Origin of the sequence: Leptospira perolatii, assembly GCF_002811875.1 — a bacterium.
Lineage (GTDB): Bacteria > Spirochaetota > Leptospiria > Leptospirales > Leptospiraceae > Leptospira_B > Leptospira_B perolatii.
Map to the genome: position 1 here is coordinate 57,672 of NZ_NPDZ01000009.1, position 57,671 is coordinate 115,342.

Below are 57,671 nucleotides of genomic sequence, written 5' to 3' on the forward strand. Positions count from 1 at the left end.
GGTTTGATTCTCGCATGCCGGAAAGAGGCACTCAAGAAATTTCTACTTTAAAATATCACTATTTTGCAATACTTTATATTATATACGTCATTTAATAGAGGATTATTACTTAAGAGCCTGTATAACGTCAAAATTTTGCCTCGATTGCCTATGTATACTGATTGGCGCTTAAACGATAGCTAGGTGACGCTTTTTTGATCTTAAGATTTTTCTAATATTTTAATTTCGAACAAGCGTTGTTCTTTGCGTCTGTCATAAGTTCTTCAGGAGACATATTCTATTTTCTTTAAGCTGCTTAAGCAAAGGATATTATGACGCATTTAGATCTCGTAGATTAGGAAAAAGCCGATTCTGGATTTTCTCCTACGTAATTCCAGTGCCCCATTTTTCTTCCTTCTCTGGCTTCGGACTTCCCGTATAAATGAAGAGAATATCTAGAATCTGATAGATATTTTTTCCAAAGATCAGACCCCGGTTGATAATCATTTCCTAATATATTTTTCATTGAAGATGGGCGAGTTACGATGGATTTAGGCAGCGGAGTCCCGGTTAAAATTCGAAGTTGCAGTTCGAACTGAGAAATCTCAGCTGCATTTTGCGAAAAGTGACCGGAGTTATGCGGTCTTGGTGCAAATTCGTTTAATAAAATGGAATCTTCCAAAATAAAAAATTCCAACCCAAACACACCTACGTAGTTGATTCCTTCCGCTAACACAGTTGCTGCTTCCAGCATAGCCTTGTTTACTTTGGAAGTAAACCTTCCAGGATGAATCGTAGTATCCAAAATATGGTTCTTGTGAATGTTTTCCGACGGAGGGAAGCAAACAATCTTTCCCTCTTGAGATCTTGCTAGAATGACGGAGCCCTCTTTTTGAAAGTCTGCCCATTCTTCCAAGATAAGATCTAGTGGTTGCTGTCCGATGGTTCCTGCCCAGACTCTAAGTTCTTCTCTCGTTCTAAATTTTGTCTGACCCTTGCCGTCATAGCCGAAGGAAGCTGTCTTTAATACTGCGGGAAATTTTGCAATCTCGCCTGCTTTGATTGCTTCGGTTTTATTGGTAATCGGATAAAACGGAACGGTAGGGAGTCCCAATTGTTGAAAAGCATTCTTTTCACGGACTCTATGTTGGGAGATTCTTACGCATTCAGGGGATGGAAAAACCGGACATCCAGTCGCTTTTGAATAAGATTCTAATATTGTTAATTCAGGTCCTGGAATATTCTCAAATTCGAATGTAACCGCTTCCACCGAAGTTAAAAATCTGCGAAGCATATCCTCGTCTTCGTACGCTGCAATCGTTTCGTCAGCACCCACCTGGGAAGCAGGGCTATTTCTTTCCGGAGAATAGACACCAACTTTGTAACCCATTCGAATCGCTTCTTGAGCGAACATTCTGCCTAGTTGCCCGGAGCCCATGACTCCTAATTTGGAGGGAGGAAGGATCATTTTCATATAAGATCTTTGTTTTTGGAGAGAGCCTCGTCTTTGATTCGTTCTCTATACTGGTCGAGTTTTTTGCCCAAGGATTCATCCTTCAGAGATAAGATACGAATCGCAAGGAGTGCCGCATTCTTTGCCCCAGCCGGCCCAATTGCAAGAGTTCCCACGGGAATTCCACCAGGCATTTGAACGATTGAGAGCAAGCTATCTAGTCCGTTCAGCTGTGAGCTTTTGATCGGAACACCTAACACTGGTAAGCTGGAAAGAGAGGCGACCATCCCGGGTAAGTGCGCGGCCCCCCCGGCACCGGCAATCAATACCTCAAAACCTTTTGATCTTGCCGTTTTTGAGAATTCCATCATGAGCTCGGGAGATCTGTGGGCGGAAACGATCTCCTTGTGATAAGAAACTCCGAACTCTTCCAAAATGAGTACTGCTTCCTTCATTGTTTCCCAGTCGGAATGACTACCCATAATAACCGCTACTTTAGGTGGCACGCTTGCATGCTCTTTTAGCATTTCAATTCCTGCAAGCCGGAAACTAACCAGCTTGTTCTTCGCTTTCTGATTCGGATATGCTCGAGATAGACTCGACGAAGCGTTCCAATTTCATGCCTCTGGATGCCTTTGCAAGAATGTAGGAACCTTGGGGAACAAGTTTGCGAACGGATGCCAAGAGCGGAGATAAGCCAGAATCATCCCCGGTAAAACTCATACAGATTTTAGAGTCGATACTTTTCTTTTGAAATGCATGCGCGATGTGTTCTGCTTCTTGGCCAAATGTAAATAGGCCTTTGCAATTCCGAATCGAAGCGGCGTATTTTCCTACGTCCGAATGCAACTTCTTAGAGAAGGCCCCGACTTCCTTGATATCTCCTAAGACTGCGTAAAATCCGTCTTGTCCAGATAACTGGGAGCAGGCTTCTAAAGAGGAAATCATCGATTCTCGATTCGCATTATACGTGTCGTTTAATATTTTGTAGTTCCCTTCTTGAAGGACCAATCTCTTCTCACTGGCTTTAAATTCCAGAATTCCATTCCGAATCCACTCTGTCGGTACTCCCAAATCCTCGAGCGCAGCGATACACAAAGAAAGATTCTCCAGTATTTTGAATCCTGGAAGGTTCCAGGAAATTTCCAGGCCCTGGTAATTTAATTCAAATCCATCATTTCTCTTTTGAGAAATTTGAAAGTAAGAAGTCGGTTCTATGAACTTGATTTCGATCGAGGATTTCCTCGCTTTTTTAAAAAGTACTTTTTTAAAGATTCCTGATTTAGGATAATATAATGTTCCCGATTTTCTTATTCCTTCCAGGATTTCGGCCTTGGCCTTTGCGATATCCTTGGGGTTGCGAAAGAATTCTATATGAGCCGAACCTATATTCGTAATGATCGCGATATCCGGTTTTGCGATTCTTGTTAATCTTGCGATCTCTCCTTTGTGATTCATTCCCATTTCGCAAATAACAAAACGAGTTTCCGAATCGATCCGAAAAAGAGTAAAAGGCAGCCCGATTTCATTGTTATAATTTTTTTCCGTTACAACAAGTGTGTTTCCCAAGCTGGAAAGACAGGAGGAAAGAATCTCTTTCGTAGTTGTTTTTCCACTCGAACCAGTCACGGCGATTAAAGTCGGCTTGAATCTGGACCTGTGGTATTCGGCCAATTTTCCTAGAGCAACTAACGTATCTGATACGATGATCGCCTTTCTAAGGCTCAGAGTATCCAGTTGGTCTAGGATTTTATGGTTGGACTCTACTAAAAAATAGGAGGCGCCTTTAGAAAGTGCGTCGAGTATGAAATCGTGTCCGTCCCTATTTCCGTGTAATGGAACAAATAGTGTACCCGGAGTAGTTTCCGCAGAAGAAGTGCTGATGAAGCGGATCGGTTCTTCTTTTTGAAAAGTGCTTTCGGAGCTCGAGCCTAAGACCTTTCGAATCGTTTCTGGATCATACTGAAAATTAGCCAGCATACAAGTCTAGATTCCAGAAGCATTCCGGATCAGGAAGTATCTTTTTGTAAAAATCGTCTTGTATGTTGCACAGGTTCGGGGAATCTTCAGCTCTTCCTATGAAAAAGACAGGGGCGATACTTTTGGGTTTGGGCAGGATCGCTTCTATTCTCGAAAAGGATCCTTACCGTCAGAAGCCCTGTACTCACGCAGGTGTTTTGCTTTCGGATTGGGGAAAAAGGAATTTTACTCTCAACTGCGGATTTGACCCGAACTTGGAAAAAAGAGAAGGCTTCGCAAAACAATGGGGATTTTCCGAATCGAAGCTTTATTCCATTTTAGAAAAAGAGAACCTGGCAGATTCAACGCCTGACTTGGCGATCATCGCGACTCCTTCCGAATCGCATTTTGATCATGCGCTTTGGGCGATCAAATCCGGGATTTCTAATTTGTTAATAGAAAAGCCTATCTGTGATTCCTTGGATAAGGTTAAGAAATTGAAAGAGCTTGTTGAAAAACATTCCGTGAAAGTCTGGGTGAATCATGAAAGAAGGTTTCATCCGAAATACCAATGGGCAAAGAGAATTCTGGACTCCGGAAAATACGGCAAGATTCGAACGATTCGCGCTTCGGTTTTAACAAGTGCGCTTGCGCCCGGGAGGGCTTATACAGGAAAGGTCGGGCCATTATTTCACGACGGTACTCATGCTTTGGATTTAGTACATTGGTTAGTCGGGATGCCGGATCAGATTACATCTACGATTCGAAAACGTAAATCGTTACCCATCGAAGATTCTGTGACTGCAATTTTGGAGTACAAAAACGGGCAAACCGTGTTTTTGGAGGTCGGTGGAAGTAGGAGGTACTTCCAGTTCGAACTAGACATCATGACAGAAAGTGCCAGAATCATACTTTCCAATGACGGATTTCAATTTTTCAAAAGTCTACCTTCTAAAAAATACAAAGGATTTAATAGTTTGACGGAAGCTCCGTTTCCAGAAAAATCTTCCCTCGGATCGAACCCTTTTCGGAACCTTTATTCGGAAATCCGAAGTGTTTTAACCGGCAAATCAGATACGATTACCGGAAGCTTTTACGACAATCTGGAGATCATGGAACTCCTAAATCGGATTAAAGTAAAAGCCAAGATTCAAATCGTTTCCGAAACTTAAAGGTTCTGTATGACGAAAAGCCAAAGTAAGAGCGGAAACCAGAGCGCCTTGCCGACTTACTCTACAAGAGGAAGATATTATAGAGGGAATTGGTTTCTCTGGAAAAAAATTTTTCAGTTATTTTGGTACTTTCGATTTAAAAAGGTATTCAGCCCTTTGTATCGTTCCCAAGAAAAAGAAAACGAATTTTTCCAAACCTTAGGAAAAGAATGTAGAGACTTTTTTTTGAAAATGGGCGGGGTCTATATCAAGCTCGGCCAGTACCTCGCAAGTCTATCGCATTTATTTCCGGAAAGCTTTACCGATCCGTTGCAGGACTTGCAAGACAGAGTTCCTCCTCATCCTTTTTCAGAAATAAGGGAAAGGTTTCGAAAGGAATTTGAGAAAGACATAGTAGAAGTATTTCCTGATATTTCCGAGACTCCACTTGCCTCGGCTTCCATTGCACAAGTTCATACAGCGACATTCAAGGGTGAAAAAATCGCGATCAAGATTTTGTATCCCGGAATAGAAGAGGTGATCTCGAAAGATTTGAAGGCGATTCGCACCTTCTTAAAAAGAATCAATCGTTTGCTGGTAAGTTTCGATTACAGACTTGTACATAAGGAAATCGCAAAGTTAGTCGGAAGGGAAATCGACTTAAGGATAGAAGCCGAGTCTATGGAAAGGATGGCTCGCTATTTTTCGGAAGAACCGGATTACATATTTCCACGAATCTACAAAGAGTGGGCCGGCAAAAGCGTGTTAGTTGCTCAATTTATCGAGGGAGTCAGAATCACACAAGCACATGCTTTGACCAAGGGCCAAGCCAAATCTAGAGCAGTGGATCTTTTGATCCGAGCCTATGTCCTAATGGTTTTCGAATTTAGATTCTACCACGCGGACCCTCACCCGGGTAATTTGATTTATACTCCCGATGAAAAACTTTGTCTGATCGATTTTGGTGCCGTAGGAGAAATTCCCCCTAGCCAGGCTCTGACTCTTCGCAAAATCTTTTTGTGTGCGATGTCAAAGGATTATGGCGGAGTAGTAGAAGGATTGGATGAACTCGGACTGCTTTCTCGAAAGGCTGACAGAGATAAACTGGAAGAGGTGGTCCGGTATTCTCTAGAGAAACTTGCAAGATTCTTAAACGATACAGATTCCTTCCGAAATTTGAAATTCGATCAGATACACACTCCTGAGGATTTGAAGTTTTTGAAAGAGATCAACTCTAGCTTGAGGGAACTCTTTAGAATGGTCCAGCTCCCGGTGACTCTGATCCCTTTAGAAAGAGTATTAGGACTCTTGGTCGGAATTACCGCCACCTTGGATCCTTATAGGACCGTTTTGGAATACGGAGAAAAACCTTTCAAAGGACTAGTTCTGCAAGGAGAGAACAGCTGGGAAAAGGTATTAGTTCAAGAAGGTGGAATTTGGGGTCAGGCGGTTTCCATTCCAGGAGAATTATTACAGGCTATTAAGAGTATCAATCGAGGAAAGCAATCCTACCGCCAGCCGGACTTGGAGGCACACAGCAGAAAGATGTATGCTTTAGGTCACCAAGCTTTATCCGCGATTTTTGTTTTGTTTGGAATCTATTATGGAACAGACCGATGGGATCGCGGAGAGGAGACTTCAGCCTGGATAGGTTTTGGTAGCTCGATTTTCTTCGGAATCCTCCTTGCTCTCTCCGTACTTAAAAATAAACTCAGCTCAAAAAGGAACAACCCTTGAAATTCTTTGAGAAGAAATTTTTAGAAGTATACCCGCCTCTATTCATCCTTTCCGTCGTAATCGGAACTATCATAGATTTAGCCACTAAATACATTGCGATTGTTTACTTACAGCCTCATAGACCGGTCCAGTTGATCGGAGATTTTTTCCGCTTAACCCTGACTTTCAATACTGGTTATGTGATGGGGTTTTTCCAAGGCAATCCTAGGTCATCTTTGATCATGACTGGGATCGCGATCGTAGTATTAATCGGATATCGTTGGAAGAATCCGAATTTAGGTCATCCCATCGGTTGGGGACTCGTGATGTCAGGTGCGTTCGGAAACTTTATCGATAAGTTTTTTGTAAAAAACATAGGCTCCGGAGCCGAATTCGGATTCTATGAAAATCAATTCGCAGGAAAGTTTATCGGAGTCGTGGACTTTTTGGATTTCGACTGGCCGAACTGGTTGTTCTACGATCGTTGGCCTGCTTTTAATTTTGCCGATTCCTGCGTGAGCGTCGGCCTAGTGTTGTTAATACTTACGATGAAGCTGGAAGAGGAAGGTAAGAAGGCTTGAACCCGTTGCAACTGCCAATCTGGAAAAAGCTCTTTAAGCAGAAGGATACTTCGAATCGGGAGATCATTCAGTTCCTAAGGGAGACAGCCGTTTTTGGTAAGTTAAAGAGACGTGCGTTAAACGAAATCGCTAGACTCGTTCACGTTCGTGAATACCAAGAAGGTGAGGAAATTTTCAGACAGGGAGAAGCAGGCGCCGGATTTTACATGATTTATGAGGGCAAGGTGACCATTCGCTCGGTTCGAGATGGAATCGAACTGGATCTTGCTCATCTAGACGAGCATTCTTTTTTTGGAGAGCTTTCTCTGTTTTCCGAAGAAAGGAGAACAGCTACTGCGATCGCAATGGAGCATTCTCGTCTCTTGGGTTTTTTTCAGCCGGATCTAAAGGAAATCATCGAAACAAAACCTAAGATAGGAATTGAAATCGTGATGAGTCTTTCAAGCGTAGTGGTAGAGCGTCTTCAGAAAACGAATCAGCTTTTGGAAAAGGCTTACTATAAAGGTCGTCAAAGAAATGCCTGATGCTCACCAAAAAGCTCTATCGAACTACGTAATCCGTATCCTTTTTTTTCTATTAGTTGGAGCAGCGATTCTTTTCTTTTTCCTCGGGTTGAAGTTACTGATCGTCCCAATTTCGCTTTCATTAATTTTATTTTATATATTTAACAGCGGCATCAACTATTTCGAAAGTTTGGGAGTTCCTAGAATCGCATCAGTGTCAGTTCTGATGATTCTGACTAGTATTCCAATTTATTTAATCATTTCAGAAGTAGCTCCGCCCATCGTTTCCACTTTGGAACCTTTATTAAAAAATTGGAAACAAGATATGGACGAGGCTAGGTTCAAATATTTAGTCGTCGGGTTCAAACTACAGTTCAACGATTTCCCAGCGAGTTGGGAGGAAACTCTTCGACCTGAAGAATTGGTGAAGTCTGCTGCGGATATGGTCCACAATGAAGTCAAAGGACTCGTCTCTGTTATTCCTACGCTGATCGGATATTTGATCGTGACTCCTCTGTTCGCTTTTTTATTTCTGTTAAATGGAAATGGAGTGTACAAAAACCTTGTCAGTCTGGTTCCGAATCGTTACTTCGAAATGACGTTGATGGTAACTTCAAGAATCAATGAACAGATTACGAATTACTTGAGAAGTCTCGTGATCCAAGGTGCTATCATCGGAGCAGTCTCGATGATAGGATTTTATATTATCGGATTAAAATACTTTTATATCTTTGCGTTGTTTGTTGGAATCGCAAACTCAATTCCGTATCTTGGACCAATCATAGGCATGGTTCCTCCCTTGTTCATGACCTTGACCCAAGGCGCGAATATTTTTCACAGCAATGCATTAAACAGTGGAATGGGACTCTACGAATTTATGGGAGCCATCCTGATCGTGATCTTGATTGCGCAGGCTGTGGATAATTTTTTCGTTCAACCAGTGATTATTTCGGATGCTGTTTCGCTCCATCCAATCATTGTAGTAGGTGCGGTTACGGTTGGGGGAAGTCTGCTCGGAATTGCGGGAATGCTAGTTGCGGTTCCTATTGCCGCGGTTCTGAAGGTCACGATTCAGACTTTATATCATTCGATGAAGGATCACAAGCTCCTGTAATTCTGGACTTTTTGTTCCCAATTTTGCTTGTTTCATGTAATTTTCGAAAAGGGCCCCGCCCTTTTCTGGGTGGGGGGATGGTGGTGGGCACCGCGCCTTGTGAAAATTCCACTACCAGTTTTGATCATTTTTTGCAATCCGAATTTTAGTGGAAGGCTTCTGTAGGAGCTCCTACAGCAAATATGTTCTAAAACAGACCGTTAATTCCGTTGATATTTACGGTTTTAATAATTTCCTTTTCCTTTTCGTTTTCCGCTACTTTCCAGGTTACTCCTGTGGGAGTGGAGAGAAGGCTTCTGCCAATTCTCTTTTTTCCAAAGACCGATCCGAATCCCGAAGACCTTAGTAAGAACAGTCCATACTTGGATGAAATTTCGGAATACTTCTTTAGATCATCCGAGTAGTCGATTCCATTGTCGGATAAGCAGTCGATATGAAAGGCAAGGTTGACATTTTCAGATTTGAGTCGATTCAGCCTCTCGCCATCTTCTAGTTCTTTGCCGGCGAATAATCCGAAACGATAGCCGCCCAGAATTAGAACATTTTCTCCGCTTCCTGGCTTGGCAGGCTGATCTTCCGGACTCAGATCCTTTACGTCATACCAATCAACTAAGACTACATTTTGGACAATCGGAACAGAAATTCGTAATGCACCTTCATCATCTTTTCTGAACATGCATCCGCCGACAATCACTCCCTTGTAAACTTCGGAGATTGCGAGCAATTCATCAAGAAGACCTTTGGATCTAGAAGCCAAGGATTCCGGTGAACCTGTTCCTCCTCCCGGAAAATACATGGGAAGTAGCAAAAAGTCGGATTTTTCTTTCGAAAGCTTGGATCTTTGATCGGAGCTAACAGGCTGTGGAATATCTTTCTGAAATAGTGTGATCTTGACAGAGGCCACTCGATACCTTCGGAGTCTTAAATTTCGTCGGACAGAATAGAAGGATCTACGCCAAAAGAATCGTCTGAAGATTCGCCAGAAGAAAGACTCGGTTCCGCCATTTCGGGTCCGGGTGCGTTCGCAGGTTTAATGCCAAACTCTTTTTCCATTTCTTCGGCACTGAGCTCAGGCACTCCTCCAAATAGATCTCCGTTTTCCAGTCTTTCTGAAAACGCTAGCGAAAAGCAATAGGCTTCCATAATACACTGTTTGATTGGTTTTTTGTTTAGACGTTTTTTGGCTTCGACTAAATCGAAACTCATCGTGGCGTCCATATTGGCCACTACCTCGCGCTTTCCCTTCATGTCCGCAATTAATTTGGAAAGTAGCTCGGAAGTTTTCTGGATAAAATCCTTTGCTGTCACTCGAACGTTTCTAGATTGTTGACTCTTTTTCGTTTCTAAGGCAGAAGTTTTCTTAGAAGCCTCGATATAGTTTGCGCCCGGATTCTTTAGGTGGTTCGACAATTCATTGTAATATTGGTCATAAATTCTGAATTGTTCCTGAATTCCTCTGGTAGTCTCATAAAGATCCAAGAGCTTTTCTCGAAAATCCATTTTGGCACCGTTCAGAATTGTCGGTTTCAAATCGATTTTTTTGGTGGTCATTACGAAAGAATACTCTTCGTCAAACTCTCTGAAAAATAGCCAGGCCAAGAGAGCTTTGTCCGCAGCCGGAATAGAATCGTGGTCTCCCCTTGGATCGTGCTTTTTACGAAGTTGATCCAAAGTCTGCATTCTCATGAGCTTCAAGCCATACTTCAGTTCTTTAGAAAGATTTTCTTCTGGATCTATCGGCTGCTCTTCAGTTACCTCTTCGGTTTCTTCCTCTTCGTCTATGTGCTCGCCGCCGGAGATTTCGTTCAATTCTTCTCCAGATTTTCGTTGACCAAGCTTTTCTTCGGGAAGAATTCCCAAGATACTTTCCATCACGGAGCTCAATAGCGGGATATTCTTATCTTCGCAGCGAAGAATAGCTAAATAAAGTTTATCGAATACTGTTCCGTAGAGTACATCAAATTCCTGTAATGCTCTTTTTCTCTTCGTGTTATAGACTGTAGAAGGTTTACCTTCCAGTTTCTCTAAAGCCTGGTATCCGAGAGTAACCGCCTTTACATAGGAACCTTGAAAAGGATATATATAATAAAGTTTTTTGAATAAAGAATAAAGCTGAGGTCTAATTCTATTAACGGCGACTGCCATGTCCGGAGCCGCATTGTGAGCCTCTAACATAAGTGTGAGCTCGGAATTATCATATACCTTATGCATGCGTCCCAGGAGCTCTATAAAAATTGGATTTTGGGAATCTAATTCTTTTGCGATTTTGGCAGCATAGGCCGGATTTCCGAGGAGATCATTCCCTACAAAATGCATTTCTAATATTGCTTTTTTTCCAGCCATATTCATTTCTGAAAGAAATCCTGGCAGTAGGTCGCTCGAAGAGAAAGAGGTTACTCGAGCGAGCCAGCATTTGAAACGGACTGCCATCCGGTTAAAGAAATTGCCCATTTCATTTTCGAGAGCTCTTCGATCTCGAACTGTGCTCGTTACTTGGCTTGGTTTGGGAGGTGGAGGAGTTTTTTGTTTGCTAGTCGGGCGAGAATCTTTTCCGCCTGCTTGGCTGCGAGCTCCTTGCCGAATCTGCGGTTGCTCTTTTTGTTTACGAACGGACTCTTCCCTTTTTTTCTCCTTATCTGAGACTACTTTTCCTCCGGCAGATTGAAATTTTTCAAACATCTCCTTTCTGGATTTATCATCCATATTATTGATCCCTGTGGATCGTTTAGTTTTATCAATTTCGGACATGCAACTGGATTCCTCGGAAACCGCTCTAAGTGTATCCTGAAGTCCGAACGGAAATAAATCAACCAAGATACTTATTTCTTGACATCATCCGGTTTCCGATGCCAGTTATTTTCCCATGATTCTTCGCAGCTTTTCCCGGGATAATCACCTGGTCCTTTCGGTCCAGGAAGATATCCTAATGGACAATTCCCGGGATTTTTACCTGGAGTTCGAAGAACAGGTAAAAGAGGGTTACCCGCACATTATCAGCTTCCACCTGGGCCATGTGAAATTTATAGATTCCTCCGGTATCGGAATTATCATAAAAGTCAGAAATCAGATACGCGAAAGAAACGGGATAGTGAATATCTTTGGATTAAATAAGTCTCTTCATTCAGTTTTTAGACTTTCCGGGTTGGACAGAATCGTAAATCTTTACACTATGGAGGAATTCGAGGAAAAATACCCCGGCTTTCACGATATTATTCGAGAAGAGTGAAACTGTTTTTCAACACCCTATTTCCAACCAATCAGATGATGCTAGTCCACTTAAATCCCCTTAAAAACAAAAATAGTAAGTTCTTTTTTTCGCGCCTAAACATCCTGTCCGTCAGAGGACTCTTCGTCATAGCACTGTTAATCGGTGTCTTTTTCGGATCTAATTGCTTTCCTTATTTTTGGAAGGATACCGTGTTCAGATCAGAGGGCATGGCTTTTTTTACGATCGATCCTGGTGACCTCGACGATTTCGAGGATATGACCCAGGTTCGAACTTTAGAGCACCCGATCGATTTGGATTCCGCAAGAGTGAAGGATCTATTTGGTAACCTAAGATATACAAAGCGATCCAGTGTTGGTTACTTTTCGGACTTTATATTTTCGGACCAAGAGATCGAGTTGCTAGCTCGCGATCTTCCTTTTGCACTCAAGGGTTTGCCGAAGGATAAACTATTGTTAGGAATCACGAAGTTCGACGATACGCAGTCAGTGATTTCTTTTGATGAATTGACTTCCTTTGTTGTTTGGGCAGCGGACGGAAAGCTCAACATTCTCTTCGGGAGAATCAAAAGGGAGATCGTGGACAGGGATACCGCCTTGTCTTTTTCCCGTTGGACCAAGATCGAAGAGATCCGGTTGGTGCATACTACCGATGGCTCCGAAGTTTTGGAGATGGAAAATTTAAGCTTTGGAAAAGTAGATGGAGTTCCTCAGAGAAAATGGGTGACTTTAGATCTCAAAGACGCGGGCAAGTTCAAGTTTATTCCTAGAAAGAAATATGGACCAGTGAAACTTACCGATGAGAACGATAGGCCCTAGGAAAATCGAGACCTAAGTTTTCGCGTTATCCTTAGTTTACGATGCTTTGTTCTAAGGTTTTTTCATCGGTTTTGCCTATAAAAATTCTGGACTTTCGTCTAAAAGTATATACAATGTATATATAGGTCACTCGATGGATTCAGTTGTACAGAAATGGGGAAATAGTCTAGGAATACGTATTCCGAAATCCTTGGCCACAGAATTAGAGTTAAACGACGGCTCTAGAGTCGATTTGCAGTACGAAGGCGATAAAATCGTTATTTATCCTTTAAAGAAAGTTTCTCTTGAGGAGAAACTTGCGAGAATCACAAAGAACAATCTTCACACAGAGTTGGATACTGGCACTTCTGTAGGAAATGAAGCCTGGTGAAAAAAGGGAAATATGTTCCCGAAAAAGGCGATCTAGTTTGGTTGGATTTTACTCCTCAAGCAGGTCATGAACAAAGAGGAAGAAGGCCAGCACTCGTGCTTTCCCCTAAAGAATATAACTTCAAAACAGGACTCGGCATTTTTTGCCCGGTTACAAGCAAAGTAAAAGGCTATCCGTTCGAAGTAGTCATTCAGTCCAAAAAAATAGACGGGGTAGTATTGTCCGATCAAATCAAAAGTCTGGATTGGACAATTCGAAACGCAGAATTCATAGAGCCTGTCAATAAGTTCTCTTTAAAAGAAGTATTACAGAATATTAAACTGTTAGTCTTTTAACAATTTCAAAAATCCAGTGGCTTGATCTAGCAGTTCGCCTGCGGCTTCTAATTTACTTGATTGCTTCGGAGCAACGGATGCAAAGTTCTCTGATTCTTTCCTCTTTCGGATGTCTCCAGCAGCGAGGGCATTCTGAATCCAGAGGTTTCAACACTCGAATTTTGTAAGTATCATCCGAATATTCTGAGAGTTGCTCCCTTGCATCCGGATCGAAAGTCACTTGCGAAACTGTGAAGATAAGCTCCAAGTCAGCCTTCGCAAAACTCTTCAGAATGTTTGCGTTGGAAGATTTTGGAGTGAGTTCCAAAGCTCCTTCTAAAGATTTTCCGAGTTTTCCGGCTTGTCTTGCCATTTCCAAAGCTTTCTGGACTGACTCTCTGATCGAAAGCGCAGCGGAAAGTTTTTCCTCTAATTTTAAGTTTCTGTAATTGGAGAGGTTGGGGAAGTCCTCCAAGAATACTGAATTTGTCTTTCCGTTTTCTTTCCAAACCTCTTCTGAGGTAAAGCTTAGGATCGGAGCAGAATAGATGCACAGAGTTTCTAAGATGATTTGAAGTACAGTGCAGGAAGAACGACGAGTTTTGGAATCTCTTCTGTCGCAGTACATTCTATCCCGAATCATCTCGAAGTAGTCTTGGGAAAGTGTAACAGTGCAGAATAACAATAGCTTTTGGTACACTTGATGGAACTGATAGGTTTCGTAAAAATTCTTCAGCTCTTCGGTCAGTTTGGAAAGTTGAGATAGGTAATATGTATCGACTTCTTCTAGATCCTGGATTGGCAAATTTTGGTCTGAAGTATGGCCTGCAAGATTGCCCAATAAATACCGGAAAGTGTTTCGGATCTTACGATAGTTATCAGCGATGATCTTCATTCCATCTTTGCTGACTCTTACATCATCGCGAAAATCCTGGGAACTTACCCACAATCTTAGAATATCAGCTCCGTACACATCGATAATATCAGTGGTTGGATTGATTACGTTTCCTAGGGATTTAGACATTGCTCTGCCGTGGTCATCCAACACGTAACCGTGGGTGAGCACTGCTTTAAAAGGTGGAACTCCTCTCAATGCCATCGATGGCCATAGACTCGACTGAAACCATCCTCTATGTTGGTCGGAACCTTCTAAATAAAGGTCTGCAGGTGGCTCACCTTTTCTCTCGTCTAACACCGCAAAGTTGGAAACCCCCGAATCGAACCAGACGTCCAGAATATCATGTCCTTTTCTGAATTTGTCGGAACCGCATTTGGAACATTTTGCTCCAGAAGGTAGCAGCGCTTCGGCTGACTCTGAATACCAGATTTCTATCCCTTTTTCACGAACGATCCGAGTGAAATGCTTAATAGAATCTGAATTCAAAAATGTTTCATCGCAATTTTCGCAAATAAATGCAGGGATAGGAACTCCCCAATTTCTCTGTCGGGACAAACACCAGTCTGGTCTGCTTTCTACCATGGATCGAATTCTACTGAATCCCCAGCTAGGAATCCAAGTAACCTTGTCGATGGCAGCGAGGGAATTCTCTCTTAGGTTTTCAAAATCAATCTGAAAAAACCACTGCGGAGTCGCACGGAAGATCAAAGGCTTTTTGCTTCTCCAGCTGTGAGGATAGCTGTGCTCGATCTGACTCAGGTGAAGCAGAAATTCTTTTTCTTTTAGTAGTTCTATGATCTTTGGATTCGCATCCCAGACCTTGACTCCTTTCATGAGAGGGAATTCGTCTGTGAACTTTCCGTAATCGTTTACCGGAGAATAAGGTTCTAACCCATAAGCTAATCCGATCTTGTAGTCGTCCTGTCCATGTCCGGGAGCTGTGTGAACCGCGCCGGTGCCTGCGTCCAGCGTAACATGATCTCCAAACAAAGGAATAGAATCTTGCTCCAGAAATGGGTGTCGGAAAATCATCTGCTCAATCTCTTCTTTGCTTACAGAAGATTCTTTTTTGAGAGTCAAACCGGTCTCTTTTTCTACGGATTCTTTGAGTCCGTCAGCAATTAGAATAGATTCATTTCCGTTAACAGAATAAAAAGAATAACTGAATTGAGGATTGAAGCTGATTCCTTGGTTGGCAGGAAGTGTCCAAGGAGTAGTTGTCCAAATCAGTGCGAAATGTTTTGGCTTTCCTTGGATCGGGAATTTTACATAGATAGATGGAGAAGTATGAGGATAGTATTCGATTTCGGCTTCCGCGTGAGCAGTTGCTAGTTCGATGCACCAGTAGACCGGTTTTTTGCCGCGATACACATAACCTTTCGTAAACAGCTCGCCGAATACTTCAACGATCTTGGCTTCAAAATCCGGGCTCATGGTTTTATAGATCCGGTCTTTTTCCCAAAAGCATAAGAATCTTGTTAAGTCGGATCCTTGCTTTCCTACGAAATCTTCCGCGTATTCTCGGCAAAGTTTTCGCAATTCTTCTGGGCCTGTTTCTTTTACCTTCTTTCCAAGATTCTTGAGGACTTGCACTTCAATAGGAAGTCCGTGACAGTCCCATCCCGGAATCATATCCGCGTAAAAACCGGAAAGAGATTTGGATTTAATCACCATGTCTTTCAGGATTTTGTTAAGTGCATGTCCTGTATGAAAATTTCCGTTTGCGTAAGGAGGTCCATCATGGAGCACGAACACAGGTTTATTTTTTCGGTGTTCCTTCATCCTACGGAATAATTTTGTATCTTCCCATTCCTTGATCTGTGCCGGTTCGCGAGAGGAAAGCCCCGCCTTCATAGGAAAATTTGTATTAGGGAGTATTACGGTATCCGAATATGGATTTTTCTTTTCTTCTTCTTTGGTGGCTTCTTTCATTTCTGATTCCCTCCCTAAAACTCGATTCGGATTTTGGACAGGCTATCTTTCGCTTTCTTAACTTCGCTTCCTTTTAATCCGGATCCTTTTAGAATCAAAAGCCGAAGCCTCGGGTGATCAGCCAGTTGATCGATATTTTTTGGAAAGGATTTCAAATCGAAATTTCTGGAAAGATCGAGTATCTCAAGTTTTTGCATTCCGAGGACATTCTCTATATCGGATTCCGTTAAGCTGATTTTGTTCTGGTCTAAGTAAAGTGCCTCTAATTGGGGGAGCTCCTTCAGAGTTTCTGGAATCGCAGGAAATTTGTTGTTTCCACCAAAGAATACTTTCAAATTCTTTAGATTTTTAATATTGTCAGGAAGGCTGGTAATCTCGTTTCCATAAATATTCAAATATTCTAATTGAGACCATGAGTCTATGCTTTCCGGCAGGGAATTTAGGCCGTTCATTCTTACATCCAACCACTTCAGATTTTTGAACCGATGTAAAGAATCCGGAATCTTTCCGAGTTTCTTCATCCCTAAATCCAATCGTTCTATATTTTGAGGATTCTTTTCTGCTTCGCTGAGAATTTCCTCGGCTGACTTTTTGCAGAAAGAGCCAGACGCTAGGATTGATAAGATTAAGGTATAACGTAATATCTTCATTTTCTAATCACTTAAAAGTCTGAACTAGGCCTGACTCGTAGTTTTCCTTTAATTGTTGGATGGTTAAAGAGATTCCAAAATCAGAAATTTCTAATTTTCCAAGAGAGTTTGTTTCTCCTACAGGAAAGAATTCTAAACCGACACTTTGGGTTTCTGATTTTAGTGAGCTTTCTTTTTCTGCAGAATATCCTACCAATAGGCAAGCCGCGGTTTCTCCAAAGAGAGTCAGATCTTTTCTCTTTTGTTCAAAACCTTTCAGGTTCGCGGAGATTCCGAGTCCGGATAAAATGGAAGTCTTTGCGAGTGCTACTGCAATACCACCGAGAGACAAATCTCTCGCAGAAAGAATATTTTTGTTTTTGCGAAGTCTTTGCAGCAATTCCAAGAGTGACTTTTCATCCTCGATGGAAAGATCTGGCATTTTGCCTTTCACTTCCTTCTTAAATATTTTTTGGTATTCGCTACCGCCTAAAGAAGGACGAAATCTGCCCAGAAGCGCTAGTTTTACTCCGGCAGATTTCGGAAAGTTCGGAATCATTTCCGATTTATCAGATAGAATTCCGACCATTCCGATCGTAGGTGTAGGATAAATCGGACCTTCGGGAGATTCATTATAGAAAGAAACGTTTCCTCCGGTCACTGGTAAGCCCAAAGCTCTGCAGGCGTCTCCTAACCCACGCACGCATTCCGAAAACATATAGTAGTTTTCTGGAATATATGGATTTGCAAAATTAAGATTATTTGTCACTCCTAAAGGCTCTGCTCCGGTTACCGCAACGTTCCGTGCGGATTCACAGACTGCGAACATAGCGCCTTTGTAAGGATCCAAATAGGTGTATCTGGAATTGCAATCAGTGGCGGTAGCCAACGCTTTATTAGTGTCCGGAATTGCAGACAATCCTCCATCGCAACCAGGGCCTATCAATTTTACCAAGCCCACTTCGGAGTCGTATTGTTCTGTGATCGGATTTCTGGAGCAAATATTCCAGCTTGAAAGCAGGCTCAAGAGAGCAGGGGATTCCTTTCCGGATTCTATGTCCGGGGTAGAATCCGGTGTCCAAGTCGCGAGCTTTTCTAAATACTCGGGCTTTTTTACATCCCTTACATATCTTGGCGCGCCTCCGCCAAGCACTAAGGATTCTGCCGGAATTTTGGCTTTCAGCTTTCCTTCTTTATGAATTTCTAAAATTCCACCCGCGGTGACTTCTCCGATTTTTACCGCATTTAGATTCCATTTTTTGAATATAGAAATAAGTTCTTCTTCTTTTCCCTTTTTGGGGATCACGAGCATTCTTTCTTGGCTCTCGGATAGCATTGCTTCGTATGCGTTCATTCCGGTTTCACGATAAGGGACCTGGTCTAAATCGATTCTCATTCCAGTTTTTCCCTTCGCGCTCATTTCGGAAGTTGCGCAAGAGATTCCAGCGGCACCCATGTCTTGGATTCCTACAAGTAATCCTTTTTGGATTGCTTCGAGAGAAGCTTCCATTAGTAGTTTTTCCATGAATGGATCTCCTACTTGAACTGCGGACCTTTTGGACTCCGATTCTTTTGTGAGATCTTTGGATGCAAATGATGCCCCGTGAATTCCATCTCTACCTGTAGTAGCTCCTACGATAAAAACTGCGTTGCCGACCTGTCCTCCTGTAGTCGCGCTTGCCATTTGATCATGCCTGACAATTCCGACGGTCATCGCGTTTACTAAAGGATTCTTGGAAAAGCACTCGTCTATAAAGAGCTCTCCTCCTGAGACCGCGATTCCCAGAGAGTTGCCGTAGTCACCGATTCCTTTAACAGCCCTTGATAATAGATATTTATTTCTTGGTTCGTCCGGATTTCCGAAGCGAAGAGAGTTCAAGGAAACGATCGGTCTTGCTCCCATCGTAAAAATATCTCTCATAATTCCACCCACTCCGGTTGCAGCACCTTGGTAAGGTTCAACGGCTGTTGGGTGATTGTGACTTTCTATTTTGAATACTACAGCGAGACCATCACCGATATCCATTGCCCCCGCATTTTCTTCTCCTGCCTGGGCAAGCATCCGATCCGATTTAGTCGGTAATGTTTTTAGTTTGAGAATGGAGTTTTTGTAGGAACAATGTTCCGACCACATGGCTGAAAAGATCCCTAACTCTGTTGAGTTCGGGATCCTACCCAGAATCTCCTGGATATGTTTAAATTCTTCTTCTGTTAAACCGTGCTCGATTGCGTCTTGGAGGGAAACGGAGTCTTTTTCCATTGCAAGACCAGTTTTTCTCGATCAGGGCCCACTGAAAACTATTTTAGGACGAAAGATGAAAAGCGAAACTTAGATTGTATGATACTTCCTACCGTAATACAAAAGTGGCTTTAGGGTATCATCGAAATATACGTGCAAAACTCGACCAATGACCACTGTATGATCTCCTCCATCCACTTCCTTTTCCAACTCACATTCAATCCTAGAGAGCGTACCGTTTAAGTAAGGAACTCCATTTAATCCCAAGTCGCAGGCTAATTTTTGGAGGAAGTCGTGTTTGTCTACCTTGCTCGAAGCGAATTGATTCGAAAGGTCTTCTTGGTTGCTAGAGAGAATATTTACAGTAAACTTTCCAGAGGCTAAAAGAGCATCATGGCTTACGATTCCTTTTTGCAGGCAAAACAGTACCAAAGGAGGATCCAAGGAAAGAGAAGTAAAACTGCTGACAGTCAGTCCACCAGCACGAGTCATATCCGAATAAGTTACTACCGTAACCCCTGAAGCAAAATGGGAAAGTGCGTTCTTGAAGTCCTGCTGATTTGGAAACATAAGGACAGTGGAGAGGAAAATCACTGCCTTGTAAAGACGGATAAGTTACTGCGACTTTGAAAATCCGGAAACTGTTGGCGCGGGTGGTGTACCCGCCACCATCCCCCCGCCCAGGGAGCGGGTGGGGCCAGCCTCAGACTTTAAACTTCCCCCAAGGTTTCGCTTTTTCCAACTGGGCAGCTAGTCTCAAGAGCAAATCCTCTCTTCCTCTAGGTGCGGTGAACTGCATACCGATCGGCAAACCAAGCTGGGTTTTTGCAAGCGGAACGGACATAGATGGTTGTCCAGTAAGGTTGGCCAATTGAGTGAAAGGAGTCCTTGATAGATTTTTTTCTACTAATTGGTCCACCATTCCGCTCGCTAGAAGTAATTTTCCTAAGCCAAGCCTTCCTATGATTTGCATTGCGATTTCTTCCCACAACTTCGGAGCAAGTTCCCCGATTTTTGCGGGAGGTTCTGCAGTAGTCGGGGTGAGATACAAGTCATACGATTTATGAAACTCTTCCATAGAATATGCGGCTTCATCCCAAGTTCTCATCGCGTTCACGAATTCACCTGCGGGCACAGACTTTCCGAGCACACCTAAAATCCAAGTGGTAGATTCCAGATCTCCCATCCTGGCTTTTCTGCCCAGAGTCTTCTTTAGATGATCTATTTCGGAAGCTACTTCGCCGAAATACATGGTTACGTATGATTGGGCCAATTTTTTGCCGTCGATATTAGGAGTTTCGGGCACCAATTTATGACCTAAGGATTTCAAGAGCTTAACCGTCTCCATGACCCCGCTAACATGATCGGGATTTACTCCGGTTCCGATCGGTGAGGTAAAGCTGTAGGCGATCCTTAGTTTTCCCGGACTCTTTTTCATATCTGTTAGATACGAGACGTTTGGCGGCCCGAGATAAAAAGCTTCTGAACGATCAGTGCCGGATGCAACGTCCAAAACCGCCGCAGTATCTCTGACCGTCTTTGTTACAACCAGGTCACAGGAAGCACCTTGCCAAACTCTACCTTTTGGATAAACGGGGACCCTCCCTCTGGTCGGCTTGAGACCGAATAACCCGCAATAGGCGGCTGGAATTCGAATCGATCCTCCTCCATCGGAGGCTGTCGCGATTGGAACCATTCCGGATGCGACTGCAGAAGCGGATCCTCCACTTGAACCTCCTGGAGTTCTTTCGGTATCCCAAGGATTTCTGGTAGGACCGTAAGCTTGAGGTTCCGTGATTCCCATCAGAGCGAATTCGGGAACGTTTGTAGTTCCCAAAAAAATGAATCCTGAACCGCGCAGTTTAGAAACAAAATCGCTGTCTTGGGCCGCTCGAAACTTTCGATAAGCTTTAGAGCCGTTTGTAATTGGCTCGCCCTTGACTTCGTGCAGTAGATCTTTTAGAAGTAGAGGAACTCCTGCAAAAATCCCTTTGGGTATTTTATTGGAACTTGCCAGTTTATTGGCTTGGTCAAAAGTAGTGTGAATGACCGCGTTTAGTTCTGGATTCAGTTTCTCGATTTTTTTGATCGAGAATTCCACGAGTTCCTTAGGATGAACTTTTTTTTTGCGAACGAGCTCCGCTAAACCGAGTCCATCATACGAATCAAAGTCCGAATTGTGATTTGCCATACGCTCACTCAGGGACAGGACGATACGGATCTCTGCTCCAGGGTCAAGGCAATTCCAGATAAAAAGTGAATTTTCATCCTCGAAGTCCTAGGTTAATATGGCTGTAAAGAGAATTGGTAAGAAGTATATGCGCAAAATGACTAGCTACCGGCAAGGACTTAGATTCACCAGTCTCTTCTGTTTATTGTCATTTTTCTCTGCTGGCGTTTTTGGAAACTCGGTAATGGATCTGGAGTTTCTAAAAGCAGTAAAAGAGGGGAATATCGGAAAAGTAACTGATCTTTTATCCAAAGGCGCAAATGTAGATTCCAAGGATTCTGAAGGAAGAACGGCACTTATGTTAGCCGAAGGTGCGGACGTAGTAGAACTCCTGATTAAGAATGGAGCAAACCTAAATGCACAGGACAACGAAGGCAATTCAGTACTCTTTTTCCGAATACAACCTCTATTAAAAGTCAAGGTTCCTGACATGGATGACTTGGCAGAATCAAAGAGATTGATCGAGTCTGGCGCGGAGTTAGAATACAAAGCGAGAAAGGGTGATGATCAACATACCGTATCCATTCTCAACTTAGCGATTCGGAATCAAAATTTACCTCTTGTGAAATTTCTGGTCGAAAATGGGGCAAACCCGAATCACGATCCGGGTGGATTGGATGAGTATCCTTTATTCTTAGCTGTTGGTGCGGCGGGCGCACCAGCTAACATAGGTATTGCGGAATTCCTTTTAGCGAGCGGAGCAAAACCTGTGTTCACAAGCAGATTGAAGGAGCAGCCTGGAGCCAGAGGAACCAAACAAGTCGGAGCAAGAAACGCTTTTCATTATGCTACAGAAAGTCGCGCAGCAGACTACAAGATTTTCGAATTGCTCGCTAAGGTTGGAACCGATATAAATCACCGCGACGCAGAAGGAAAGACTCCGCTCATGGAAGCGATTCAGCGGGATAACATTATTGCGGCAGAAGCCTTAATCTCGTTAGGTGCCGATTTGAATTTGAGCGACAACGAAGGCAAAACCGCTTTGGACATGGCAAAAGCAGCAAAATTGCAATCAATCGAAAAGAAGATTTCGGAAAAACTTTTTCCGAAAGATCCGAATTCTCCTTAACTAAGAAAGTTTCTAACTCTAATCCTAGTTATTCTATTTTATTTCAGTGTATACATTGGAGTATACACAGTATACGAAACTGCTCTCGTATTGTTTTTTCAAATTCAGGGAATAACAGTTGTAAGGTTTTTCTAAATTCGCAACGTCGTATTAACACTTGATAGGCGGAGCCTATCTAATCAACAGATGCGTTTTCGGCAAGATCCTGATACAATTCAAGAAATTACTTCAGAAAAATCTGCGTATACAAGAGGCAGAGATCTGGGTCAGTTCTTCACGCCTGCCTTCATCGCCGATTTGTTAGCCGAATGGATACTAGATAGCGTTCACTTTAGAACGCCTCATTCAGAGGAGAAAATTCGTATACTGGATCCTGCGGCCGGCACTGGAAATCTGTTCGCTTCCTTTATAGAAACTTACGGGAGAGACAAAAATTTTTCGAATCTAGAGTTTCACGCCTGGGAGCTCGATCCGCTATTATATTCTGAATGCGATCAATTGATGCGAAGCTTCGGCGTTCCGGAAGAATCCAAATTTATTCGACTCGGAAATTTTTTGAACATTGAGCCAACTAGTGTCAGATACGAGGCAATTGTTTGTAACCCTCCATACAAACGCCTAAGCCACCACAAGCTCGGTAATGAACTGCTTCGGGAATTCGGAAGAGAAATAGGTTTTCCGATACCTGGGACCGCAAATTTGTATGTCTTCTTTCTTTTAAGAATATTGAATCTTTTGAATATAGATGGAAGAGCTTCTATTATAGTTCCTTATGAATTCTTAAACGCTGGATATGGAGTTCCGATTAAAAGAGCGCTTCTTGATGCAGGTTGTTTGAAACGTCTCTTGATTCTTGACACCCCTCTCTCGCTTTTTTCGGGAGCAGTAACCACTTCCTGTATACTGTTTTTGGAAAAGTCCGCATCGATCTCCCAGGAATTTCTCTGGACTCGCTCTCGACTTGAAGGAGCGATTAGTAAGTTACCGTCGCTTAACGATTTAGACTGGATCAAAGTCACTTTGGAAGCAGAAGAAAAATGGACTCCGCTCCTGCGGAAGTCAACAGGTGGCAGTTCCTTAAAAAGAGATGATATAATACCAACTAACAACAATTATGTGATAACTATGAATTCAAACTCCCGTGAAGACTGGGTGCCAATTCGAGTGTTCGGAAAGTTTCGCAGAGGGATTGCAACAGGAGATAATCGTTTCTTTTTGCTGTCCGAAAAGGATGCCGAAAGCTTGTCGATCCCTTCGGATTATTTGCGTCCCTCCGTACCAAAGGCTCAGTACGCTTTATCGTCATTCTTCTCGGAAGAGGACTGGGCAACACTTAGATCAGGAGGAGCAAAGGTATTGCTTCTTGATGCCAAGGATATTCCGCCACCGGAGCAATCCGGAGGTTTGCATTCTTACTTGGAAGAGGGTAAAAGGAGAGGCGTACCGAATCGATTTCTGCCTTCCAAAAGGAGACCTTGGCATTCTCAAGAAGCTAGGGAGCCGGCTAGGATATTGGCCACATCCTTTCATAGAGAAGAGGTAAGATTCGTATGGAATTCGAGCAAAGCGGTCCATCTGACTTGCTTTCACGGATTTTCTCCGGTAGAGGAATACGAATCATTCCAAGAAGTGCTTTTTGCTTATTTGCTCACCCCCTCGGTAAGAACAGAATTAGAAAAGAAAAGCAGGGAATACGCGCAGGGATTGAGAAAAGTGGAACCAGGTGACCTCAATTCGCTCTTGGTTCCGGATTTTAGAAAATTCGAGGCCGATGTTTTATTAAAAATTGATAAACTAATTGCTGCTTACAAAGAATTGATCCAACCTTGGACTCCCGGTAGGAGGAGGAAGGCCGAATGGAGAAAGAGTGCCGCCGAAGAAGAGATACTCAATTACTTGGAGGCTGAGTTCAGGAAAAACTGAAGGAACAAAACCTGTTTAAGACTATTTTAAATTTTTATAAAGTTTGTCCAAAAGGCGGACGAGATCCTTTTTTTCTGATTCGGAAAAGCCTTTGTAAAGGCCCGAAAGCAGTGACCTGGAGATCCCGAGCATGATCGGCCGTATTGAGTAAGCTTTACGGGTGAGCTGTAAATGCACAACCCTCTGGTCCGAATTGTCTCTAACCCTCTCTACGTATTCCAGATCCTCCAACTTGTCGACCAAGGCGGTCAATGTGGATTTATCCCGGTCGATCATCTTCGCAATTTCCTGCATCTGTACTTTTTTGCTCATTGCGAGCGCGAAAAGAATATCTGCATGAGTCGTTGATAGCTGTCCGAGACCTTTTTCCTTCAATTCCCGGTTGAGATGTCTATGGAATTCGTCTCGAATTCTTGAAATAAGATAAATGATAGTGCGTGGGTTCATGGCGGATATCCGAGGAAAAGTCCAGTTCAGCCGAATTGGTAGAGATAAATGACTTCGCCGATGGCTGCTGGTTTTGCCGCACCTTCTACCTCGAAGCTCATTTTCAAAGTCATTCTAGCAGTTCCTCTCAAATCTTTGAGCTCGATCAACTCTGCTCTCAATCTAAGTTTGGATCCTACTTTGACCGGATCCAAGAAACGCAATTTTTCCATTCCGTAGTTGATTCCCATCTTTATGTTCTTCAGTTCTAAAATTTGGCTGAGTAGATAAGGAGCCATGGAAAGCGTAAGATAACCGTGGGCAATGGTTGTTCCGAAAGGAGATTCTTTTGCGGCTCTGGCTGGATCTGTATGTATCCACTGATGGTCAAGAGTAGCATCGGCAAATTTATTGATTTGCTCTTGAGTGATCTCAATCCAATCGGAAGCACCGAGTTCCTTTCCCTCATAAGCGGCTAATTCCGCAAAGCTGGATAATACGAGTTTGGCCATAAGGAACTCCTTTTTTGAAGACAAGGCTTCTTTCCTAAAATTCACTTTCGATGATTGTTTTGTCACCAACTTTTTAGCGTCGGACCAGAACGAGTGTTCTGTTTTTGCCAGGGATTTATTTGAGAGTCGAAACAGGTTTATTAGAAATGCGGCAAGTACCTCCTCTCTTGTTGCGAGAATTATTCTCAAAAACTATTTTCTTAAAACCGAAAAATCTGGTTCGGTTTTAGTCGGCATGGAACAAAGTAAAAATCTTGGTCTGTCCAACCTGTTTTTAACTTTTCCGGCCTTCTCGCTAAAAGGATTGACATAAGCCGTCCTGGAACACCGAATTGAAGTCTGCACATGGGAAGCACGCCAGAACACCTCGGCCCACTTCTGATCCAATTTTTACTCGGAGTCGGTTTTTCCGCTCTGATCTTGGCGCTCGCGTTCTTACTCAATCCAAAAAAGAAATCGAAGCCTCAGGATACTTTCGAGTGCGGAGTTCCGTACTATGGAGACGCAAGAGGGCTTTTTAATATTAAGTTCTATTTGGTCGCGGTTTTATTTATACTATTCGATATCGAAGCCATTTTTCTTTTCCCCTATGCAGTAAATCTGAAGTCATTTACAAAAGCAGGCCTCGGACCTTTTCTTCTGATTGAAATGTTCGTATTCTTATTTACGATTATAGTCGGATTGTATTATATTCGTAAGAAGGGGGCATTGGAATGGGATTAAACGACCAACTCAGTAAACCCGGCCAAATGTACGGAGATATGGCGCAAGTAGGCACTATAGATTCTGTAATCAATTGGGGGAGAAGCTTTTCTCTCTGGCCTTATCCATTTGCGACCGCTTGCTGCGGAATTGAATACATGAGCACCGCTTGCTCGGACTACGATATTGCACGTTTCGGAGCGGAGAGACCTTCCTTTTCTCCAAGACAGGCAGACATGATCTTGGTGCTTGGGACTATTACTTACAAAATGGCTCCAGTGCTCCGCGAAATTTATGACCAACTTGCAGAACCAAAATTCGTGATCAGCGTTGGCGCTTGCGCTTCCTCCGGTGGAATGTTCCATACCTACGGAGTTTTACAAGGTGTGGATAGAATTTTGCCCGTGGATGTATATGTTCCAGGTTGTCCCCCAAGACCGGAAGCGATCCTAGATGCACTTGTAAAGCTTCAAGAAAAAGTAAAATCTCAAGGACTTGAAGCGAGACGCCAAGAAGTAATGAGGAAGATCCAGGAGATGAACGAAAGAAATAAACCCCTGGTCGTCCGATGAAAGAAATTGTAGAGCGTTTCTTAAAAGATAAGTTTCCCCAGTTCATTTACAAAGAAGAAGTAGTCTCCTCTAACGTTCCCGTATTTTTTTTGAAACCAGAAGGCGTGCTTCCGGTTTTGAAAGCATTAAAAAACGAGCCTGAGATCGAATTGAATTATTTGAACGATCTAACAGCGATCGATTGGCTCGGGAAAAAGGAACCTAGATTCGAAGTATGTTATCTACTCCGTTCTCTAAATAAATCTTCTACTAGAGTTCAGATCAAGGTTCCGGTAGAAGACGGGGAAGGCGTTCCGAGCATTGTCTCTATATTTAAAGGCGCGAATTGGCCGGAGAGAGAAGTGTTCGACTTATTCGGAATCGTTTTCCATGGGCATCCGCAGATGGAAAGACTTATCCTTCCTGATAATTTTCAAGGACATCCATTACGAAAAGATTATCCTTTGGAAGGCTTCGGTCAGGATTATCTGATCGAAGATCTGCTTACCATTCATGTTTCGGAAGATATGCAGGGCTAATCAATGGCAAACATGTACGAAAAGACAGCGGAACACTTTTCTTCTAAGTTCAAAGATTTGCCTGAAGGACACCTTCTCGTAAATCTCGGTCCTTCTCATCCTGCGACTCACGGTATTTTGCAAAATGTGATCCAGTTGGATGGGGAGAGGGTTGTAGACTCCGAATCCGTTATCGGATACGTGCATCGCTGTTTTGAAAAGTTGGGAGAAAGCTACACTTATAATCAATTCCTAGTTTGCACAGACAGGATGAATTATGTTTCTACGCCTTTGAACAATATTGGCTGGATCTTGGCAGTGGAAAAGATGATGGGAATACAGGTGCCGGACAGAGTAACTTACGTCCGCATGATTATCTCGGAATTGTCCAGAATCATGGATCACATCATCTGCAATGGAATCCTAGGTGTGGACCTCGGCGCTTTTTCCGGAATGCTGCATTTATTCCATCATCGGGAAAATATCTATCAGGTAATCGAAAAACTAACAGGTGCTAGGTTAACGACCACCTTTTGTAGAATAGGTGGTTTGGAAAAGGATATCTACCCTGAGTTCGCCAAAGAAGTAAAACTCATCTGCAAAGGTTTGAAGCCTGCGATCGAAGAATTCCAAGTTCTACTCGTAAATAACAGAATTTTCTTAGATAGAACCGACGGAATCGGAGGAATCTCTGCGGAAAAGGCGATCGAGTACGGATACTCCGGCCCGAATCTCCGTGCCGCCGGAGTGGATTGGGATGTTAGAAAAGACGAGCCTTATATGTTCTACGATAAAGTAGACTTTGATGTTCCGATCGGTGAGGACGGAAGCGTACTTCATAGAACCTTAGTTCGAATGGAAGAAATGCGGCAATCGATTCGGATCATCGAACAGCTTGTAGACGGAATTCCAGAGGGACCTCATCACGCGGATGTTCCGCACGCCTATCTTCCTTCCAAAGATAAAGTATATAAAAACATGGAAGAATTAATCTATCATTTCAAAATCATTATGCACGGGGTTCAGGTTCCTGCAGGTGAATATTATATGGCTACCGAAGCCGCGAACGGTGAGCTGGGTTATTATATCGTTTCCGAGGGAGGCAAATCTCCTTGGAGAGTGCATGTTCGTAGGCCGTGCTTTTGGTTTTATCAGTCGTTTAACGAATTAGTAAAGGGCGGTCTTTTGGCAGATACTGTTGCGACCATGAGTTCTTTGAACGTGATTGCCGGAGAGCTGGATTGCTGATGTCTTACCAATTTTCCCAAGAATCCGAAAAAAGATTTTCTAAGCTGTTCGAAATGTTTCCGGACAAGAGGAGTATTATTCTTCCCGCTCTCTATATGCTCCAAAAGGAAAAGGGTTTTGTAGATCGCGAGGGAATGCAGTATATCGCGAATAAAATCGGAGATCCGATTTCTCTGGCTCATGTCTACGGAGTTGCGACTTTTTACACTTTATACAACAAAAAACCAGTAGGAAAATATCATATTCAGATTTGCTCAAATACGAGTTGTTATCTGAGAGGAAACGACGTGTTGGAAAAACATGTGTGCTCCAAATTGGGAATCAAACCCGGGCAGACTACTCCCGACAAAAAATTCACCGTGGACGAAGTCGAGTGCCTCGGTGCTTGCGGCTATGCACCGATGATGCAAATCAACGATTCGTTTTACGAAAATCTAACATTAGAAAATATTGATAAACTTCTTCAGGATTTGAAATAGAGGCTGATGAAATGGCCGAGATGAAATTACTTACAAAGTATATTGACGATCCAAGATCGAATGACTTGGATTTCTATGAATCCGTTCACGGTTACGACGGAATGAAGAAGGCTCTGCAGCTCAAGCCAGAAGAGATCATTGATATCGTAAAAAAGTCTGGTTTGAGAGGTAGGGGAGGCGCTGGATTCCCTACCGGTTTGAAATGGTCCTTTATACCCAAAGACAATCCAAAACCGAAATATATCATATGCAATGCGGACGAAGGAGAGCCCGGCACATTTAAGGACAGAAAGCTGCTCGAAAATCTTCCCCACCAGATTCTCGAAGGAATGGTGATTGGAGCCAAGGCGATCGGCGCGAATAAAGGATTTTTTTATATTCGCGGGGAGTTTCACAAAGGAATCGATTCCGTGCAGAAAGCGATCGATGAGGCTTACGCAAAAGGATATTTAGGAAAAAATATTTTAGGAAGTGGCTTCGATTTTGATCTGGTTTTGTACCAAGGTGCTGGTGCTTATATTTGCGGAGAGGAGACTGCTTTGATTAGCAGTATCGAAGGCAGAAGAGGACATCCAAGATTGAAACCTCCGTTTCCTGCAGTTTCAGGCTTGTACAGATGTCCTACGGTAGTAAACAACGTGGAGACTTTCTCGGCTATCCCTCATATTTTTGATAAGGGTGCAGAGTGGTATTCCAAATTGGGGACTGAAAAATCTCCTGGAACTAGACTCTTTTCAGTTTCTGGACACGTTAAAAAACCAGGAGTCTACGAAATCGAACTCGGAACTCCCTTGATGGAACTAGTCATGGATATCTGCGGTGGAATGTTAAACGACATACCTTTGAAGGCGGTCATTCCCGGAGGCTCCTCCGTGCCGATTCTGACTGCGGAGGAATGTAAAACCGCAAACATGGACTTTGAGTCCATGGCGGCACACAAAACCATGCTAGGTTCCGGTGCTGTCATTGTGATCGGAGAAGGGACCGATTTGGTAGAAACAACATATCGTTTTGCGAAATTTTATGCGCACGAATCCTGCGGACAGTGCACCCCTTGCCGGGAAGGTACTCATTGGGTGAGGGACCTCCTTCAAAAAATTAGAGAAGGGAACGGAACTCAAGGGGATTTGGATCTGATACTTTCTCTTTCTCGGAATATGGAAGGTGGAACTACGATTTGTCCATTGTCGGACGCGTGCGTAGGTGCAGTAAGGCCGACTATATTAAAATTTCGTCATGAATTCGAAGCGAGGCTAAAAAAGACAGCTCCTGTGAACGATATTGCTCAAGCAGAGAGCGGTAGCCCTGTGGGTAAGGAAGGCTGAAAAGAATATGGATTGGAATCAGGTCCTTTTTTGGCTTTTAAAGAGTGTAGTCTTTTTCGTAATTTTCATCACTGCTTGCGCGTATTATACTCTTGCAGAGCGCCGGGTCGCTGGATTTATCCAAGACAGGAAGGGACCAAATCGAGCAGGTCCTTTCGGAATATTCCAACCTCTTGCTGATGGAATTAAATTCTTAACTAAGGAAGAAATCTTTCCAAAGAATGTGAACAAGGTTATGTACTTGGTGGCTCCAGCTATCTCCATGACTTGCGCAATTTTAGCCTGGGCGGTAATTCCTCTGGGTGGAAGGATCGATCTGCCAAACTGGATTTCATCCAAGATTGGAATCGGAAGTTTGGATTTGCAGATTGCGAATCCCGACACTGGTATTCTTTTTTTATTTGCGATCTCTAGCCTCTCAGTTTATGGAATCATTTTGGCTGGATGGGCGAGTAATAATAAATACAGTTTGATCGGAGGAATTCGATCCACCGCTCAAATGATCAGCTATGAATTGCCTCTCGGTTTATCCGTGGCGTCTATCGTAATATTGACAGGTTCATTACGACTTACTGATATTAATGATTCTCAAATCGGGCTCTGGAATTTCTTTAAATTGCCCGGATTTATCGCCTTTTTTGTGTTTGTTGTAGCCATGTTTGCCGAAACGAATCGATTGCCGTTCGACTTGGCCGAAGCAGAATCCGAATTGGTAGTCGGGTTTCATACTGAATATGGAGCTTTCAAATTCGCGTTATTCTTTATTGCAGAATATATGAATATGATCACGATGAGTTGTGTGGTTACCCTTCTTTTCTTCGGCGGTTATAATGTTCCGTTTGGAATCTTAGAAGGCTCTCCGTACCGACCTCTTTTTGGTCTAGGCTTCTTTGCGATCAAAGTTCTGTTTTTTGCCTTTGCGTTTTTATGGGTTCGCTGGACTCTTCCAAGATTTCGCTACGATCAGTTGATGAGTATAGGCTGGAAGAAAATGATTCCGTGGGCTGTGTTCAATATTGTGGTCGCGAGCATCTATTCTCAGTGGCAGGGATTCTAAGCGATGGCCGGAATTTTTGATCAACCTCAGCTACTTCTTTTCTTCGTGTTTGCGGGGATCCTGATCGCAGGTTCTCTCGGAGTAGTTTTTCATCCGAATCCGATTTCGTCGGCGATTCTTTTGGTTCTCGCCTTTTTTGCATTAGGCGGAATTTATGCGGTCATGGGTTCCATATTCATCGCTACCATGCAGGTGCTGGTGTACGCCGGTGCGATTATGGTACTGGTCGTATTTGTCCTTATGCTTCTTTCCCTCCATGACGAAGGAGTAACTCATCTTTGGAAAAATCCGATCAAGAAAAGTATTCTGCTCGGATTTGTGGCGATTCTCGGAGTATTGCTTGTGAATGCGGTTCGTGAAGGAGTTCCTCATACTGCCCTTGGACCGAATGGGTACGGAGAAGAACTGCATTATCGTTATTCGATTCCGAATTCCCAAGCTGGGGAGTCCAGGAGCGGAAGCCAATCGAGCGATTCTGTAGATTCCAATCCGATGAAGAAATTTATGGTTCCGAGTGAATCGAATCCTTTGTCGATAAATGCGACTACCCAAGTGAACGGGAATACAGCGGTTGTCGGGTCTTCAATGTTTTTGGAATACTTGCTTCCCTTCGAAATCGTATCAGTGCTTCTTCTCGCAGCGGTTTTAGGAGCGGTGATACTGGGCAAAAAGAATTTGGGTAAGAAAGACGAGGATATAGGTAGTCGCTTATGAATCAGCAAGCAGTGATTAGTCGAACCGTCTCCGGAATCCCCGTGGAGTTCATCTTAATCTTAGCGGTCATCGTTTTTTCAATCGGAGTCGCGGGTGTTTTGTTTCGACGAAGCGCGGTTGTGATTTTCATGTCCATAGAATTAATACTGAATTCGGTGAATCTGGTTTTTGTAACATTTTCTAAAGCTCTTCTTCAGGTGCAGGGAGAAGTGGTTGTATTTTTTGTTATGGCGATCGCCGCCGCTGAAGCTGCTATCGGATTGGCCTTGGTAGTAGCGATTCATAGGAAAAAGAAGACCAGCTTTGTAGACGAAATGAACTTAATGAAATGGTAATATAGATGTTCTGGGAAATTTGCATAACCGCGATCGTATTGCTACCCTTGATCGGCGCGATTCTGAATGCGTCGATCGGCAGAAGGCTTCCTGGAAATTTCGCGGGAGTTCTCGGAACAGCCTTTTCTTTTGGCTCCTTCTTTTTCGGAATTGTAGCTTTCCTTGCCTTCAAGCCTTTAGAGAGACAATTTCCTGAAATCGTAACTTTGTTTACTTGGGCCGAAGTGGGCAATTTTCAAGCGAACGTAGCATATCAAGTAGATCAGCTTTCCTTATTTATGGTGATGATTGTAACTGGAATCGGGAGCTTAATTCATCTCTATTCGATCGGCTACATGCACGGAAATCCTGGCTATGCTCGATTTTTCTCATACTTAAACCTTTTCTTATTTTCTATGCTTCATCTCGTCTTAGCGGACAATTTGCTCGTATTGTTTTTTGGCTGGGAAGGGGTAGGACTTTGTTCCTACCTTTTGATCGGATTCGATACGCATAAAGAAGTCGCTGCAAATGCCAGCATCAAGGCATTCATTACCAATCGAATCGCAGACCTCGCGATGGTATTAGGTATCGCATTTACATACTGGTACACCGGAACAATCTCTTTTACAGAAATGGAAAGTGTTTTACCTGAATCTTCGGGCTTTCTTTACGTTTTGCCAATGGTCACGGCTTTTTACTTTATTGCTGCGATGGGAAAATCCGCGCAAATTCCGTTTCACGTTTGGCTTCCGGATGCAATGGCTGGACCTACTCCGGTTTCTGCCCTAATCCATGCTGCTACGATGGTGACAGCCGGAATTTTCTTGATCGCTAGATTAAATTTTCTTTTTGTACTAACTCCTACTGTCGGTTTTTACATTACCTTGATTGGAACTGCCACAGCTTTGTTTGCGGCGACGATTGGTGTCTTCCAAAATGATATCAAGAAGGTGCTGGCTTATTCTACCGTTTCACAGCTTGGTTATATGTTCGTAGCCATGGGAGTCGGAGCGTATGTGGCCGGTTTGTTTCATTTATTGACTCATGCATTCTTTAAAGCCCTCTTGTTCTTGGGAAGCGGTTCGGTAATTCATTCTTTAAAAGATGAGCAAGATTTGAGGAATATGGGCGGGCTCAAATCCCAGATGAAAATTACCTGGGTGACATTTGTGCTCGGATCTCTTGCAATTTCGGGAATTCCTCCATTTTCTGGTTTTTTTTCCAAAGATCTAATATTAGAAAAAGCTTTTAATTACAATACTTTAATATTTGGTCTTGGGATTGTAACTGCTCTTTTGACTTCGTTCTATATGTTCAGATTGACCTTCCTGGCATTTGACGGTAAATCGAGGGTGTCTCCCTCTACTCATCCGCACGAGTCTCCATTGACAATGACGATCCCGCTTGTTGTATTAGCGGTCGGGGCTGCTCTTTCGGGCTTTCTTTTGATACCGGAGTCATTGGGGGGATTTAATATCTTAGAAAGGTTTTTTGCGCCGATTTTTGAAAACAAAACGGCAAAACTTTTCTTGGCGACTGCTCTGAGCTCGCAACCTCACCAACTTGCGCATTCCACGGAGGCAATCCTTGCCTTGCTTTCTCTTGCAGCGGCTTTAGGAGGATTGCTGATAGCTTGGATGTTATATCTCAGAAAGGGAGTTGTTCCAGTCGCAGAATCTTCTTTAACCGGTTGGAAAAAGGTTATAGCAAATAAATATTATATAGATGAGCTCTACTCTCTACTTATTGTTGAGCCTGTATTATTCTTTTCTAATTTTTTCTCTAAAGTTATAGAAAAGAAATTTATCGATCGGATTTTGGTGAACACTGGCAGAATTTCCAGCGCGACTTCAATTGTTCTGAGGCGATTGCAAACTGGGGCAATTGTTGATTACGCTTTTTTAATAGTTCTCGGAACTATACTTATCCTATCCTTATTTTTATGGAGGGCGTTGTAAATTGGCCCTGCCGGATTACTACCTAAGCATTTTGCTTTTTTTGCCGTTTATAGGTATTCCGTTTCTTTTTTTGGTTCGATCTGAAAAATGGATTCGTATTACTGGAGCGATCGTCACTTTCCTGGCATTCTTGCTAACGATTCCGTTGTTTTTCGAATTTGCAGTGGGCGACAGCGGATTTCAATTCGCCCATAGAATCCGAAATTTCCTCGATCTCGGAAAAGGCGGATTGGATTACTATGTGGCGGTTGATGGGTTTGCCTTGCTCTTAGTAGCAATGTCCACTTTGCTTTTTTTCCTTTCTTCCCTATCAGCATATTCAAATGTTAAGCGAAGGGTAAGGGAATTTTACGTTTTTCTGTTATTAGTTGAAACAGGAGTAATCGGAGTATTTCTCTCGGTGAATCTAATCCAATTCTATGTATTTTGGGAATGGATGGTGCTGCCTTTTGCGATGATGGTCGGGATCTGGGGAGAAGAAGGCAGAGTGAAAGCTGCGATGAAGTATCTGGTATTTTCTTTTACCGGATCTGTATTCATGCTAGCCAGTATTCTGGTCATTTACTTCCAAACTTCTACCTTGGATTTGGAAGAGTTGGCGACTTTGCCACTTTCGGTAATTCCTGCAAATCTACGATTCTGGCTTTTCATCGGATTTAGTTTTGCTTTTGCGATAAAAATTCCGCTCTTTCCTTTTCACACTTGGATGCCGGATGTACACGAAGAAGCACCTACTGTGGGTTCCGTTGACTTGGCGGGCATCCTACTTAAGATCGGATTGTTTGCTTACGCAAGGATCGCGATTCCATTGTTTCCACAAGTCTTTCTACAGTATCGAGATTTTTTCTCTGGGTTAGCTGTCGCTGGAATTTTGTATGGTGCTGTGGTGGCTCTGACTCAAAATAATACGAAGAGGTTGGTAGCATTTTCTTCTCTGTCTCACATGGGGTTTTGTATTCTCGGAATTCTAACTTTGACAGAAGAGGGGGTCAGCGGTGGGATGATCCAAATGGTGAACCACGGGTTCACATCAGGATTATTATTCTTTTTATTAGGAATTTTGCATGAAAGAACCGGTACGAACGAATTAAGCAAATATTCCGGGATAGCTAAAAGCGCTTCCTTGCTCGCGGCATTTATCGGATTAGCAGTGTTCGCAACCGCCGGCCTCCCAGGCACGAACGGTTTTGTAGGGGAGTTCTTGGTGCTGATCGGAACTTTTAAATACAATGTGCTCTTCGGAATTCTTGCAGGCTTAGCGATAATTTTTGCTGCTGGTTACATGCTGATCTTCGCAAAATCATTGTTATTTGGGGAGCCGAACGAGCTCTCACAGAAAATTAGACCTTTAAATTTTAGGGAAGTATTTATCTTATCTGCGGCGAGCCTTCCGATTCTTGTGATGGGAATTTATCCGGAACCTTTCCTGAATCTTGTGGAGCCGAGCGCCAGAGTAGTATTGAACGTAACCGCGGAAGACGCGATCCAGGAAAGAAATTGGGAAGGTGGATTGAGGACCGTAGAAAGAAAATTTACTAACTACCGTGCGTTAGGGCGCCAGGTCTCCAAATACGAAGAAAGACTTCCGATCCAGAAAGGTTACGGGTTACCGGATCCTAACAGAAAAAGAAATGGAAGCAAGATAAACGATGTGAATTCCGTTGAGGAAGAAAAGGAGTCGAACGAATGAACTTGATTCCGAGTGCAGGAGACCTAGTCTCTATTCTTCCGGTCTTGATTCTTTCTTGCGGAGGAATTCTATTACTTTTATTGCAATTTCCTTTTACCCACAAAGAGTTTAGAGTTGTTCGAATCAGTGCCGGACTGATCGTACTTTCTGCTATATTAGGGTTATTTTATACTCAGTTCGTATTTCCTGGTCCAGGAACCTATTTAGGCGGGCATTACGAAATTAGCGGACTGGGTTTTTGGTTTGGACTGCTCTATCTGGTCATGGCTTTCGGGACGATTCTCTCATCTCCAAGAGTATTAGAGCAGCATAATATGGAATTTCCGGAGTTTTATGCTCTATTGTTGTTCGCAACTTCTGGCATGTTTTTTATGACAGGAGGGGCTGACACGATTACGATTTTTACCGGACTGGAATTGATGAGCCTTTCCCTGTACGTTTTAGTCGGGATGGCACGGAGCGATTTATTCTCTTTAGAAGCTAGTTTGAAATATTTCTTACTAGGAAGTTTCTCGACCGGTTTTTTATTAATGGGAATGGCATTCTTATTCGGAGGTTCTGGGACCACTCATTTGGTTGAGTCTCTTAAACCCTTGGCGATAGAAGGTTTGGAAGCGAATTTTTCAAAGATCGGTTTTTTGCTCTTCCTGACCGGTGTCTCCTTTAAGATCGCGCTTTTCCCTTATCATTCCTGGACTCCAGATGCTTATGAGGGAGCTCTGACTCCTGTGAGCGGTTTTATGGCGACTGCATCCAAAGCTGCAGCAATGGGACTGCTTTTATTAGTATTTCATAAACTTCCAAGTCCAGTCTACGGAACGGTGTGGTCATGGGTAATGGGCGGGCTTGCGCTGCTATCCATGACCTACGGAAATTTCCTGGCGCTAAAGCAGGAAAACTTAAAGCGATTGCTTGCGTACTCTTCGATTGCACACGCCGGCTATGTCGTGGCGGGCTTGAGCCTGGGTGTAGAGGAGGAGGCGATTTTTTATTTAATCGTTTATTCTTTTATGAGTTTAGGCGCATTTGCATTGGTCGCGTATCTAGAAGAAGGAAAGCGGCATGTTACTTTTGCATCCGTACAGTCTCTTTCGATAAAGAGTCCTTGGGTTTCGTTTTCCCTGTTCATATTTTTTCTATCCTTAGCAGGAATTCCTCCCCTCGGAGGGTTCTGGGCAAAGCTTTTCCTGTTTCAAAAAATCGCCGAAACCGGAGACTTGCTATCTAGAATTTTACTCATCGGCGGAATCGCAAATTCGGCTCTGGCTTTGTATTATTACGCCAAAGTAGGAATTTCGACGTACATGAGTTCTGAGGAAGGCGAGATCGCCAAGTCGACAAGTATATCCAGAAGTTATGGAGTACTATTTGTTGTGATTTTCTGCGTCGGAGCCATTTTAATCGGTTGGTATTTCGTTCAACCAAAGGACCTTTCAAGCCTGCTGCTACAAGGCCGCGTGGAAAGTTCGCAAAATTAATGAGAATATTATAAAATTCTTATGAGTTTTCTGAAGCGGATTTCAGATCGAGTCAAAGATCTTTTCGAAAAGGACGATTCCGACGAGAGAGTTCTTCCTGGGCTAAATTTCCCTTTGCGAAAAGCAATGTACAAATATTCCAAGCAGAAGTCTCGGAGAAATTTGGATACCCTGTCTGCCGAATTGACCAAAGCTGTTTTTCTTGTGCCAAGAACTACTCAGTCTAAAGCAATTCCTAAAAAGAAAGTCAAAGCAAAGACCGCAGCTAAGAAGGCAAAGAAAAAGAAAGAGGCCGAGGCGCCAATCGTACTAATGTATGTTCAGGACGAAAGAGGCAGAATTCTTTTGCCCGCTTTCTCGCATTCATCCGAAGTAAAGGCATACTTTCAAAAGGAAGTTTCAACCTTATCCGTTCCGGCCTCTGATCTATGGAAGCTTGGATTGATGAACGAGAAAGTAGCCGGCGTGGTCATCGATCCTGCGAGTTTGCTCTGGATTCTCTCTCGAGACCACCTCGAAGGATTATCCTCTTCTAAATAAGTTTGTTACGACGAATTGCCGACGATTCACTAGTCGTTAAAGTGCACTTCATGCTTTTGGCTTCCAATTCCAAGTAATCGATAAAAGTAAAATTGCGATCATTCCAGAAGCAAGCATCAGATAAATTAAGAATTCCCACTGGAAAGTAGCTAGAGAGCTCAGCTTTCCGACGATCTGAGATAATGCGGTTCTTCCTAAATATCCGAACAATCCAATAAAACCTGCCGCCGTCCCGACAGCTTTTTTTGAAGTGAAATCCAATCCGGCAACTCCTAGAAGCATGACGGGAGGGTAGATGAGTAACCCAACGATACCAAAAAGAGTCAAATCAATCCAAAGTTTTCCCTTGGGAACAAACAATATCCCGACTAACGCAAATAAGATGGGGAAAAGACAGAGCAAGCTCGCTATACCTCTTTTTCCTCCTAGATTATCTGAGATCCTGCCAATGTATAGAGTGGATCCGATCGCAGCAAATTCGTAAATCAAAGTGCTGATGCCGCCTTTTTCCACACCTGCGCCCTTCGTAAATTTGAGATAGGATGGCCCCCAATCCGTAAGTCCGTACCTTACGATATATACGAAAAAGTTGGCCAAAGCAAAAAGCCAAATTTTAGGATTTTTTAATACTGACTCGACGATGATTTCTCGAAATCCGAGTTCTTTTTCGAGGGATTCGATTTCTGCGGTCGAAAAAGATTCCTTTTCCTGGTATTCCTCAATTGGAGGCAATCCTACAGATTGAGGAGTGTCCAAAAGTCGAAAAAATAAATATATTGCCGTTACGACGGATATCCCCGCGGGAATGAAAAACGCGTTTCTCCATCCGAACCAAGAGGTACTGTAGGCAGCGATCACGCCTACCAGGCCTCCTCCCACATTGTGGGCGATATTCCAGATAGCAAATTTGGTACCGCGCTCCGAAACTCCGAACCAGTGCCCGAGTGATCTACCGCAGGGGGGCCATCCCATTCCCTGGAACAAACCGTTTAACCCCCATAAAGTGAGGTGTGTATTGTAATCAGAGGAGCCACCAAAAAGTATATTACAAATTGCTGTTAGAAGCAGTCCGATCGGCATAAACACTTTGGGATTGCTTCGATCCGATAGAGCACCCATTAGAAATTTTCCGATTCCATAGGAGATTGCAGTTATGGACAGAATGTTTCCGACTTGTTCCTGGGAGTAGTTCAAGGCTTCTGCCATTTCTTTGGATACAATTGGAAAATTATTGCGAACTATGTAAAAAACCGCATATCCAATGAAAGTCGCTTCCAGTATTCTCCATCGTAAAATAGGATATTTCTGATCAATTTGCTCTTTCGAAATTCGAGGTATTTCTTTGGCTGGTGCGAAGAAATTTAAAAATGAAAATGACATTGAATGAGGATCATTTATGGAATGGCTCAGTGTGCAATCTTATTTTAGAGTTCTTGTTAGGTCAGGGGCTATTCGTCATTATAAGGTGAGCTAAGCATTTAATTTTCCGACTCCGATGAAGAACTTCTTTAGAACTATAATTTCCTTTTTTCTGCTTAGCTTTCTATCTATTCAATGCATGATAACGGATGCCTTGGAGAACAAGGCCAAAACCTATATCGGACAAAGCAATTACTTGATCGAAGGTCCAGTAGGGGTCGATTATATTGGAATTTCCGGCGATAAGACTATTGTGATGCAGCTTAGTTATCGCAGATATTTAAAATGGAGTCCCGAAACATTGGACGGGCATCTTCACGCTATAACTTGTGTGCAGTCATCCGATTCAGGAAATCGATGGATCACTTCGGATTCAAAATTACAGCAGGTTCAAATTCTTGGAAACGAATACCCATGCACAAATAAACCGATCTCTTTTTATTCCGAATGCGGGCAACAAGAATGGAAAGAGTTGGTTCAAGCAGATGGAGGGACGCACAGGCTGAATGGGAATTACATCTTGCTGATTTCTCCCTTTAGCAATGACAAAGAAAAGTCGAGTTATTGCTATAAGAGTCCGGGCGATCAATTTCGACTTCTAACTCTGAAATTCTCCAAAGGAATTCATATCGAATCTTATCAAAGTGGAAATAAGGCTTACTTTCTATTGGTTCCGTTTGCTTGGATTGGCGATGTGATCACATTTCCATTTCAGCTTGGAATCGTGTTGCTCTACGCTATGATGCACAAAAGTCCTACTGTCCAAAACTAAGCCTGCTTCCGGAAATGATTTACCCCGGAGGGTCCCGCCTTAATTCACTGCGGTATTTCTTATACGCGAATTTATATTATTAAAACTTTATAATATTATAATTTTAATATATTATTAAATTATTAATATTTATTTAAAAATATAAAAATTATTTTTGAAGCACTCCTGCGGATTGTCATGCGAAATGCAGGAATCCTGGGTTCTTAGGGATCCAGGTTTTTCCATTTAAATGAAAATAGGCATTCGGTGTTTCTCCTTCTTCTACTTTCCTACAAGTTCCTATCTGGGTGACAGGAATTCCTTTGCATTCAGAGGGAAGATCTTCGGAGGAAAGCACAATCAGTTCTAATTCTTCTCCTGAACTGAGAAATTCTTCCAGAGTGAGAAAGTCTAAGATACCTGGAAGGTGGGGGATTTGTTCTATGTTCACTTCCATGACCAAATTGGATGCTTTGGATAGTTTACTAAGGTCCTGCACTAATCCGTCCGTCAGGTCCATGCAGGAGTGTACTTCGTTTTGTCCCAAGAGAGAGTCGACTAATTCGATTCGAGCGGTCGGACGAAGATGCCTTTCTAATGATTGAGAGTGTAGGGCTTCCGGGACATTTGAAGCATATCCCTTTAAGATCTTATATCCTAAAAAAGAAGAACCCACATGACCACTCAGGTATATTTTGTCTCCGGCTTTTCCATTCACTCGATTGAGAGGCGAATTAGATTTTCCGAGTAAGGTAAGAGTCAAATTTAATTCATGAGATCTGTATGTGTCGCCACCGCAAAGTTCTATTTCGTAGCGATTTATTTTTTTTCGGAATGAGTCCAGGAATGGGTTTAAGAAATCTTTATTATTGCAATTCGAAGAAAGTCCGAAGTTAAAAAAAGCCTTTGTCGGAAGTCCATTGGCAGCGACTATATCGGAAACATTCACTTCTACTAATTTACTCGCAATATCTGCCGGAGAACTCCAATCTAGTCTAAAGTGTGTCTCCTCAACGATCGTGTCGGTAGTAATCAAAATGCCGTCTTCCCCCAGATAACAGTCGTTCAACTGCTCTCTTCCATCCGGGTAAAGGGAGCGAATAATTTCTTCTTCTTTCAAGTGACTCTCTTCTCCTAATTATGAAAAACCTTGACTCGTTCGACTTTAAGGGCTAGTCTTATGCCCTATGAAAACTGGATTTGCTTTGCGACCACTAAGTTCGAAATTTCATATCATAATTGGATTGTCTGTATGTTGGCTTTTACTTGGCGATTGTAAACCTAAAACTCCAGCAGTACCACAACCTGGAGTCTGTAAGTTTACGTTCAGCCCTGCGGATACAAGTTTAGAATGGAAAGCGTTCAAATTTACCGATAAGGCAGGCGTAGGTGGAAAATTTACAAAATTCAAAACCAGTGGAACGTCCGCTGCGGACTCTCAAGAAGGTGCTATTGCAGGATTAGCGTTCGAGATTGATTCAAAAGATGTAGATAGCGGAAATCCGGATAGGGATGCGAAGATAAAATCACAATTTTTTGGAACAATGAAAGAGAAGGGAATGATCAGCGGATCGTTGCTCTCTGTTTCCGTTTCACAGGATCGGAAATCCGGCACCGGAAATCTCAAGCTCAGATTGAATGGAATCGAAAAGGAAATCCCGCTCACCTTTGTGATCGAGAATGGAGACGTTTTGAAAGTAAAAGGATCGATCAATGTGAATGACTGGAATGCTACCAGTTCTCTTAACGCTTTAAATCAGGTATGCAAAGACCTACATACAGGCAAGGACGGAAAATCTGTACTCTGGCCGGATGTAGAGATTTCGATCCAAACCCGTTTGAAATCGGAATGCAATGACCAAGAAGTAGCTTCTGAGGCGGATAAGACCGCTCCTGTCAAACAGGATTAATTGAGACTTTCTGTAGGAGCTCCTACAGAATCGATCGCCAAAATTCTATTGCCAGAAGAGCTCTGGCGTGATACTTGGCTGGCTTGTGGCGGTGGAGGGGGGTTCCCACCACCATCCCCCCACCCAAAGCAGGGCGGGGCAACCGTACACGTACCCAAAACTGCCATTTCCCTATTATTTCCTTGACCCACACGGCGGGTACGCGAAATTGGCCAACACAGGACGTTTTTTTCTCATGCCAGTACTATCCAAACAGCATAAGACTCCTTCTCTAAAAAAAGAACAGGCTCAAAAAGTCTGGTACGTCGTGGACGCAGAAGGAAAGACATTAGGTCGTTTAGCATCACAGATTGCTCATAGGCTTCGTGGAAAACACAAAACAACTTTTACTCCACACGTAGATTGCGGAGACAATATCATCGTTATTAATGCGGCAAAGATTTCTGTAACCGGTAATAAAGAGACCCAGAAAAACTATTTTCACCACTCTCGTTATCCCGGTGGGATGACTACTACTCCGTTGCAAAGCATGAGAGAGAAGCACCCAGAAAGAATCTTGGTCGAAGCGGTCAAAGGCATGCTTCCGAAGAGCAAGCTTGGAACTAAGATGCTCAATCATTTTAGAGTATTTTCCGGGTCAGAACATGACCTTGCTTCCCAAAAACCGCTAAAACTGGAACTCTAAGGGAGAACTAAAGAATGGCAAGTGCCAAAGAAATCTGGGCAGTCGGTCGTAGAAAAAACGCAATCGCCCGCGTAAAACTAAAAGAAGGTTCTGGCAAGATTCTTGTAAACGACAGGGATATTAAGGACTATTTTCACAATAGCAAGTCAAACCTAAAGGAAGCCCTGACTCCTCTTGCTTTGTTGAACGTTCAGGATAAATTTGATCTACTCTTTAATGTAAGCGGTGGTGGTATTATCGGTCAAGTCGGAGCCATCCGTCATGCGATTGCTCGTGTGGTTTGCCGCTATAATCCTGAATTCAGGTCCACCGTGAAGAAAGAAGGATTGCTGACCAGAGATCCTAGAATGGTGGAACGGAAGAAATACGGTCTACATAAAGCTCGTAGGGGAACTCAGTTCTCTAAACGTTAATCCATTTCGTCATTCGAAAACCTTTGGAATGCCTGAAGTTCTTGGAAAAGACCTCGGGCATTTCTTATTTGTTGAGGCATCATGAAGTCTAAAACTGTTTCTGAAATCAGTCGTATTTTTCTAGATTATTTTAAAGAAAAGGGTCATACTATCGTACCATCTTCTTCTTTGTTACCTGCAGGAGATCCGACACTCTTATTCACTACTGCCGGAATGGTGCAGTTTAAACCGCTCTTTACAGGAGCAGTGGATCTTCCTTATACAAGAGCTACTTCCGTACAAAAATGTCTAAGAACGACGGATTTGGAGAATGTCGGAAAAACCGAAAGGCATTGCACTTTCTTTGAAATGCTCGGAAATTTCAGCTTTGGAGATTACTTTAAAGAAGAAGCCATCGAATACGCGTTAGACTGTTCTGTAAATTATCTGGGATTTCCCAAGGAAAAGATCTGGGTTAGCGTATATGAAAACGACGATGAATCTGAAAAAATTTGGATCGCAAAGGGAATTCCTTTAGAGAGAATCACTCGTCTCGGCAAGAAAGACAATTTTTGGGGTCCCGCTGGAGATAGCGGAGCCTGCGGACCTTGTTCTGAACTGTATTTGGATCGTGGACCTGAAAAAGGCTTTCCAGATTGTGGAACCAAGAATACTTGCAGACCCGGTTGCGACTGCGATCGATATTTAGAATTTTGGAATATAGTATTTAATCAATTCAATCAGGATACGGAAGGCAATCTTCATCCGTTAAAACAAACCGGAATCGATACAGGTTCGGGTTTGGAGAGAATGGCTCTGCTTCTACAAAAAGTAGACTCTGTTTATGATACCGATGAACTTAGAAAAATCATCACTCAGGTAGAAGCAGTCTCGGGCAAAAAATATGCGGAAGATACTAAGGTTCCGTTCCGAGTAATCACGGATCATATTCGCTCGGTATTGTTTGCGATTTCGGATGGGATTTTTCCGGACAGAACCGGCAGAGGCTATGTAATCAGAAGATTGATCAGAAGGGCGGTTCTTTTTGCCAGAAGACTGAATCTTACCAAGCCATTCCTGTTCGAACTAGTGAAACCTGTGATCGAAATCTATCAGGATCGTTATCCAGATCTAAAAAAACACTCCGCTTCGATAGAAAGGACGTTATTTAGCGAAGAAGAATTATTCCTAAAAACTTTGGAGCTCGGGCTGCAAAAAATTGAAGAGCTCGTTGCTAAAACCAAAGCTTTGGGGAAAAATACTTTCTCCGGAAAAGATAGTTTTCTGCTCTATGGAACCTATGGATTTCCTCCGGAAATGACCGAGGAAATTGTCGCAGAACAAGGGTTAACCTTTGATCGAATTGGATTCGAGGAAGAGCTCGAAAAAGATCGCCAGTTTTCCAGAGACACATGGAAAGCGAACAAAGGATCTCTTCTAACTGGCATAAAAATAGACAGAACCGAATTTTTGGGCTACGAGACTTTGGAAGCCGAGTCCGAAATCGCGAGCGCATTTTTAGAGAACAAGCAGGTCGCCAGTCTTTCCGAAGGACAATCGGGGATTTTGGTTTTCAAAGCCTCTCCCTTTTACCCAGAAGGAGGAGGACAAATCGGTGATACTGGATTTATCCGAAAGCAAAATGGAATATTCAAAGTTCTTGATACTCAAAAAGAGAACGATGTAATCTTACATATCGGGACAGTTCTGTCCGGGAGTTTCTCTTCCGGTGAAAAGGCAAGACTCGAAGTCGAAAAGGATAGGCGAGAAAAGTTGCGCTTTCATCATTCTGGGACCCACCTTTTGAACGGTGCTCTCAGATCCTTATTGGGACCACATGTGCTCCAAAAAGGATCGATCGTTTCTCCCGAATACTTGAGATTCGACTTTTCTCATCCTGCTCCCTTGAGTGGTGAGGAAATTAGAAAAATTGAATCTTGGGTGAACGAGAGTATTAGCGAATCGATCCGAGTAGAAACCAAATTGCTTCCGATTGAAGAGGCTAAAAAAACCGGAGCTGTCGCTGCTTTTGATGAAAAGTACGGCGATTCAGTGAGAGTCCTTCAGATGGGAAACCGCTCCTTAGAATTTTGCGGAGGAACTCACGTTTCCAATACGCAAGAGATCGGGTATTTCTTGATAAAAAAAGAATCCAGTCCTGGGGCAGGAAATCGAAGAATCGAGGCGGTCGCGGGGCCGGTGGTAATCGAAACGTTCCAAGCTAGGTTTGCTGAACTTACAGAAGCATCTCAAAATCTGAATTTGAAGATTAGAGAAAGCCTTGGACAGGAAGGTTCCCCTCTGCTAATTCAAACTCATATCCCGGATCCTGACGAGATTCGAAACTTGTTCGAGCAAAAATCAGCAAAGGCGGTTGCCGAATTAAGGGATTTATCCGAAAAACTTTCTTTAGAATTAGAAGAGACTCAGGCAAAGTATCTGAAGGAGAAAAAAACTAGAGAAAGTAGAGATTTCGAAAGTAATCCGGAAATTCTAAAATCGGTACTCGATCAGGGAAAATTCATCGGCTCTGTAAAGATCGTGTCAGCGATATTCGATTCCAAAGATGCAAAATCCTTGAAAGGACTTTCCGATAACTTAAAGGTGAAAGAAAAAGAGCTGATAGCAGTTCTCGCAAGTAAAAATGTTGAGGATGCAAGTATTGTAGTCACCTGTTCGAATTCTTTGGCAGGAAAAAAAGTTCATTGCGGAGAGCTAGTTAAGGCCGCATGCGAAGTGTTAGGTGGAAAGGGAGGCGGAAAGCCAGACATGGCCCAAGGCGGAGGAAAGGAAAAGGAAAAGATTCAGCAAGCCGTAGAGCTTGCGGTTTCCATGGCGATCAAAGGTTTAAACGGAGAAAATTAGGATGAGTGATCCATCATTTGACGTAGTTTCTGAGGTTGATAAACCTGAACTGCAAAACGCAGTCAGCCAGGCTATTGCCGAAATCAAGAATCGATTTGATTTTAAGGGCTCCAAATCCGAGATTCAATTGGAAACGGAGAATCTGATTTTGACTTCGGACAATGAGGCAAAATTAGAAAGCGTCATTGACGTATTGATCAACAAGATGGCGAAAAGAGGGATTGGATTGAAATCCTTCGATTTTAAGTCCAAGGTGGAACCTGCTTCTGGTGGGACGGTCCGCATGAAGGTGAAAATTCGAAACGGACTCGAAAAGGAACAAACAAAGGAGATCACTCGAATCGTAAAGGACTCAAAGTTAAAAGTCATTGCTACGATTATGGGGACTAGTGTTCGGATTCAAGGAAAGAAAAAAGATGATCTCCAAGAGATCATGAAGCAATTGAAATCTGCAGATCTACCCTTCGATGTACAATTTCAGAATTTCAAGTAAGCAAAAGCTGAACCATTCATTTCACTTAAAATAGGTATTCCGTAAACCCAGATTGACTGAGAAATTGTCAGCCTGAAAATGAAAGAACTTAAAGAATCAAACACTGTCTAATTACCGATGAAAAAACGAATTGCTATCTTCTTATTTTTTGCCTTCGCAACTCAGGTAAGTTCGGAGAGTCCGATCCATTTTAAATTAGAAAAAGGAATTGGAGATACTTACTTTTTGAAATTGGAACACGCCAAGAATTTTGGAGTTCAAAAAGACGCTCCGCATAAAATTTTACTGAATCCGAGCGCAGGCTTATCGATAGAATCCGCAGACCTGAAACTCAAAGGAAAAGCTTCTATAAAGAAAAAGGAATACTTCGAATCAGTTTCTCCCATGCCGATTACTTTGAAGGGCACCGGGCAACTCACAATAGACGCAAAGATTTTTTATTGCGATTACGATCGGAATATTTGCATTCCTGGAAAAATCCAACAAACAGAGAATATTCGATAGGGGAAGTTTTCCCTATCTCTTGATCTGAGTCTTAAGATCCGTTTCTACTACATGGAACAAGTAGTAGGTCTTTCCGTGGATCGGCTTGGATGTTTTTACGATCTTGCCTTTATTCTCCACAATTTCCTTTAAATGTTTTCGATCATTCGGCTTGAAAAGATCTCCACGTTCTGCGATGAACAAATTCAAAGCTCTTTTTCTGGCTAATTCAAGTGCATCGCCTTCATTACTTTCCAAGGACGAAACCACCACCTGGTAGGTCGACGAATCCAAAAATCCTTCTGTCGCTTTCACAAATTGATCTTCTGCGGTGTGATCTGATTCTTGTACTACGGATTTTTGCTCTTGGACCTCTACCCTATTTCCGCCGCTACTGCAGTAGAAAAAGGCTGAAATCAGCGCAAGGATGGATAACGTTCTTAAAAACATAACAGTTCCTTCGGGCCAAGTTTATGGAGCTTCTAGATCCCTTAAGTCGGTATCGGTGATTCGTTTGAACAGATCTGTCTGGACAATCCGATAGACGAATCGGCAACGGTTTGGGTCAGTATAATCTTCCCTATACAATGATAGACCATCTAAAAACCAAGAAAACGTCGCCCTATATGCTAAAAATTCGGAACTGGCTTGGTTAACCTTTAATTGTACTTTGGAATCTTTGTTTTTTTCCGATGCATCAGTACTTGCATTCGAGTCTTTTGGATCCGTCGCAGTTTGAGTTTGGGGGCTGGGTTGGGTCATTCCTCCCATTTGAGTAACAACTCCAGCTCTAGCAATCTGCGGTGGTTTCGGAGGTGGTTCGTAAGGTGGAACCTTGGATCCGATTCCCACTCCTATTTTGGATTTTCTTTCTTCTTGGATCTGCGCAAGCAATAGTGGGATAGAAATCTGATCCTTCATTCGTAGAGAAAGAGTCTTGCACTCCTTTCTTAATTCTAAAATTGGTTTTTCTTCCTTTGGGATCGGAACATTGACCACAACTTGAAAAAAATCCCTAGAGATAAAGCCGCTGTCGGAAGTATTTTCCCAAGCTTTTCTTCGATATCCTGGATCAGCAGGTACGCAAGAGATCAGATAGAAAACGAGCATTAGGTAGACCCGTTCGATACGGAACATTCATCCATGTTGAAAGCATGCTTTCCAAAAATCAGCCGGATTTTTTCCAGGTGACACCCTCGCATTTCGAGGAAATCTTGCAGGTATATGTCCAAACAGCCGCTTCCTTTGCAGAAAAGAGTATTTCGGATCCTTCTATTGATCCTTTTCTTGGGAAACCCGTTCATAAGCTTAGTCGCTGAAGAAGAAACTTTCGAAAAAATTCGAATCAATTTAGAATCTAGAATCCGAAAAATCGTTCTTAAGAACGGAATCCGGCTACTAATGATGAAGAGAGAAGGATCTCCTACTGTAGCGATTTATACTAAGTTTTTAGTCGGCTCTGTGGACGAGACTCCTGAGATTGCAGGAACTGCCCACTTGTTAGAACACATGTTGTTTAAAGGGACCAAGAATATCGGAACCAATGACTACCAAAACGAAAGAATTTATTTGGATCAAATTCGAGTCTGGGGAAAGCGTCTCGACGAGTATCGCTTAAAGGAAAGAGAATATATCTCTAAAGGCGAAAGTATTCCTGAGTCGTTTCTCAAAGAAAAATCGAAATTGGAAGGGCGGCTCAAGAGCTTAATCGAATACCATCGAAAGTTTATCGTTTCCAATGAGGATTCTTATATCTATGATAAGAACGGTGGTACTGGATTCAACGCGTACACTACGAACGATGTGACGAACTATCAGATTTTATTGCCAGCGAACAGGATCGAAATTTGGGCCAAGTTAGAATCGGACCGACTTAAGAATCCGATTCTGCGAGAATATTATACCGAGAGAGACGTTGTATTGGAAGAAAGAAGGATGAGGGTGGAGAATCGCGGGATCGGAATTCTAAGAGAAAGTTTTCTAGGAGCCGCATATTCTGGACATCCATATCGAATGCCGGTGATCGGTTACGAAGCAAATCTGCCTTATCTCGATATAGACGAGACCGAGGCCTTCTTTCGCAAAAACTATCGGCCGAGCAATATGACTGTAGCAATCGTCGGAGATCTAGACTTTAACTCTACTGAATCGATTGTTCGCAAATATTTTGAAGATATTCCAGATGGAAAAACTTCCCCTTCGATCAGAGTGCAGGAAGGATTTAATTCTGGATTAAAAAGAACCACGGTTCGCCACGCTTCTGGGCCTATGAAGGCAATGGGTTGGCTCAAGCCTTCCTTTCCACACCCGGACAATGCAGTTTTTGACGTAATCGATGCAGTGCTTTCTCAAGGAGAAACGAGCAGGTTATACAAGAGGTTGGTGTTAAAGGAGAAAATGGCTCAGAACGTTTCGTGTTGGAACGGGGACCCGGGGGATCGGTATACGAATCTGTTCTCCATCTATATTACGAATACTAGAAATGCAAATCCGGATGTGATCGAGAAGGTGGTTCTCGAAGAGATAGAGGCTCTGAAAAACGAACCTGTTACTAAAGAAGAGTTGGCTCGTATTAAGAACCAGTTGATCGCGGACTATATCCGCGGACTGGACAGTAATTCCAAGCTTGCCGATGTATTAACATATTATGAATTAATTGCAAAGGATTGGAAAGCTCTGTTTGAAGGCTATTCTCAGTTGAATGGAGTTACTCCAGAGGATATCAAACAGGTGGCCAAAAAATACTTCGTCGCAAATAACATGACTGTAACGGATCTGATTAGCTCAGAAGGGAATTCCAAGTGAAGAAAGCGACTAACAAGACCTATCTTTTTATTCTATTATTTGTTTCTTACGGCATTCTTTCGGCTCCGGGAGACTTCGTAAAAGATATCAAGCTTCCTGAACTGGAATTTCATTTTCCGGAAGTGAAGGAAAGCTTTGCGGATCCGAACACGAGAGTTCTATTTCTACCGAACTCGGAATTTCCTGTACGGACGATAGAGATTCATTTCTATTCTGGATCGGAATATTATCCAAATATACCACCGGAACTGCCGGAAATCTTTGCAGAGTCCTGGAAAAAAGGTGGCACAAGGTCTCTTCCGGGCGAGAAGTTTGCGGAAGTCTGGGAATCCTACGGATCAAAACTAAGCGTAGATTCCGATTTTGATTCGATCGTGGTCACTTTTTCTTGGCTCTCTAAGTATGATAAAGAGTCCAGAAAATTGATATCTGACTTTTTAAAGGAGCCAGAATTAGGACAAGAGGCTTTCGAATTTTCTAAGTTACAACTTTCGGAACAGATTAAGAGGAGAAATGAAAACATTTCTTCCTTGGCCTACAGAAAAGCGAGGGAAGTAGCGTACAAAGGAAAAGTAAGGGGCAACTCTCTTTCAATTCGGAGGTTGGATGCGCTTTCTCCTGAATCTCTTTCTTCTTTCTATAAGGATAATGTCCGCAAATCAAGCAGAGCAGTATTGATCACCGGAGAATGGAACGAGTCGGAACTTTCTGAGTTTGTTGGTGAGATATTACCAAAAATAGACGGAAAGCCAGCTTCGGAGTTTCAGGATTCTTCCCAGGAGGCTCTAGAAAAGTCCTTAAAATCTTTAGAATATAAGAATTTAATTATAGATAAAGACAATACTCAAAATGTGGTTCTGTTTTTGGGAATTGGCCCGTCTCACAATCACCCCGATTTTTTTGCGATTCAGCTTCTGAATTATATTATTGGTGGTGGAGGTTTTAATTCCTATTTCATGTCTAAAATTCGCTCGGACAAGGGCCTGGCCTATTCATCTTCGAGCTATCCGATGTTTGAGAGTGATCATTCGGTTTTGTACTTCGCCACGCAAACAAAAGCTGCGTCTACAATGGAAGTTTATGATTTGATGGGAGAGATTCTGAGTGACGAAACCTTTTCTAATATATCCGAAGAAGAATTAAGGGATGCGAAGGAAGCGATTTTGAATAAGTTTATATTCTTATTTACTGATTCGATGGAGATACTGAAAAACGAGCTTAGATTCAGAGAACATGATATGCCTAAAGACTACCTTCGGACTTACCGCGATAAAATTCTCTCGGTGAGTTTGAACGATCTAAGGCGGATTGGGAAAGTCTATTTCCGCAGGGATCGCTTGTTCGCATTAATCGCCGGACCGCAATCTTCGAGCCGTAAGAATTTACCTACCGTAAAGAAGATCGGGCCGGAGGATAGCGTTCCTTAAAATGTACACGAAATTCGAATATAAGCAATATGCGTTCGAAGGAATTTCAGAGGGAGGAATTCGAACCTCTATAACAATGCCGAGCTTGAATTTGATGTTCGATATCGGGCATCAGAATCCTAGTAAAATTCACATTGATCGATTATTGCTCACACATTCGCATTTAGATCATTCTGCAGGAGTTCCTTACTACGTATCTCAACGTTCTTTAAAAAAACTGAAACCTCCTAAAATTTACGTCCCTATAGAATTAGAAAAGCCACTGGATGAAATTCTGCAACTCTATTCAAAAATTGAGGACTTCCCTTATCATTACGAATTAAAAGGAGTGGCAGAGGGAGAAGAGATAGAGTTAGATAATCATCACGTTTTCAAAGCCATGCGAACTTTTCATAGAGTGCCTTCACAAGGTTATACGATCTATGAAAAGCGCAAAAAGCTAAAACCCGAATTTCAGGGACTTTCGACAGAAGAATTGGCGATCAAGAAAAAAGAGTCGATAGCAATCGACGAACTGGTGACAAGACCTGTCGTGAGTTTCTCGGGAGATACGAAGATCGAATATGTTCTGACGCATAAGGACGTAGCGGAATCAGATGTTCTGTTTCTGGAATGCACTTACATTGATGAGGAAAGAAATGTTGAGAAGGCAAGAGAATGGGGCCATATTCATCTGAACGAAATCATTCATAATCTTTCTGCATTCAAAAACAAAAAGATCGTATTGATACATTTCTCCAAACGGTATCCTTTGTCGTACATCAGAAGCGAACTCGCGAAGCGGATCCCTCCTTCGGAAAAAGAAAGATTTCATCTATTTCTGCCTACGGTTTGAAATTGTAGGAGCTCCTACAAGGACGGGCATGCAAAAAGCAGCTTGAAGAAGCAGCCCGTTTGTGATACGTGGGCTTTTGCCGGGGCGCGCGTTCCCACCACCATCCCCCCACCCACGAGGGTGGGGCCCTCTGAAATCCACCACCTCAAATAAAACCAAGTTGCCTGGTGCGCAGGGTAGACAAAATCTGGAAGAGTATTGGAACCGGTTCACTATTCTGTTTTGTACCGGGAGATCTTATCCTTCTTCCAGGAAGTTTTCTCCAAAGACCAGGAACTCCTATTCCTAGACGGTACTGCTGGAGAAGGCGGACATAGTCTTCATCTTTTAGAACAATTCCCAAACTCTAAAGTGGTCTTGCTGGACCGAGATTTAGTCATGCTAAACCGAGCTATGACAAGACTGAATTCTTTCCGAGATCGTATCATTCCGATAGAGGCAAACTTTTCCGAAGTAGGTCCCGAATTTTTAACCAAACACGGAGTGACCAATCGTCCGGATGGAATCGTGCTAGACTTAGGCATTTCCACTTTCCATTTGTTGCATGCGGGAAGGGGATTTAGTTTTCGAGAAAACGAGCCTCTCGATATGAGGCTTTCTAGAGAAGGCGGAATTTCTGCAGAGGATGTAGTGAACACGTATCCGGATCGGGCGCTGAGCAAGATATTCTACGAATATGGGGAAGAGCGTTGGACCAAGAAAATCGTAGAAGCAATTCTGGAAAAGAGAAGGCACGGAAGGATCTCCTACACCGGGGACCTAGCGCAATTAGTTTCGAGGGTTATTCCTCGTAAATTTTGGCCTCCAGGAAGACACCCAGCCACTCGTGTATTCCAAGCATTGAGAATTGAAGTAAATCAGGAGCTAATACATTTAGAAGTCGGGTTGGATCATTTGATGGAGCTGCTCGCGGTCGGAGGCAGGCTGCAAGTGATTTCATTTCATTCTCTAGAGGATAGGATCGTAAAAAATAAATTTCGAGATTATGCGAAAGAACACCAGGCCAAGGTGGTCACAAAAAAGCCGATTTTACCGAGCGAAGAAGAAATGAAAGAAAATCAAGCTTCAAGATCCGCAAAATTGAGAGTATTAGGAAAGCCAACTCTATCCGATAATGATAAGGAAGAAGAGTCTGAGGAAGAATTTTGAGTAAGATAGGACAACTGGTAAATTTGCGGATTTGGAAAGATTTACGCTTCTTAGCTGCAGTTTTTCTAAAATTGGCTTTTCCATGTTCCATTTTCTTTTTGTTCGTATGGCAGAATGTTCAAGTCGCTCGACTCAATCGAGAGTTGTCTTTGGCTAGTCAGGAAAAGGAACAATTGCTCAAGAAAAACGACGATTTGAAAATCGGAATGGCGACCTATACGTCAGCGCGAAGAATCGAAGCATTATATCGAAAAACATATCATTACTTGCCGATTACAGTCGGCGATAGAATTATCACTGTTACACTTCCTCCAGAAAGAAACGAGACCGAACTTGAAACTTTCCACTCTCCTTGAACAATTTTCCGAACTAGAGCTCGGTTCCGAGTTTCCGAAAGAAAAATTAGAAAAAGTTAATATATCTTATATTCGCACCGACTCCCGAAAAGTCCAAGATGCGGATATTTTTTGTATTCCGGATAGCCTAGGAGAAGCCGGATTGAAATACGCCTTCGAATCGAAGGCGAAAGTAATTTTACTGAGAAAATGGTCATCTGAGCCTAAGATTCCAGGCAAGATTATTCTTTATACCCCAGCAGATGCCGAGGCGTATTCAGGAAAGATCGCCTCTTTTTTGTTAGGTGACCCTTCCAAGAAAATCAAGGTAATCGGTGTCACTGGAACAAACGGTAAAACCTCTCTAACTCATATTCTTTATTCCTTAGGCCAAGCTTGCGGAAAATCTTGCGGACTGATCGGAACCGTCGGAGTTAAGTTTGGTGGAAAATTTTTAGATACCGGATACACAACTCCGGACGGCCCTCAACTTCAGGAAATTCTAAAGCAGATGGCGGATTCCGATATCGAATACGTATTTATGGAAGCCAGCTCTCATGGACTCAAATTGGGTAGAACCGGCGGAGTAGATTTTAGTGCTGGAATCTTTACGAATCTTACGCAAGATCACTTGGACTTCCATCTATCCATGCAGGATTATTTGGAGAGCAAGGCGATTCTCTTCTCTTCAATGGAAAGGAATTCGAATGCATTTGCAGTGATCGATTCTGAATCTCCGGGAGGAGGAGAGATGCGATCTCTTATCTCTGCTTCTCTACCAAAACTTAGAACGATTTCCATCGGACGGGATCCTAAGTCTCTTCAAATCGAGGGCATAGAATTTTCTTTGCAAGGAACAAAGTATCGAATTGCTCTCGATTCGAAATTCGCCAGTAGTGCAGAAATTCACACGAATCTATTAGGTAGATTTAATGTTCGAAATACTGCTTTGGCATTCTTGACTGCGCTTGAATTGGGCTGGGATAAAGAAACTTCCATCAAAGCGCTTCGGAATATTCCTCAGATTCCAGGAAGATTCGAAATCTATTATAGTCCCGACAAATCCAGAATGGCAGTCGTGGATTACGCGCACACTCCTGACGCGCTGGAAAATATACTTCTGAGTGTCCGAGATTCCAAACCGACCGAATTGATTACTCTATTCGGATGCGGGGGAGATCGTGATAGAACGAAAAGACCAAAAATGGCGAAAATTGCAGAACAACTTTCGGATAAGGTGATTCTGACCTCAGATAATCCTAGGACCGAAGATCCGGATCGAATTCTAGACGAGATCGAAAAAGGTTTTTCCCAAGACTATAAGCCGATTCTAAGAGAAAGAGATCGATCTGTGGCAATCCAAAGTGGAATCGCCATATTACCGGCTGGTGGCTGCCTGTTGGTGGCTGGAAAAGGCCATGAAAATTACCAAATTATCGGTCGGGAAAAACGGCATTTTGACGATGGGGAAGAGATACAAAAAGCTTGGCGATTCTCAGCGACAAGTCGATAGGGTAAAGAGAACCTCAAATTCGAGACCAAGGGGAATATGTTCTATTTCATCTATGAACACTTCTTTAGAGAATTAGATTCTCTTCGCATTTTTAGCTACGTCACATTCCGGGCTTTAATGGCCGGACTTACTTCCATGCTGATTACGTTTTGGCTCGGCCGAAGAGTGATCGATTTTTTGTACGGGCTGAAATTCCGAGAAAGTGTAAGGGATGACGGACCCAAATCCCATAGCGCCAAAATGGGTACTCCTACCATGGGAGGCCTATTGATAATCGGTGCACTCGCAATCTCCGTTTTGCTTTGGGGAAATTTAAAAAATCAGAATATTCTGTTATTACTCGTCGGAGCACTTCTTTTTTCTGCCTTAGGTTTTGCGGATGACTATAGTAAATCCGTTAAAAAGGTAAAAGGTGGAATGAGAGCCAGAACTAAGTTCCTAATTTCGATACTACTCTCCGCAGGATTTTGCTTTGTCTATTTTTATTATACGGGAGAAGCTCCTAAAGGAACATCCGGTCGAATTTTATTTCATTTGACCGACTTATTTATCCCGTTCGTAAAAGGACCGATTTTGGCACTTGGAATTCTTGCGATTCCATTTTCCATTCTTGTAATATTAGGTTCTTGTCATGGAGTAAATTTGACCGACGGTTTGGACGGACTCGCCGCCGGAACCGCCGGAATCGCGGTGATCACACTAGCGATCATTTCCTATGTTTCAGGTACTCCGATCGCTGCAAATTATCTGAACATTCCTTATTTACCGGGAGCACACGAATACAGTGTTTTCCTTTCCGCTTTAGCAGGAGCTTTGATCGGATTTCTTTGGTTTAATAGTCATCCGGCTCAGGTATTTATGGGAGATACTGGCTCCTTGTTTCTGGGCGCTACTCTCGGAATGATTTCCGTAATGTTAAAAAAGGAAATTCTACTTCTTATCTTGGGAGGAATCTTTGTCGCGGAGGCACTCTCAGTAATTTTGCAAGTAGGCTCCTTTAAGCTGACCCAGAAACGAATTTTTAAAATGGCTCCCTTGCATCACCACTTCGAACTTGGTGGATTATCCGAAACAAAAATAGTGATTCGTTTTTGGATCATCGCAGTGATACTCGCGATTATTTCTCTTTCCAGTTTGAAAATCCAATGAAAGCACTCGGCCAGAAATGGAAGGAGTTCTGGGAGTCTACCGGGACTCCCTTTGACCTTCCCTTGGTCGGTACGATTTTCTTACTCATGATGCTTGGAATCTGCGTGATGTATTCCAGCTCCGCAATCACCGCCTGGAGAGATTTTCAGGATTCCGAATTTTTTTTGAAAAAACAGGTTTTATGGGCACTCTTAGGTTTCTTCTCTTTTGTGTTCTTCGCAAATTTCGATTACAAGAGATTGGAGAAGTTTGCTCTTTTCGGAATACTCGGTTCAATTTTTCTGCTCATCTTGGTCTTCATTCCAGGCATAGGAAAGTCGGTCAGCACTTATTACGGAAGAAATTTTCACAGATGGATCAGTATCGGACCTTATCAATTGCAACCTTCCGAGGTGGCAAAGCTAGCTGTAGTCATTTATCTTTCTGCTACGATTCATAAATTTACGGAAAAACAAAATCGGGATTCTAGAAAACTGATTGTGCCGGGAGCTTTACTCGTTACGCTTCTCGTGCTCATTCTGGCCGAACCTGCATTCGGTACTACGATTGAAATTCTATTTGTAGTTTTGGGTTTCGTGTTCCTGTTCGGATTCCCGTTTAAGAATCTGCTTTTGATCGGACTGGTTTCTCTCCCTCTGATCTATCTTTTGATCGACAGAGTCGGGTACCGAAAAAAGAGGATGGAAGTCTGGCTAGACCCGTACAAATTCCGGTACGACGAAGGCCATCAGCTGGTGACCTCTTTTCGGGCATTTTTAGACGGTGGTTGGTTCGGGAATAAACTAGCAAGCGGATATGCTCACCGTTACTTAACGTACAGTCATACGGATTTTGTCTTGGCCACTTTTGTGGAAGATTTCGGTTATATCGGTTTCTTAATATTCTTATCTTTCATATTGTTTTTGCTTTTCCGCACCTATCTGCTTTTGAGAAAAGTCAGCGATCCCTTCGGATTCTATCTGGGTGCCGGGTTATTATTCATTATCGGGACCCAATTCATTATCAACTCTTATGTAGTGACCGGAATTTTTCCGATTACGGGGATCAGTTTGCCCTTCGTGAGCTATGGAGGTTCTTCTCTTTTAGTGGTGCTCACTTCTTTTGGAATTCTTGTCAATATAACCAGAAGAGAAAATCTGGGCGTATGAGATCCATTGTAATTGCTGCAGGGGGGACGGGAGGACATATTTCCCCGGGGGTCGCGTTAGCGGAAAACTTAGTCGCATTTAAAAAAGAATATGGAATTGAAAAAGTTTATATTCATTCACTCAAGCGTAATAAGGACAATCCCGACTTAGCACAAGCTCCTTGCGAAGTGATCTGGCACAACACTCCATCCTTTTCCGGAAATATACTTTTACTTCCGTTTCGATATATTTATCAGCTCATTCATACTTGGATCGTATTCAAGAAATTGCAAGTAGACTCCGTGGTCGGAATGGGCGGATACTCCAGCGTTCCTGCAATACTCTATGCGGTTTTGTTCCGCAAAAAACTTTTTCTCTGCGAGCAAAATTGCGTTCCAGGAAAGGTAAATCGTATCTTCTTCAAGTTCGCTTCTAAGGTAGCGTTCAGTTTTCCACCCAAGAATACCAATATTCCGACCGATTGGGAAGTTTTAGGAAATCCTCTCCGTGAGAAAATTGTACCAAAATTGGCGCTAAAGTTCGGAGAAAAATGGGATCCGAAAAAGAAAAAGCAATTTAACGTTTTAGTAATGGGCGGATCTCAAGGCGCAAGACAGATCAACAATATGGTAGTCGCGCTGCTGAAGCACGAGATGATTCAGGCTCGATTCAGGTTTCGGATGTTAACCGGTGCCGCTTTGTATGACGAAGTTT

At 42.8% G+C, this 57,671-nt stretch carries 56 protein-coding genes (1 of these 56 only partly in view); 40 read left to right on the forward strand and 16 right to left on the reverse strand.

Going from position 1 to position 57,671, the window contains the following annotated elements:
* Positions 1 to 334: 334 nt before the first annotated feature.
* The 3 genes from CH373_RS13775 to CH373_RS13785 are packed head-to-tail and all read right to left on the reverse strand — an operon-like array spanning position 335 to position 3,412.
* On the reverse strand, positions 335 to 1,447 hold the full coding sequence (locus tag CH373_RS13775; RefSeq protein WP_100714235.1) for a 5-(carboxyamino)imidazole ribonucleotide synthase: 1,113 nt from the start codon (positions 1,445 to 1,447) through the stop codon (positions 335 to 337).
* Positions 1,448 to 1,449: 2 nt separating this feature from the next.
* Positions 1,450 to 1,938 (reverse strand): 5-(carboxyamino)imidazole ribonucleotide mutase, encoded by a 489-nt coding sequence (gene purE / locus CH373_RS13780; protein WP_100714236.1) that lies wholly within the window; start codon positions 1,936 to 1,938, stop codon positions 1,450 to 1,452.
* A 43-nt stretch (positions 1,939 to 1,981) separates the two neighbouring features.
* A complete protein-coding gene (locus tag CH373_RS13785; protein ID WP_100714163.1) occupies positions 1,982 to 3,412 on the reverse strand; it encodes a UDP-N-acetylmuramoyl-tripeptide--D-alanyl-D-alanine ligase in 1,431 nt (476 codons plus the stop codon).
* Positions 3,413 to 3,510: 98 nt separating this feature from the next.
* Here CH373_RS13785 and CH373_RS13790 point away from each other — a divergent pair, with 98 nt between their 5' ends.
* The 5 genes from CH373_RS13790 to CH373_RS13810 are packed head-to-tail and all read left to right on the forward strand — an operon-like array spanning position 3,511 to position 8,456.
* The gene (locus tag CH373_RS13790) at positions 3,511 to 4,563 is read left to right on the forward strand and encodes a Gfo/Idh/MocA family protein (protein ID WP_100714237.1); all 1,053 of its coding nucleotides are present in this window, start codon (positions 3,511 to 3,513) and stop codon (positions 4,561 to 4,563) included.
* 9 nt (positions 4,564 to 4,572) lie between these two features.
* Entirely contained in the window at positions 4,573 to 6,279 is a 1,707-nt protein-coding gene (locus CH373_RS13795; RefSeq protein WP_100714164.1) for an ABC1 kinase family protein, read from the forward strand.
* Positions 6,276 to 6,839, forward strand: coding sequence for a lipoprotein signal peptidase (locus tag CH373_RS13800; protein ID WP_100714165.1), 564 nt, complete (start codon positions 6,276 to 6,278; stop codon positions 6,837 to 6,839). Before CH373_RS13795 ends, CH373_RS13800 begins: the two co-directional genes overlap by 4 nt.
* Positions 6,836 to 7,363, forward strand: coding sequence for a cyclic nucleotide-binding domain-containing protein (locus CH373_RS13805; RefSeq protein ID WP_100714166.1), 528 nt, complete (start codon positions 6,836 to 6,838; stop codon positions 7,361 to 7,363). Before CH373_RS13800 ends, CH373_RS13805 begins: the two co-directional genes overlap by 4 nt.
* Positions 7,356 to 8,456: an AI-2E family transporter gene (locus CH373_RS13810; protein WP_100714167.1), complete on the forward strand. Its 1,101-nt coding sequence runs from the start codon at positions 7,356 to 7,358 to the stop codon at positions 8,454 to 8,456. The genes CH373_RS13805 and CH373_RS13810 overlap by 8 nt, the downstream gene beginning before the upstream one ends.
* Positions 8,457 to 8,643: 187 nt before the next feature.
* On the opposite strand, the gene CH373_RS13815 is transcribed toward CH373_RS13810, so the two are convergent.
* Both CH373_RS13815 and CH373_RS13820 read right to left on the reverse strand, forming a co-directional pair.
* Entirely contained in the window at positions 8,644 to 9,360 is a 717-nt protein-coding gene (locus tag CH373_RS13815; RefSeq protein ID WP_100714168.1) for a carbon-nitrogen hydrolase family protein, read from the reverse strand.
* A gap of 17 nt (positions 9,361 to 9,377) precedes the next feature.
* A complete protein-coding gene (locus CH373_RS13820) occupies positions 9,378 to 11,204 on the reverse strand; it encodes a hypothetical protein (RefSeq protein WP_100714238.1) in 1,827 nt (608 codons plus the stop codon).
* 115 nt (positions 11,205 to 11,319) lie between these two features.
* Between CH373_RS13820 and CH373_RS13825 the strand changes: the two genes are divergently transcribed.
* The 4 genes from CH373_RS13825 (at position 11,320) to mazF (ending at position 13,205) form a co-directional block, all read left to right on the forward strand.
* On the forward strand, positions 11,320 to 11,682 hold the full coding sequence (locus tag CH373_RS13825; protein ID WP_100714169.1) for an STAS domain-containing protein: 363 nt from the start codon (positions 11,320 to 11,322) through the stop codon (positions 11,680 to 11,682).
* A gap of 38 nt (positions 11,683 to 11,720) precedes the next feature.
* Positions 11,721 to 12,500 carry an LA_1326/LA_4305 family lipoprotein gene (locus tag CH373_RS13830; protein WP_423789788.1) on the forward strand — a complete coding sequence of 260 codons (780 nt, stop codon included), beginning with the start codon at positions 11,721 to 11,723 and terminating at the stop codon, positions 12,498 to 12,500.
* A gap of 133 nt (positions 12,501 to 12,633) precedes the next feature.
* Positions 12,634 to 12,870, forward strand: coding sequence for an AbrB/MazE/SpoVT family DNA-binding domain-containing protein (locus CH373_RS13835; protein ID WP_100714170.1), 237 nt, complete (start codon positions 12,634 to 12,636; stop codon positions 12,868 to 12,870).
* The gene (gene mazF, locus CH373_RS13840) at positions 12,864 to 13,205 is read left to right on the forward strand and encodes an endoribonuclease MazF (protein WP_100714171.1); all 342 of its coding nucleotides are present in this window, start codon (positions 12,864 to 12,866) and stop codon (positions 13,203 to 13,205) included. The genes CH373_RS13835 and mazF overlap by 7 nt, the downstream gene beginning before the upstream one ends.
* 52 nt (positions 13,206 to 13,257) lie before the next feature.
* Here the strand turns inward: mazF and ileS are convergent, their stop codons facing one another.
* The 5 genes from ileS to CH373_RS13865 all read right to left on the reverse strand — a co-directional run bounded on the left by ileS (position 13,258) and on the right by CH373_RS13865 (position 21,073).
* Positions 13,258 to 16,014: an isoleucine--tRNA ligase gene (gene ileS / locus CH373_RS13845; protein ID WP_100714172.1), complete on the reverse strand. Its 2,757-nt coding sequence runs from the start codon at positions 16,012 to 16,014 to the stop codon at positions 13,258 to 13,260.
* Positions 16,015 to 16,028: 14 nt separating this feature from the next.
* Positions 16,029 to 16,664 (reverse strand): leucine-rich repeat domain-containing protein, encoded by a 636-nt coding sequence (locus CH373_RS13850; protein WP_100714173.1) that lies wholly within the window; start codon positions 16,662 to 16,664, stop codon positions 16,029 to 16,031.
* A gap of 7 nt (positions 16,665 to 16,671) precedes the next feature.
* Entirely contained in the window at positions 16,672 to 18,903 is a 2,232-nt protein-coding gene (gene purL, locus CH373_RS13855; RefSeq protein WP_100714174.1) for a phosphoribosylformylglycinamidine synthase subunit PurL, read from the reverse strand.
* 69 nt (positions 18,904 to 18,972) lie between these two features.
* Entirely contained in the window at positions 18,973 to 19,452 is a 480-nt protein-coding gene (locus tag CH373_RS13860; RefSeq protein ID WP_100714175.1) for a flavin reductase family protein, read from the reverse strand.
* A 133-nt stretch (positions 19,453 to 19,585) separates the two neighbouring features.
* Positions 19,586 to 21,073, reverse strand: a complete 1,488-nt coding sequence (locus tag CH373_RS13865) for an amidase (protein ID WP_100714176.1) — start codon at positions 21,071 to 21,073, stop codon at positions 19,586 to 19,588.
* A 223-nt stretch (positions 21,074 to 21,296) separates the two neighbouring features.
* Here CH373_RS13865 and CH373_RS13870 point away from each other — a divergent pair, with 223 nt between their 5' ends.
* Together CH373_RS13870 and CH373_RS13875 are read left to right on the forward strand one after the other, a co-directional pair.
* Entirely contained in the window at positions 21,297 to 22,181 is an 885-nt protein-coding gene (locus CH373_RS13870) for an ankyrin repeat domain-containing protein (RefSeq protein WP_243393399.1), read from the forward strand.
* Between the two features lie 186 nt (positions 22,182 to 22,367).
* A complete protein-coding gene (locus CH373_RS13875; RefSeq protein ID WP_100714177.1) occupies positions 22,368 to 24,104 on the forward strand; it encodes an HsdM family class I SAM-dependent methyltransferase in 1,737 nt (578 codons plus the stop codon).
* Positions 24,105 to 24,125: 21 nt separating this feature from the next.
* Here CH373_RS13875 and CH373_RS13880 read toward each other — a convergent pair whose 3' ends face one another.
* Both CH373_RS13880 and CH373_RS13885 read right to left on the reverse strand, forming a co-directional pair.
* Entirely contained in the window at positions 24,126 to 24,551 is a 426-nt protein-coding gene (locus CH373_RS13880; RefSeq protein ID WP_100714178.1) for a MarR family winged helix-turn-helix transcriptional regulator, read from the reverse strand.
* A gap of 26 nt (positions 24,552 to 24,577) precedes the next feature.
* A complete protein-coding gene (locus CH373_RS13885; protein WP_100714179.1) occupies positions 24,578 to 25,042 on the reverse strand; it encodes a MaoC family dehydratase in 465 nt (154 codons plus the stop codon).
* Positions 25,043 to 25,387: 345 nt separating this feature from the next.
* Between CH373_RS13885 and CH373_RS13895 the strand changes: the two genes are divergently transcribed.
* The 13 genes from CH373_RS13895 to CH373_RS13955 are packed head-to-tail and all read left to right on the forward strand — an operon-like array spanning position 25,388 to position 37,619.
* Positions 25,388 to 25,765: an NADH-quinone oxidoreductase subunit A gene (locus tag CH373_RS13895; RefSeq protein WP_100714181.1), complete on the forward strand. Its 378-nt coding sequence runs from the start codon at positions 25,388 to 25,390 to the stop codon at positions 25,763 to 25,765.
* The gene (locus CH373_RS13900; RefSeq protein ID WP_100714182.1) at positions 25,756 to 26,316 is read left to right on the forward strand and encodes an NADH-quinone oxidoreductase subunit B; all 561 of its coding nucleotides are present in this window, start codon (positions 25,756 to 25,758) and stop codon (positions 26,314 to 26,316) included. Before CH373_RS13895 ends, CH373_RS13900 begins: the two co-directional genes overlap by 10 nt.
* The gene (locus CH373_RS13905) at positions 26,313 to 26,834 is read left to right on the forward strand and encodes an NADH-quinone oxidoreductase subunit C (RefSeq protein WP_100714183.1); all 522 of its coding nucleotides are present in this window, start codon (positions 26,313 to 26,315) and stop codon (positions 26,832 to 26,834) included. Before CH373_RS13900 ends, CH373_RS13905 begins: the two co-directional genes overlap by 4 nt.
* A gap of 12 nt (positions 26,835 to 26,846) precedes the next feature.
* Positions 26,847 to 28,061 carry an NADH dehydrogenase (quinone) subunit D gene (nuoD, locus tag CH373_RS13910; protein ID WP_100714241.1) on the forward strand — a complete coding sequence of 405 codons (1,215 nt, stop codon included), beginning with the start codon at positions 26,847 to 26,849 and terminating at the stop codon, positions 28,059 to 28,061.
* A complete protein-coding gene (gene nuoE / locus CH373_RS13915; protein ID WP_100714184.1) occupies positions 28,061 to 28,540 on the forward strand; it encodes an NADH-quinone oxidoreductase subunit NuoE in 480 nt (159 codons plus the stop codon). Before nuoD ends, nuoE begins: the two co-directional genes overlap by 1 nt.
* 11 nt (positions 28,541 to 28,551) lie before the next feature.
* Complete coding sequence (gene nuoF, locus CH373_RS13920; protein WP_100714185.1) at positions 28,552 to 29,865, forward strand: NADH-quinone oxidoreductase subunit NuoF; 1,314 nt, start codon at positions 28,552 to 28,554, stop codon at positions 29,863 to 29,865.
* 7 nt (positions 29,866 to 29,872) lie between these two features.
* A complete protein-coding gene (gene nuoH / locus CH373_RS13925; RefSeq protein ID WP_100714186.1) occupies positions 29,873 to 30,922 on the forward strand; it encodes an NADH-quinone oxidoreductase subunit NuoH in 1,050 nt (349 codons plus the stop codon).
* Positions 30,923 to 30,925: 3 nt separating this feature from the next.
* Positions 30,926 to 31,636, forward strand: a complete 711-nt coding sequence (locus tag CH373_RS13930; protein ID WP_100714187.1) for an NADH-quinone oxidoreductase subunit J family protein — start codon at positions 30,926 to 30,928, stop codon at positions 31,634 to 31,636.
* Positions 31,633 to 31,971, forward strand: coding sequence for an NADH-quinone oxidoreductase subunit NuoK (gene nuoK / locus CH373_RS13935; protein WP_423789787.1), 339 nt, complete (start codon positions 31,633 to 31,635; stop codon positions 31,969 to 31,971). Before CH373_RS13930 ends, nuoK begins: the two co-directional genes overlap by 4 nt.
* A gap of 5 nt (positions 31,972 to 31,976) precedes the next feature.
* Positions 31,977 to 33,911 carry an NADH-quinone oxidoreductase subunit L gene (nuoL, locus tag CH373_RS13940; RefSeq protein WP_100714188.1) on the forward strand — a complete coding sequence of 645 codons (1,935 nt, stop codon included), beginning with the start codon at positions 31,977 to 31,979 and terminating at the stop codon, positions 33,909 to 33,911.
* 1 nt (position 33,912) lies between these two features.
* A complete protein-coding gene (locus CH373_RS13945; protein ID WP_243393400.1) occupies positions 33,913 to 35,601 on the forward strand; it encodes a complex I subunit 4 family protein in 1,689 nt (562 codons plus the stop codon).
* Positions 35,598 to 37,079 (forward strand): NADH-quinone oxidoreductase subunit N, encoded by a 1,482-nt coding sequence (locus CH373_RS13950; protein ID WP_100714189.1) that lies wholly within the window; start codon positions 35,598 to 35,600, stop codon positions 37,077 to 37,079. Before CH373_RS13945 ends, CH373_RS13950 begins: the two co-directional genes overlap by 4 nt.
* A 21-nt stretch (positions 37,080 to 37,100) precedes the next feature.
* The gene (locus CH373_RS13955; protein WP_100714190.1) at positions 37,101 to 37,619 is read left to right on the forward strand and encodes an SseB family protein; all 519 of its coding nucleotides are present in this window, start codon (positions 37,101 to 37,103) and stop codon (positions 37,617 to 37,619) included.
* 48 nt (positions 37,620 to 37,667) lie between these two features.
* Here CH373_RS13955 and CH373_RS13960 read toward each other — a convergent pair whose 3' ends face one another.
* Positions 37,668 to 38,999 (reverse strand): MFS transporter, encoded by a 1,332-nt coding sequence (locus tag CH373_RS13960; RefSeq protein ID WP_100714191.1) that lies wholly within the window; start codon positions 38,997 to 38,999, stop codon positions 37,668 to 37,670.
* A 193-nt stretch (positions 39,000 to 39,192) separates the two neighbouring features.
* Between CH373_RS13960 and CH373_RS13965 the strand changes: the two genes are divergently transcribed.
* A complete protein-coding gene (locus tag CH373_RS13965) occupies positions 39,193 to 39,810 on the forward strand; it encodes a hypothetical protein (RefSeq protein WP_125169995.1) in 618 nt (205 codons plus the stop codon).
* A 175-nt stretch (positions 39,811 to 39,985) separates the two neighbouring features.
* On the opposite strand, the gene thiL is transcribed toward CH373_RS13965, so the two are convergent.
* Entirely contained in the window at positions 39,986 to 40,909 is a 924-nt protein-coding gene (gene thiL / locus CH373_RS13970) for a thiamine-phosphate kinase (protein WP_100714193.1), read from the reverse strand.
* A gap of 85 nt (positions 40,910 to 40,994) precedes the next feature.
* Between thiL and CH373_RS13975 the strand changes: the two genes are divergently transcribed.
* The 6 genes from CH373_RS13975 (at position 40,995) to mpl17 (ending at position 46,638) form a co-directional block, all read left to right on the forward strand.
* Positions 40,995 to 41,699, forward strand: coding sequence for a YceI family protein (locus tag CH373_RS13975; RefSeq protein ID WP_243393401.1), 705 nt, complete (start codon positions 40,995 to 40,997; stop codon positions 41,697 to 41,699).
* Positions 41,700 to 41,934: 235 nt separating this feature from the next.
* Positions 41,935 to 42,384: a 50S ribosomal protein L13 gene (rplM, locus tag CH373_RS13980; protein WP_100714195.1), complete on the forward strand. Its 450-nt coding sequence runs from the start codon at positions 41,935 to 41,937 to the stop codon at positions 42,382 to 42,384.
* 14 nt (positions 42,385 to 42,398) lie between these two features.
* The gene (rpsI, locus tag CH373_RS13985) at positions 42,399 to 42,797 is read left to right on the forward strand and encodes a 30S ribosomal protein S9 (RefSeq protein ID WP_100714196.1); all 399 of its coding nucleotides are present in this window, start codon (positions 42,399 to 42,401) and stop codon (positions 42,795 to 42,797) included.
* Positions 42,798 to 42,878: 81 nt separating this feature from the next.
* A complete protein-coding gene (gene alaS / locus CH373_RS13990; RefSeq protein ID WP_100714197.1) occupies positions 42,879 to 45,641 on the forward strand; it encodes an alanine--tRNA ligase in 2,763 nt (920 codons plus the stop codon).
* Between the two features lies 1 nt (position 45,642).
* Positions 45,643 to 46,134, forward strand: coding sequence for a YajQ family cyclic di-GMP-binding protein (locus CH373_RS13995; protein WP_100714198.1), 492 nt, complete (start codon positions 45,643 to 45,645; stop codon positions 46,132 to 46,134).
* 117 nt (positions 46,135 to 46,251) lie between these two features.
* Complete coding sequence (gene mpl17, locus CH373_RS14000) at positions 46,252 to 46,638, forward strand: cell surface protein MPL17 (RefSeq protein WP_100714199.1); 387 nt, start codon at positions 46,252 to 46,254, stop codon at positions 46,636 to 46,638.
* 12 nt (positions 46,639 to 46,650) lie between these two features.
* Here the strand turns inward: mpl17 and CH373_RS14005 are convergent, their stop codons facing one another.
* On the reverse strand, positions 46,651 to 47,067 hold the full coding sequence (locus CH373_RS14005) for a lipoprotein (protein WP_100714200.1): 417 nt from the start codon (positions 47,065 to 47,067) through the stop codon (positions 46,651 to 46,653).
* A 21-nt stretch (positions 47,068 to 47,088) separates the two neighbouring features.
* Positions 47,089 to 47,754, reverse strand: coding sequence for a hypothetical protein (locus CH373_RS14010; RefSeq protein WP_100714201.1), 666 nt, complete (start codon positions 47,752 to 47,754; stop codon positions 47,089 to 47,091).
* Between the two features lie 87 nt (positions 47,755 to 47,841).
* Between CH373_RS14010 and CH373_RS14015 the strand changes: the two genes are divergently transcribed.
* The 9 genes from CH373_RS14015 to CH373_RS14055 form a co-directional block, all read left to right on the forward strand.
* Positions 47,842 to 49,422, forward strand: a complete 1,581-nt coding sequence (locus CH373_RS14015; protein WP_100714202.1) for a M16 family metallopeptidase — start codon at positions 47,842 to 47,844, stop codon at positions 49,420 to 49,422.
* Positions 49,419 to 50,849: a M16 family metallopeptidase gene (locus CH373_RS14020; protein ID WP_100714203.1), complete on the forward strand. Its 1,431-nt coding sequence runs from the start codon at positions 49,419 to 49,421 to the stop codon at positions 50,847 to 50,849. Before CH373_RS14015 ends, CH373_RS14020 begins: the two co-directional genes overlap by 4 nt.
* A gap of 1 nt (position 50,850) precedes the next feature.
* Entirely contained in the window at positions 50,851 to 51,684 is an 834-nt protein-coding gene (locus tag CH373_RS14025) for an MBL fold metallo-hydrolase (RefSeq protein WP_100714204.1), read from the forward strand.
* Positions 51,685 to 51,882: 198 nt separating this feature from the next.
* Positions 51,883 to 52,833: a 16S rRNA (cytosine(1402)-N(4))-methyltransferase RsmH gene (rsmH, locus tag CH373_RS14030; RefSeq protein WP_100714205.1), complete on the forward strand. Its 951-nt coding sequence runs from the start codon at positions 51,883 to 51,885 to the stop codon at positions 52,831 to 52,833.
* The gene (locus CH373_RS14035; protein ID WP_100714206.1) at positions 52,830 to 53,189 is read left to right on the forward strand and encodes a hypothetical protein; all 360 of its coding nucleotides are present in this window, start codon (positions 52,830 to 52,832) and stop codon (positions 53,187 to 53,189) included. Before rsmH ends, CH373_RS14035 begins: the two co-directional genes overlap by 4 nt.
* Positions 53,167 to 54,681 (forward strand): UDP-N-acetylmuramoyl-L-alanyl-D-glutamate--2,6-diaminopimelate ligase, encoded by a 1,515-nt coding sequence (locus CH373_RS14040; RefSeq protein ID WP_100714207.1) that lies wholly within the window; start codon positions 53,167 to 53,169, stop codon positions 54,679 to 54,681. Before CH373_RS14035 ends, CH373_RS14040 begins: the two co-directional genes overlap by 23 nt.
* A 36-nt stretch (positions 54,682 to 54,717) precedes the next feature.
* Positions 54,718 to 55,830 (forward strand): phospho-N-acetylmuramoyl-pentapeptide-transferase, encoded by a 1,113-nt coding sequence (mraY, locus tag CH373_RS14045; protein WP_100714208.1) that lies wholly within the window; start codon positions 54,718 to 54,720, stop codon positions 55,828 to 55,830.
* Positions 55,827 to 56,978 (forward strand): peptidoglycan glycosyltransferase FtsW, encoded by a 1,152-nt coding sequence (locus CH373_RS14050; protein ID WP_100714209.1) that lies wholly within the window; start codon positions 55,827 to 55,829, stop codon positions 56,976 to 56,978. Before mraY ends, CH373_RS14050 begins: the two co-directional genes overlap by 4 nt.
* Positions 56,975 to 57,671 carry the 5' portion of a UDP-N-acetylglucosamine--N-acetylmuramyl-(pentapeptide) pyrophosphoryl-undecaprenol N-acetylglucosamine transferase gene (locus CH373_RS14055; RefSeq protein ID WP_100714210.1) on the forward strand. 377 nt of this gene lie beyond the right edge of the window, so only the first 697 of its 1,074 coding nucleotides appear in the window; its start codon is at positions 56,975 to 56,977; its stop codon lies off the right edge, out of view. Before CH373_RS14050 ends, CH373_RS14055 begins: the two co-directional genes overlap by 4 nt.

Excerpts from the sequence above, each read along its gene's own strand:
- CH373_RS13785 (WP_100714163.1), bottom strand. The coding sequence starts at position 3,412 with ATGCTGGCTAATTTTCAGTATGATCCAGAAACGATTCGAAAGGTCTTA.
- CH373_RS13880 (WP_100714178.1), bottom strand. The coding sequence starts at position 24,551 with ATGAACCCACGCACTATCATTTATCTTATTTCAAGAATTCGAGACGAA.
- CH373_RS13900 (WP_100714182.1), top strand. The coding sequence starts at position 25,756 with ATGGGATTAAACGACCAACTCAGTAAACCCGGCCAAATGTACGGAGAT.
- CH373_RS13835 (WP_100714170.1), top strand. The coding sequence starts at position 12,634 with ATGGATTCAGTTGTACAGAAATGGGGAAATAGTCTAGGAATACGTATT.
- CH373_RS13955 (WP_100714190.1), top strand. The coding sequence starts at position 37,101 with ATGAGTTTTCTGAAGCGGATTTCAGATCGAGTCAAAGATCTTTTCGAA.
- CH373_RS13865 (WP_100714176.1), bottom strand. The coding sequence starts at position 21,073 with ATGGCAAATCACAATTCGGACTTTGATTCGTATGATGGACTCGGTTTA.
- nuoH (WP_100714186.1), top strand. The coding sequence starts at position 29,873 with ATGGATTGGAATCAGGTCCTTTTTTGGCTTTTAAAGAGTGTAGTCTTT.
- CH373_RS14050 (WP_100714209.1), top strand. The coding sequence starts at position 55,827 with ATGAAAGCACTCGGCCAGAAATGGAAGGAGTTCTGGGAGTCTACCGGG.
- CH373_RS14025 (WP_100714204.1), top strand. The coding sequence starts at position 50,851 with ATGTACACGAAATTCGAATATAAGCAATATGCGTTCGAAGGAATTTCA.
- CH373_RS14010 (WP_100714201.1), bottom strand. The coding sequence starts at position 47,754 with ATGTTCCGTATCGAACGGGTCTACCTAATGCTCGTTTTCTATCTGATC.
- CH373_RS13870 (WP_243393399.1), top strand. The coding sequence starts at position 21,297 with ATGGATCTGGAGTTTCTAAAAGCAGTAAAAGAGGGGAATATCGGAAAA.
- mraY (WP_100714208.1), top strand. The coding sequence starts at position 54,718 with ATGTTCTATTTCATCTATGAACACTTCTTTAGAGAATTAGATTCTCTT.
- CH373_RS13775 (WP_100714235.1), bottom strand. The coding sequence starts at position 1,447 with ATGATCCTTCCTCCCTCCAAATTAGGAGTCATGGGCTCCGGGCAACTA.
- nuoK (WP_423789787.1), top strand. The coding sequence starts at position 31,633 with ATGAATCAGCAAGCAGTGATTAGTCGAACCGTCTCCGGAATCCCCGTG.
- CH373_RS13875 (WP_100714177.1), top strand. The coding sequence starts at position 22,368 with ATGCGTTTTCGGCAAGATCCTGATACAATTCAAGAAATTACTTCAGAA.
- purL (WP_100714174.1), bottom strand. The coding sequence starts at position 18,903 with ATGGAAAAAGACTCCGTTTCCCTCCAAGACGCAATCGAGCACGGTTTA.
- CH373_RS13950 (WP_100714189.1), top strand. The coding sequence starts at position 35,598 with ATGAACTTGATTCCGAGTGCAGGAGACCTAGTCTCTATTCTTCCGGTC.
- CH373_RS13895 (WP_100714181.1), top strand. The coding sequence starts at position 25,388 with ATGGGAAGCACGCCAGAACACCTCGGCCCACTTCTGATCCAATTTTTA.
- nuoD (WP_100714241.1), top strand. The coding sequence starts at position 26,847 with ATGTACGAAAAGACAGCGGAACACTTTTCTTCTAAGTTCAAAGATTTG.
- CH373_RS13905 (WP_100714183.1), top strand. The coding sequence starts at position 26,313 with ATGAAAGAAATTGTAGAGCGTTTCTTAAAAGATAAGTTTCCCCAGTTC.
- mpl17 (WP_100714199.1), top strand. The coding sequence starts at position 46,252 with ATGAAAAAACGAATTGCTATCTTCTTATTTTTTGCCTTCGCAACTCAG.
- CH373_RS13825 (WP_100714169.1), top strand. The coding sequence starts at position 11,320 with ATGATTCTTCGCAGCTTTTCCCGGGATAATCACCTGGTCCTTTCGGTC.
- nuoL (WP_100714188.1), top strand. The coding sequence starts at position 31,977 with ATGTTCTGGGAAATTTGCATAACCGCGATCGTATTGCTACCCTTGATC.
- rpsI (WP_100714196.1), top strand. The coding sequence starts at position 42,399 with ATGGCAAGTGCCAAAGAAATCTGGGCAGTCGGTCGTAGAAAAAACGCA.
- CH373_RS13930 (WP_100714187.1), top strand. The coding sequence starts at position 30,926 with ATGGCCGGAATTTTTGATCAACCTCAGCTACTTCTTTTCTTCGTGTTT.
- CH373_RS13830 (WP_423789788.1), top strand. The coding sequence starts at position 11,721 with ATGCTAGTCCACTTAAATCCCCTTAAAAACAAAAATAGTAAGTTCTTT.
- CH373_RS13790 (WP_100714237.1), top strand. The coding sequence starts at position 3,511 with ATGAAAAAGACAGGGGCGATACTTTTGGGTTTGGGCAGGATCGCTTCT.
- CH373_RS13960 (WP_100714191.1), bottom strand. The coding sequence starts at position 38,999 with ATGTCATTTTCATTTTTAAATTTCTTCGCACCAGCCAAAGAAATACCT.
- CH373_RS13820 (WP_100714238.1), bottom strand. The coding sequence starts at position 11,204 with ATGTCCGAAATTGATAAAACTAAACGATCCACAGGGATCAATAATATG.
- nuoF (WP_100714185.1), top strand. The coding sequence starts at position 28,552 with ATGGCCGAGATGAAATTACTTACAAAGTATATTGACGATCCAAGATCG.
- rplM (WP_100714195.1), top strand. The coding sequence starts at position 41,935 with ATGCCAGTACTATCCAAACAGCATAAGACTCCTTCTCTAAAAAAAGAA.
- nuoE (WP_100714184.1), top strand. The coding sequence starts at position 28,061 with ATGTCTTACCAATTTTCCCAAGAATCCGAAAAAAGATTTTCTAAGCTG.
- CH373_RS13885 (WP_100714179.1), bottom strand. The coding sequence starts at position 25,042 with ATGGCCAAACTCGTATTATCCAGCTTTGCGGAATTAGCCGCTTATGAG.
- CH373_RS13795 (WP_100714164.1), top strand. The coding sequence starts at position 4,573 with ATGACGAAAAGCCAAAGTAAGAGCGGAAACCAGAGCGCCTTGCCGACT.
- CH373_RS14005 (WP_100714200.1), bottom strand. The coding sequence starts at position 47,067 with ATGTTTTTAAGAACGTTATCCATCCTTGCGCTGATTTCAGCCTTTTTC.
- CH373_RS13810 (WP_100714167.1), top strand. The coding sequence starts at position 7,356 with ATGCCTGATGCTCACCAAAAAGCTCTATCGAACTACGTAATCCGTATC.
- ileS (WP_100714172.1), bottom strand. The coding sequence starts at position 16,014 with ATGAAAGAAGCCACCAAAGAAGAAGAAAAGAAAAATCCATATTCGGAT.
- alaS (WP_100714197.1), top strand. The coding sequence starts at position 42,879 with ATGAAGTCTAAAACTGTTTCTGAAATCAGTCGTATTTTTCTAGATTAT.
- CH373_RS13995 (WP_100714198.1), top strand. The coding sequence starts at position 45,643 with ATGAGTGATCCATCATTTGACGTAGTTTCTGAGGTTGATAAACCTGAA.
- CH373_RS13850 (WP_100714173.1), bottom strand. The coding sequence starts at position 16,664 with ATGAAGATATTACGTTATACCTTAATCTTATCAATCCTAGCGTCTGGC.
- CH373_RS13860 (WP_100714175.1), bottom strand. The coding sequence starts at position 19,452 with ATGTTTCCAAATCAGCAGGACTTCAAGAACGCACTTTCCCATTTTGCT.
- CH373_RS14015 (WP_100714202.1), top strand. The coding sequence starts at position 47,842 with ATGTCCAAACAGCCGCTTCCTTTGCAGAAAAGAGTATTTCGGATCCTT.